General features: G+C 43.8%; 49 protein-coding genes, 2 pseudogenes and 1 other annotated feature. Of the genes and pseudogenes, 4 read left to right on the top strand and 47 right to left on the bottom strand.

Annotated features, from left to right (window positions below; translation table 11 throughout):
* From DW720_RS13955 to DW720_RS14065, 23 genes and pseudogenes are all read right to left on the bottom strand, one after another.
* Positions 1–391, bottom strand: a pseudogene (locus tag DW720_RS13955) (IS200/IS605 family accessory protein TnpB-related protein); the annotation flags it as partial.
* A gap of 8 nt (positions 392–399) precedes the next feature.
* Positions 400–840 carry an IS200/IS605 family transposase gene (tnpA, locus tag DW720_RS13960; protein WP_118743270.1) on the bottom strand — a complete coding sequence of 147 codons (441 nt, stop codon included), beginning with the start codon at positions 838–840 and terminating at the stop codon, positions 400–402.
* Between the two features lie 83 nt (positions 841–923).
* On the bottom strand, positions 924–1,739 hold the full coding sequence (locus DW720_RS13965) for a hypothetical protein (protein ID WP_118685167.1): 816 nt from the start codon (positions 1,737–1,739) through the stop codon (positions 924–926).
* A complete protein-coding gene (locus DW720_RS13970) occupies positions 1,736–2,947 on the bottom strand; it encodes a hypothetical protein (RefSeq protein ID WP_118685165.1) in 1,212 nt (403 codons plus the stop codon). Before DW720_RS13970 ends, DW720_RS13965 begins: the two co-directional genes overlap by 4 nt.
* 37 nt (positions 2,948–2,984) lie before the next feature.
* Positions 2,985–3,899 (bottom strand): sugar phosphate nucleotidyltransferase, encoded by a 915-nt coding sequence (locus DW720_RS13975; RefSeq protein WP_107001627.1) that lies wholly within the window; start codon positions 3,897–3,899, stop codon positions 2,985–2,987.
* Between the two features lie 30 nt (positions 3,900–3,929).
* Positions 3,930–4,697, bottom strand: a complete 768-nt coding sequence (locus tag DW720_RS13980; protein WP_182426614.1) for an acyltransferase family protein — start codon at positions 4,695–4,697, stop codon at positions 3,930–3,932.
* Positions 4,672–4,974: a hypothetical protein gene (locus DW720_RS15780; RefSeq protein WP_118472434.1), complete on the bottom strand. Its 303-nt coding sequence runs from the start codon at positions 4,972–4,974 to the stop codon at positions 4,672–4,674. Before DW720_RS15780 ends, DW720_RS13980 begins: the two co-directional genes overlap by 26 nt.
* Positions 4,975–5,086: 112 nt before the next feature.
* Entirely contained in the window at positions 5,087–6,088 is a 1,002-nt protein-coding gene (locus DW720_RS13990; RefSeq protein WP_118467368.1) for a kinase, read from the bottom strand.
* A gap of 47 nt (positions 6,089–6,135) precedes the next feature.
* Positions 6,136–8,481 carry a glycosyltransferase gene (locus DW720_RS13995; protein ID WP_118467366.1) on the bottom strand — a complete coding sequence of 782 codons (2,346 nt, stop codon included), beginning with the start codon at positions 8,479–8,481 and terminating at the stop codon, positions 6,136–6,138.
* 77 nt (positions 8,482–8,558) lie between these two features.
* Complete coding sequence (locus tag DW720_RS14000) at positions 8,559–9,419, bottom strand: hypothetical protein (RefSeq protein WP_147353093.1); 861 nt, start codon at positions 9,417–9,419, stop codon at positions 8,559–8,561.
* Complete coding sequence (locus DW720_RS14005) at positions 9,416–9,859, bottom strand: adenylyltransferase/cytidyltransferase family protein (RefSeq protein WP_118467362.1); 444 nt, start codon at positions 9,857–9,859, stop codon at positions 9,416–9,418. The genes DW720_RS14000 and DW720_RS14005 overlap by 4 nt, the downstream gene beginning before the upstream one ends.
* A gap of 17 nt (positions 9,860–9,876) precedes the next feature.
* Positions 9,877–11,265 (bottom strand): LicD family protein, encoded by a 1,389-nt coding sequence (locus DW720_RS16240; protein WP_347560728.1) that lies wholly within the window; start codon positions 11,263–11,265, stop codon positions 9,877–9,879.
* Positions 11,266–11,307: 42 nt separating this feature from the next.
* Positions 11,308–12,030, bottom strand: a pseudogene (locus tag DW720_RS16245) (ABC transporter ATP-binding protein); the annotation flags it as partial.
* An 11-nt stretch (positions 12,031–12,041) separates the two neighbouring features.
* Positions 12,042–12,824, bottom strand: coding sequence for an ABC transporter permease (locus DW720_RS14015; RefSeq protein ID WP_118472431.1), 783 nt, complete (start codon positions 12,822–12,824; stop codon positions 12,042–12,044).
* Positions 12,825–12,845: 21 nt separating this feature from the next.
* Entirely contained in the window at positions 12,846–14,696 is a 1,851-nt protein-coding gene (locus DW720_RS14020; RefSeq protein ID WP_118749760.1) for a glycosyltransferase, read from the bottom strand.
* A gap of 111 nt (positions 14,697–14,807) precedes the next feature.
* Complete coding sequence (locus DW720_RS14025) at positions 14,808–15,968, bottom strand: glycosyltransferase family A protein (protein WP_118749761.1); 1,161 nt, start codon at positions 15,966–15,968, stop codon at positions 14,808–14,810.
* Complete coding sequence (locus tag DW720_RS14030; RefSeq protein WP_118467352.1) at positions 15,931–17,301, bottom strand: exopolysaccharide biosynthesis polyprenyl glycosylphosphotransferase; 1,371 nt, start codon at positions 17,299–17,301, stop codon at positions 15,931–15,933. Before DW720_RS14030 ends, DW720_RS14025 begins: the two co-directional genes overlap by 38 nt.
* 100 nt (positions 17,302–17,401) lie before the next feature.
* Positions 17,402–18,397, bottom strand: coding sequence for a glycosyltransferase (locus DW720_RS14035; RefSeq protein ID WP_182430829.1), 996 nt, complete (start codon positions 18,395–18,397; stop codon positions 17,402–17,404).
* Positions 18,372–19,067, bottom strand: a complete 696-nt coding sequence (locus DW720_RS14040) for a transcription termination/antitermination NusG family protein (RefSeq protein WP_117795021.1) — start codon at positions 19,065–19,067, stop codon at positions 18,372–18,374. The genes DW720_RS14035 and DW720_RS14040 overlap by 26 nt, the downstream gene beginning before the upstream one ends.
* 807 nt (positions 19,068–19,874) lie before the next feature.
* The gene (locus tag DW720_RS14050; RefSeq protein WP_117888165.1) at positions 19,875–21,077 is read right to left on the bottom strand and encodes a tyrosine-type recombinase/integrase; all 1,203 of its coding nucleotides are present in this window, start codon (positions 21,075–21,077) and stop codon (positions 19,875–19,877) included.
* Between the two features lie 82 nt (positions 21,078–21,159).
* On the bottom strand, positions 21,160–21,339 hold the full coding sequence (locus DW720_RS14055; RefSeq protein ID WP_081445676.1) for an excisionase: 180 nt from the start codon (positions 21,337–21,339) through the stop codon (positions 21,160–21,162).
* Positions 21,340–21,343: 4 nt separating this feature from the next.
* Positions 21,344–22,453, bottom strand: a complete 1,110-nt coding sequence (locus DW720_RS14060) for a replication initiation factor domain-containing protein (RefSeq protein ID WP_182436556.1) — start codon at positions 22,451–22,453, stop codon at positions 21,344–21,346.
* A 58-nt stretch (positions 22,454–22,511) separates the two neighbouring features.
* The gene (locus DW720_RS14065) at positions 22,512–22,841 is read right to left on the bottom strand and encodes a hypothetical protein (protein WP_004613680.1); all 330 of its coding nucleotides are present in this window, start codon (positions 22,839–22,841) and stop codon (positions 22,512–22,514) included.
* Between the two features lie 250 nt (positions 22,842–23,091).
* Between DW720_RS14065 and DW720_RS14070 the strand changes: the two genes are divergently transcribed.
* Entirely contained in the window at positions 23,092–23,775 is a 684-nt protein-coding gene (locus DW720_RS14070; protein WP_025482937.1) for a helix-turn-helix domain-containing protein, read from the top strand.
* A gap of 127 nt (positions 23,776–23,902) precedes the next feature.
* Here DW720_RS14070 and DW720_RS14075 read toward each other — a convergent pair whose 3' ends face one another.
* The 6 genes from DW720_RS14075 to DW720_RS14100 form a co-directional block, all read right to left on the bottom strand.
* The gene (locus DW720_RS14075; protein WP_117682584.1) at positions 23,903–24,355 is read right to left on the bottom strand and encodes a helix-turn-helix domain-containing protein; all 453 of its coding nucleotides are present in this window, start codon (positions 24,353–24,355) and stop codon (positions 23,903–23,905) included.
* Between the two features lie 97 nt (positions 24,356–24,452).
* Complete coding sequence (locus DW720_RS14080; RefSeq protein WP_025482934.1) at positions 24,453–24,656, bottom strand: hypothetical protein; 204 nt, start codon at positions 24,654–24,656, stop codon at positions 24,453–24,455.
* 339 nt (positions 24,657–24,995) lie between these two features.
* Positions 24,996–27,407, bottom strand: a complete 2,412-nt coding sequence (leuS, locus tag DW720_RS14085) for a leucine--tRNA ligase (protein ID WP_022360162.1) — start codon at positions 27,405–27,407, stop codon at positions 24,996–24,998.
* Between the two features lie 195 nt (positions 27,408–27,602).
* Positions 27,603–27,841 (bottom strand) — a binding site (T-box leader).
* A gap of 128 nt (positions 27,842–27,969) precedes the next feature.
* Positions 27,970–28,182 (bottom strand): ferrous iron transport protein A, encoded by a 213-nt coding sequence (locus DW720_RS14090; RefSeq protein ID WP_022360163.1) that lies wholly within the window; start codon positions 28,180–28,182, stop codon positions 27,970–27,972.
* A 233-nt stretch (positions 28,183–28,415) separates the two neighbouring features.
* Positions 28,416–29,474, bottom strand: a complete 1,059-nt coding sequence (locus DW720_RS14095; protein WP_118472426.1) for an MBL fold metallo-hydrolase — start codon at positions 29,472–29,474, stop codon at positions 28,416–28,418.
* Positions 29,475–29,504: 30 nt separating this feature from the next.
* Complete coding sequence (locus DW720_RS14100) at positions 29,505–30,860, bottom strand: MATE family efflux transporter (RefSeq protein ID WP_118749762.1); 1,356 nt, start codon at positions 30,858–30,860, stop codon at positions 29,505–29,507.
* Between the two features lie 393 nt (positions 30,861–31,253).
* Between DW720_RS14100 and DW720_RS14105 the strand changes: the two genes are divergently transcribed.
* Positions 31,254–32,573, top strand: a complete 1,320-nt coding sequence (locus DW720_RS14105) for an acetyl-CoA hydrolase/transferase C-terminal domain-containing protein (protein WP_022360166.1) — start codon at positions 31,254–31,256, stop codon at positions 32,571–32,573.
* A gap of 158 nt (positions 32,574–32,731) precedes the next feature.
* Here DW720_RS14105 and DW720_RS14110 read toward each other — a convergent pair whose 3' ends face one another.
* From DW720_RS14110 to DW720_RS14120, 3 genes are all read right to left on the bottom strand, one after another.
* Positions 32,732–33,253 carry a hypothetical protein gene (locus DW720_RS14110; protein WP_117795011.1) on the bottom strand — a complete coding sequence of 174 codons (522 nt, stop codon included), beginning with the start codon at positions 33,251–33,253 and terminating at the stop codon, positions 32,732–32,734.
* On the bottom strand, positions 33,250–34,380 hold the full coding sequence (locus DW720_RS14115; RefSeq protein WP_118749763.1) for a hypothetical protein: 1,131 nt from the start codon (positions 34,378–34,380) through the stop codon (positions 33,250–33,252). Before DW720_RS14115 ends, DW720_RS14110 begins: the two co-directional genes overlap by 4 nt.
* Positions 34,381–34,760: 380 nt before the next feature.
* A complete protein-coding gene (locus DW720_RS14120; RefSeq protein ID WP_118467340.1) occupies positions 34,761–36,851 on the bottom strand; it encodes an elongation factor G in 2,091 nt (696 codons plus the stop codon).
* Between the two features lie 335 nt (positions 36,852–37,186).
* Between DW720_RS14120 and DW720_RS14125 the strand changes: the two genes are divergently transcribed.
* Positions 37,187–38,293, top strand: a complete 1,107-nt coding sequence (locus DW720_RS14125) for a prephenate dehydrogenase (protein ID WP_118685127.1) — start codon at positions 37,187–37,189, stop codon at positions 38,291–38,293.
* Positions 38,294–38,359: 66 nt separating this feature from the next.
* Positions 38,360–39,637 carry a 3-phosphoshikimate 1-carboxyvinyltransferase gene (gene aroA, locus DW720_RS14130; RefSeq protein WP_118472496.1) on the top strand — a complete coding sequence of 426 codons (1,278 nt, stop codon included), beginning with the start codon at positions 38,360–38,362 and terminating at the stop codon, positions 39,635–39,637.
* A 74-nt stretch (positions 39,638–39,711) separates the two neighbouring features.
* Here aroA and DW720_RS14135 read toward each other — a convergent pair whose 3' ends face one another.
* From DW720_RS14135 to DW720_RS14205, 15 genes are all read right to left on the bottom strand, one after another.
* The gene (locus DW720_RS14135) at positions 39,712–41,172 is read right to left on the bottom strand and encodes a penicillin-binding transpeptidase domain-containing protein (RefSeq protein ID WP_118472422.1); all 1,461 of its coding nucleotides are present in this window, start codon (positions 41,170–41,172) and stop codon (positions 39,712–39,714) included.
* Positions 41,156–42,496 carry an FtsW/RodA/SpoVE family cell cycle protein gene (locus tag DW720_RS14140; RefSeq protein ID WP_117795001.1) on the bottom strand — a complete coding sequence of 447 codons (1,341 nt, stop codon included), beginning with the start codon at positions 42,494–42,496 and terminating at the stop codon, positions 41,156–41,158. Before DW720_RS14140 ends, DW720_RS14135 begins: the two co-directional genes overlap by 17 nt.
* A gap of 47 nt (positions 42,497–42,543) precedes the next feature.
* Positions 42,544–44,928, bottom strand: a complete 2,385-nt coding sequence (locus tag DW720_RS14145) for a DUF3656 domain-containing protein (protein WP_118743083.1) — start codon at positions 44,926–44,928, stop codon at positions 42,544–42,546.
* Between the two features lie 13 nt (positions 44,929–44,941).
* Positions 44,942–46,162: a cell division protein ZapA gene (locus tag DW720_RS15785; RefSeq protein WP_182427986.1), complete on the bottom strand. Its 1,221-nt coding sequence runs from the start codon at positions 46,160–46,162 to the stop codon at positions 44,942–44,944.
* Between the two features lie 88 nt (positions 46,163–46,250).
* Positions 46,251–47,273 carry a Holliday junction branch migration DNA helicase RuvB gene (gene ruvB, locus DW720_RS14155; RefSeq protein ID WP_118743084.1) on the bottom strand — a complete coding sequence of 341 codons (1,023 nt, stop codon included), beginning with the start codon at positions 47,271–47,273 and terminating at the stop codon, positions 46,251–46,253.
* A 158-nt stretch (positions 47,274–47,431) separates the two neighbouring features.
* A complete protein-coding gene (ruvA, locus tag DW720_RS14160) occupies positions 47,432–48,055 on the bottom strand; it encodes a Holliday junction branch migration protein RuvA (RefSeq protein ID WP_118743085.1) in 624 nt (207 codons plus the stop codon).
* A 255-nt stretch (positions 48,056–48,310) separates the two neighbouring features.
* Positions 48,311–49,837, bottom strand: a complete 1,527-nt coding sequence (locus DW720_RS14165) for an FGGY-family carbohydrate kinase (RefSeq protein WP_118743086.1) — start codon at positions 49,835–49,837, stop codon at positions 48,311–48,313.
* Between the two features lie 3 nt (positions 49,838–49,840).
* On the bottom strand, positions 49,841–50,662 hold the full coding sequence (locus tag DW720_RS14170; protein WP_118743087.1) for a BtpA/SgcQ family protein: 822 nt from the start codon (positions 50,660–50,662) through the stop codon (positions 49,841–49,843).
* Between the two features lie 14 nt (positions 50,663–50,676).
* Positions 50,677–51,513, bottom strand: a complete 837-nt coding sequence (locus DW720_RS14175) for a sugar phosphate isomerase/epimerase family protein (protein WP_107001654.1) — start codon at positions 51,511–51,513, stop codon at positions 50,677–50,679.
* 29 nt (positions 51,514–51,542) lie between these two features.
* On the bottom strand, positions 51,543–52,379 hold the full coding sequence (locus DW720_RS14180) for a sugar phosphate isomerase/epimerase family protein (protein WP_022360182.1): 837 nt from the start codon (positions 52,377–52,379) through the stop codon (positions 51,543–51,545).
* A 108-nt stretch (positions 52,380–52,487) separates the two neighbouring features.
* Positions 52,488–53,855 (bottom strand): sodium:glutamate symporter, encoded by a 1,368-nt coding sequence (locus tag DW720_RS14185; protein WP_107001656.1) that lies wholly within the window; start codon positions 53,853–53,855, stop codon positions 52,488–52,490.
* Positions 53,856–53,886: 31 nt separating this feature from the next.
* Positions 53,887–54,297 (bottom strand): hypothetical protein, encoded by a 411-nt coding sequence (locus tag DW720_RS14190; RefSeq protein ID WP_022360184.1) that lies wholly within the window; start codon positions 54,295–54,297, stop codon positions 53,887–53,889.
* Positions 54,298–54,687: 390 nt separating this feature from the next.
* On the bottom strand, positions 54,688–55,665 hold the full coding sequence (locus tag DW720_RS14195) for an SIS domain-containing protein (RefSeq protein ID WP_118523858.1): 978 nt from the start codon (positions 55,663–55,665) through the stop codon (positions 54,688–54,690).
* A gap of 39 nt (positions 55,666–55,704) precedes the next feature.
* A complete protein-coding gene (locus DW720_RS14200) occupies positions 55,705–56,562 on the bottom strand; it encodes a fructoselysine 6-kinase (RefSeq protein WP_107001658.1) in 858 nt (285 codons plus the stop codon).
* 259 nt (positions 56,563–56,821) lie between these two features.
* Positions 56,822–57,583 (bottom strand): GntR family transcriptional regulator, encoded by a 762-nt coding sequence (locus tag DW720_RS14205; protein WP_347560727.1) that lies wholly within the window; start codon positions 57,581–57,583, stop codon positions 56,822–56,824.
* Between the last annotated feature and the right edge of the window lie 88 nt (positions 57,584–57,671).

Below are 57,671 nucleotides of genomic sequence, written 5' to 3' on the forward strand. Positions count from 1 at the left end.
TGACATCCCGATAAAATACCGGCATCGCATGATTCTCACAGACCAGCTTCGGTCTTCCCCTCAGTTCTCCCTTTTCCCACAAACCAAGGCGTGTCTGATAGGAGGACACTGCTCCAAGTGCGTGTTGAATCGCCGCTCTTCTCAGATAAGATGGCATCTTAGGGAAATGACGGTCAAACAGAAATCTGGCATGATTCTTTTTTGTCTCATGTACCAGATGTTCCGCTTCATTAAAGCGTTTTTGTGGATTTCTGATTTCTGAAAGTTCTTCCCAGGTCTCTGCATACACCGGAATCAGATAGGAAACTGCCTTCCGAAAAATATCCAGCGTAGAGCGGAGCGGTATATTCTTTTTTTTAATTTCTACTCCATAGCTGGATACAATCTGCATAAAGTTTCCTACTTTCTTTTTTCCTTCTCTTTTTGTCCCTCAATGTATGCCACTACCTGATCCCTGCTTCGGTCACTTACGGTAACTGCACAATACGATGGATTCCACAAATGTCCTCCCCACAGCTCCTGTTTTAATTCTGGATGCGAAAGAAACAACTGACGTGCCAGATTCCCCTTCATAATCTTTATCATGTCTGATATAAAAAATTGTGGTTTGCAATCCAGAAGTAAATGAATATGATCTGGCATAACCTCCATCGCCAGAATCCTAAATTTGTATTCCTCCGCAAGCTCATACAACATTTTTTTACATTCCGCGTCTATCCCATTTTTCAGGACCTGTTTTCGATATTTCGTGCACCAGACAAGATGATATTGCAAAGAATACACATATCCTCTACCATATGAAAGTGAATTTTCCTTAATAGTAAATATATCTTTTTCCATGTTTATATTATACCATATGCACCCGCATTTGGCAAACACTAGTTCTGTATCTTGATAAAAAATTTGGCACACCTAACTCGTCACTAAAGTAACGAGAATGCGGTGTGCCGTTTTTCAAGGAAGTTAACCATTTTCCCCGTTGCCAGGAAAAATACCAGTGGAATTCCAAGTGCTGCCGCAGGATAAGTCAGTAAATCCAGATAAGCAGTTATCATGCCATTTATCAAAAACAGATACAGATAGCGCCCGTCCTGTTCCATTTGATTCCGACAGACCAAAATCAAAAACAGGCTGAATATCATCACATAATACACACTTGAAAACTGGATCGAAAACGCAATCGCCAACGGTCTCAAAAACAGTGCCGTACATAAAAATGGAAGTATCAAACAGTAGCGTTTCTGCCTAATCAATGTTCCTGTTATAAGCAGCAGAGTAAACACAACTCCCAAATTTGTAAGTGCCCGAATTCCCTGATAATCCATAAAAAAGAGTAGTGGGCGCAGGAATACCAAATAACCATGCCAATAACGCGCATACGAAGTTATTTCCATCCCATTATCTATCCCTTTCACATCCATTCGAAATGATGTAATTGGATCTGCATCCTGATAAACCGGTCGATAGGCAGCGACTGCACTCTCTAAAGCAGACGCATCTTCTTTTTGATAACAGGCTGTATGGATCATGAGCGAATCCGTCCAGTTATCCAATTCTTCCGCCGGCGTATTTCCAACAAACGGATAGAGTCCTTCACCGGTAAAGATTTCCACTGACTCTGCACCATGTTCATAAATCAACTTATCCGGTATAAGAAAGGCAAGCCACAAAAAAATAGTCCCCGCCAAAATACCTGAAATCAAAATGGCAGGCATACGAATGAGGTATTTCAAATTCATGTCCTTCTTCCCTTCTTCCCAGACATTCCCGCCATCACAATAACAAACCAGAAAAACGGCTGCCTGCAGTTCATCAGCGTAAAACTCTCTGCCAGAAGTGCCAGCACCGCCGCCCTCTGCGCTTTCTCACACCGGACCACATTTTTCACAATCCAATACACCAGAAATGTGGTAGGAATCAGCCCATACGAAAACCACACATCAAAAAAGCTGGAATGAATCTCATTGACATGAAATACATCAAACACACCCGGACTCAAAAGTTTTTCAAATCCATCATACGGAATAAAACGTTCAAAAAAGCCCTCTCCCGCTCCATAAAACAGATACTGAGGCGTCAATACCAGCCGCTCCGCACTTCTGTCATATAGCAGATCATAGAGATTTCCATTTGCCAGTTTCCATATTTTCTGCTGGATTCTGGAAAGAAGCGTATAATCCGTCTGCGAAACATCAAAATCTGCCCCTGGCCAGATCAGATAGACGCCCAGCGCCAGCATCACTACAACAGCTGCCCCGCCGAACCACCAGAGTTTTTTATACTTTGAGTGCGTGCATCTTTCCCAGAAAAACTGCCATGCCAGTATTACAAAAAAGGCAAGCAGTCCCACAAACATACCGGTTGATTTTGCTTTTCCAATCAGAAGAACTCCCCCAAAAAACATTCCCCAGCACGCAATCCGTGTCTTGACTGTATACTCTGCCTTCCGCCGGTATTCCATAAAAAGCACCAGAATCATCGTAAAGATGAAAAAAGCAAACTGGTTCGGATCATTAAACGTTCCCATAAACCGAGAACCGCCCCAGCTCTCATGAAAATAGCGTCCTCGTCCGGAAATCAAAACAATTGTCTGAAACACCAGGTTGATCCGACATATCCAGCAAAGTCCCCGCATAAACGAATCCGAATAAAGTGTCCGGAACGTCCAGATCAGGAATGCAGAATAAATCCAATAAAGCGTATGTAACGGAAAACTTCCTTTTCCTGTCCGAACAAAATAAATGCCATTAATGACAGCTGCAAATATCAGGAAGACCACCCAGGGAAAATCTTCCTGATACCAGATTTTCTTACCACTTCTCCACGCCATGATAAGCGCCAGGGCACCGGACAAGGCGAAAAACAGATCCGCGATGCCGATGCTGCCGCTGGGGAGAAGGTAGAATTGTTTGGTGAGGACGGCTGTGTAAAATAAAACTTCAACCATCCTGTTTCTCTCTAATTTCATTTGTTCTTACTTTATCCTAATCCCACAAATTTTCCGGATATAATCCACTCTCTATCATCTGTCGGAATCCCTCCTGCGCCGGTTCTATATCTTCTTTATAAGTAATTCCAATCCATCTGTCCGGCGTATTCAAAACTTTTACGGAAGCTAACTTCTTTTCAAGCAATTCCGCCACAATATTTGGGAGAAGATACTCCTTCTTCTCCGGATTTTCCCCTAATGCATCAAGGAATCTGGCAAATCCTTCATCTATGTACCGCAAAAAATCCGGATATCCGGCCCACATATTCATGGATACCATCGTATCCGGTGTGATCCATTTGCTTACCTTCGCATTATCACACTGGATTTTTCCATCTACACACTGAATTCCCGTCGTTTCAACGACCTCTTTCAAGAATCCCGCCTCATCTGCCACGCAGACACCTCTGGTAACCGCTCCGTTTTCACTCAGCGTATTCTTTAAAGAAAAGCCTGCCATTGCCAGATTTATCTTATCCGCATCTGTATTTCCAGAAAGCAGGAACTCATGAAGCTTCGAAAAAGCTTCTTTCCCATAATAATCATCTGCATTGATGATCACAAATGGTTCTTTCACAACATCTTTACAAGCCAGAATTGCCTGCCCGGTTCCCCATGGTTTTACTCGTCCTTCTGGAACATGATAGCCTTCAGGCAAGTCTTCTAACTCTTGATAGACATATTCCACAGGCATAACCTTAGATAAGCGATTTCCAATCACTTCTTTAAATTCTTTCTCAATGGCTTTCCGAATTACAAATACAACTTTTGTAAAACCAGCTTCCTTCGCATCGTAAATCGAAAAATCCATAATAATCTCTCCATTCGGAGCCATCTTAGCCAGCTGCTTGATACCGGTTCCAAAACGGGAACCTATACCGGCAGCCATGATGATGAGGGTTGTGTTCATGTTTTCCTCCATAACTATAAAGATGCAAATTTACAGAGTTGTTTCTTTCTGAACTATTCTCTTCTGTTCTCCCCATTTTTTACAGACTAACAGCATCAATTCTGAAATCATTACCGACCAAACGATTGACATTCCTAATTTTAACCAATATCCATTTAAAGGAAATAATCTTTGAATCCAATCTTGAATAGGATAATGGATGCAATAAATTGGAAGTGCCAATTCACCCAAATGAATGCATATCGAATAAATATGCTTATTTTTTATATAATTTTCATCATTCATTAATGTAAAAAACATCACTATAATTAAATAGGCAATTATCTCCGCTGAAATATCAATTCCACCATTTCTAAAAAAAACAGTAATAAAAATAAAGCCTATAAATCCAATCACACTCGCTATACGAAATAACATTTTAGGGAAATCATCTTTTTCTTTATAATATCTTGTCATATAAAACAATGCGCTTCCAACAGTCAATCCAGCGATTCCTCTAAAGCACTGAAATATTCCGCCTTCCCAAATTGCAATTTTTTTCATATAATCCATGCACAATGCATATAACATAATAGGAATAAACCAGCATAAAAAATATTTATAAATTTTTTCATTTTTGACCATTAAAATTATAATCAACGGCAAAAACAAAATCAAATGCGTAATATACCACAAAGGTGGATCATAGGTATAAGAAGAATTTGCTATATCACTTCCTTTTAACAATAATAAATTATATATTAATGAAAAGGAAGCTACGCCTCTGTCATTTTCAGAGCATTTTGTAATAACATTCAAAAAGCTGAACAGCACCCCCCCCTACTGCATAAGGATACAATTTTTTTATTTTACTTTTTACATAAAAAAACATTTCATCGTACTCAACTTTATGTTTTTCCATTTTTTTGACAAAATGACTCGTTGTATAATATCCCGTTAATATAAAATAGAACTCTACAAATGCCCATCCTCCCAAAAAAATCGTCCGATCCATCAATGTATATGAATGATGACATAATATTATAATTGCGCCAACAAACCTACACAATTCAATATATTCACACTTATTTTTCATTCATTCTCCTATACGTTTTACTTTTGCACACACAAATCATGTACACAATTCTGTCTATAAATAAAATATTAAAACTTTTTCTTCATACTTTTTATTAATAGCTTTCACTATTTTATCTTGTCTCTGTGTATTCTTCTGGTGTATAATGAATAATTTTTGTACCACCCTCTTCAAACTTGAATGGGACATGTACCAAATCTTTCATTGCTTCTTTCACTCTACTTTGTCGTTCTTCCGGAACATAAAAAACAAGAAATCCGCCTCCTCCAGCACCTAAAAGCTTCCCTCCAAAAGCACCTTCTTTTATTCCAAGTTCATATAATCGATCAATAGAAGAAGTAGATATCTTCGAGCCCGTTTGCTTTTTTAACTTCCATGTAGTATCTAACAATTTTCCAAAATCATCAATATTTCTATTTTTATTTACCAATACCTGTTCCGCTTCATCTACCAAATCATACATTTCTGAAAGATATTCTGATTTACTTTTTGCAGCCACATTATTAACTGCTTGTATTTCAGAAGAAAATCGCGTGAAACCAGTAAAAAATAACAACAAATTATTTTCTAATTGTTTCTTCCTTTCCGGTGAAATCACAATTGGCCTTACATCATATTCATTTCCAGAAAAATCGATCCGATTCAAACCTCCAAATGACGCAGCTATTTGATCTTGCCATCCGCCTGCCTCTTTACAAAGTTCTCGCTCCAAATAAATAGCTTCATCTGCTAATTTCTTTTTATCCGCATATTTACCCTTTAATGCATAAAAAGCATTTAACATTCCCACCGCAAAAGAACTGCTTGTTCCAAGTCCCGATCTAGCTGGCAAATCTGCCTCATATACTAAACGTATCTCATGCATATTAAGCATATTCATTGCATTTCGAATTGCCGGATGCTTTATCTCATTATTTTCATTTACATATTCCATTTTCGAATACGTCAAATGTGTTTTATATTCAAAGAAACGCGGTAAATGACGGACATTTACATAACAATATTTATCAAACGTCGTAGATAAAACTGCCCCTCTATTTTCATAAAAATGTTCTGGGATATCTGTTCCACCGCCAAAAAAAGACATCCGAAATGGTGTTTTTGTAATTATCATATAATTTTCTCCTATATAAATTCAAACTTCATATTTTATGAAGACAATTAGCTTTTTAGAATATCATCCATTAGTTTATCCAATGGATATCTTTCAATAAATAAATTGTATTGATGAATACTCTCTTTTCTAATATCATCAATAGTCTTTTTCCGAACATCATCTTCATAATTTGTAAGTTCCATAAGATATTTAGCACACTCTTTTTCACTTTCTAATTGATGATATTTTTCTTTTAATCCAAGTCCAGTTGCTGCAATTTTTGTACAAATAATAGCCACTCCATATGACATTGCTTCTAATGTCTTACACTTCAATCCAGAATAAAAAGTATCAGGATTGATGTATATATCATATGAGGAATAGAACTTTTTCAAGTCATCAATATATCCTAAAATTCTTATATTATCTGGAACCTTTAATGATGAAAGCATATTACAAACCCCACCCGCAATATTTAATTGTATTTTTTTGTTATTTGCAAGATCCGATATTAATTTCTTAATAGCAAAATAATTAGGCGGATTTGAAGAAGCCAAATATCCTACTTTTATTAAATCTTCTTCATATTTATTATCATTCCTTTTTTCATCAATATAATGGCATGCAGGAACGAATGGATATGTAATTACCTTCGTTTGATAATTTGTTATTTTTCTAAAAAACGTTGCATCTTCTTCCTGTGATGCCAAAACAATATCTGCCCGTTTAAGTGCACGTGCTTCTTCTCTTTCCGTATTTACCCCAAACCAAAAACTCCACTCTGGAAAACCCGCTTTTTTTAATGATTCATTATGTTTTGTAAATTTGTCATGTGTATATAATACTTTCTTTGCATTTGGCAAAACCTCAAATGCTTTTGAATAAAATAAATAATTTGCCATGCAAAGATCGTAATGATAATGTTCATTCATTCGGACTATCGATTGTAAAAATTCATCATCAACCCAATCATCTATATAATCCCCATCCGCACAATTAGGTGAAACATTAGTATGCGAAAAATATGGATTTGATGCATGTTGATAAAAAACTCTATCCCAAACTTTTCTATTTATATTATCAGGTCTAAACTCATTATAATACAAAAACAAATGCATTTGATATTTTCTCTTTTTTAACATTTCGGCAATATTTTCAATGTTATGAATTGCTGCATTTTCAGAATACCATGGCACAATTACAAGTGCTTTTTTCCCTTCTCCCACAGGTTCTAATTCAAATATTCCTGTATCAAAATCCATGCAATATAATCGATTTGAATTACCATCTATTTGAACTTCTCCCTCATGTAATTTATTCCATATAAAAGGTCTATGCATGAATTGATTAAATTTTGTCCATATAAAATCACCCATTCTTGTATGATACATGACCCTTAGAATATTTTTCGTTAAATCATGTTTTCTACGACCATCTTCATTTACAACTATCCCTGTTTCAAATTGTTTTAAAAATGGATATACAGTTTTATAATAATAATCTCGCATTTCCCATCTTTGGAATCGTGCATTATCTAATCCAACTCCAGCTTCTTTTCCCTCTTTATAAAATTCTTTTGCCTTCTCTAAAAATTTTTTTTGCGTTTTATCATCCAAACGATTATAATGGAACAAAAAATCAAAATACCCATGCAAATAAAAAGCATTTTTAAAAATCTCAAATTTTTTATGCTCCATCAGCCATTTTTTTATCTGTGCATAATTCTTAAATTCTGCATCCCAGTTCTTCGATGATTTACTTGAAGAATTTGTTGTCATAACTCGATAGTCATATACCGCATCAGGTATACACACAACTGTTTTGGTGGATGAATATATCATAAATTTAAAAATTCCATCTTGATACGCTGCTCCAGCCGATTCAATCATTCTAATTTGATTATTCTCTAAAAAATCTCTGCGATAAAGTGCCGCCCATATAGATGATTCCATTAACATCAAATCGTTAGAATAACATGGCTCTACTATCACCTCAGGCTCATAAAAAGGAAATGGGGGTTTTACTTCACAACTTCCACCATCTTGATATAGTTTTTTAAACCCCGCCTTAACAACATTGGCCTGATGTTTTTCAGCTGCTTTGTATAAAACTTCCAACATATTGGGCTCAATAAAATCGTCTGTTTCAACAATTGCAACATATTTTCCTGAAGCCTTATCAAATCCACTATTAACAGCTTTTCCGTAACCTCCATTTTTCTGATGAATAGGTTTTACACGATGATCTTTTTCAGCATAATAATCCATTATTTCTCCGCACTTATCAGGCGAACCATCATCAACTGGAATAATTTCGATATCTTTTAGCGTTTGATTTAATACACTCTCAATGCATTGTTGAAAATATTCTTCGACTTTATAAGTCGGCATTATTACTGATATTAAAGCCATTTTTTCTCCTTTATAACTTACCTCATTATCAAAATCTTTGCACTTTCATATAAAGCACTGATCACATCAGCACAATATCATTTATTTATCACATTACCTATTTCATCTTCCGTAATCCAATCGCTCACAACTCCATCACCTAAATATTTACTTTTATATTCCTCAAAGTCATTTTCCACCGCCCAAAAAATCTTAATTCCAGCTCTCCTAATATCTTTTATTTTCTCATCATCAGCATATTGTAAGTTTATATTAACTGCTTTAACTTTGTATTTATTACAATTCGAAAGCAATTCATCAAACTTGTCTGGATAGACTGCATGCTGTCTTAACATAATATTCTTAAATGGATATATTTTTAATACATCCTCTAAGTCCTGGACATCATAGCAAGAAACAACCAAATGATTCAGCATTTCATCATTTTCTTTAAAATGTTCAATAATCCACGTATATGTTTCTTTTGCATCCTCTTTTACATCCAAAACCATATACGCGTCCGAATGGGATTTCATCCAATCTACAACATCTCTGAATGATAACGGTGTATATTTTGACAAGATGCGAGCTTGTTTAAATTGTTCTAAAGTCGGCAGGTATTCTCTTGGTATCTGCTCTTGAAGATATTCACTCGGCTGGCGTTCAATCTGCTGTAAATATTCAAATTCAGGCTGCCCTAAGTCTACTTGTGTCCAGTCATGCCTCAGTACAATTTCATCATCCGAAGTAAACCTCAAATCAATATCAAATAGCCTTGTCTCATTTTGATAGGACTGATTGAGTGCTTCTAACGAATCTGTATATATGTTTCCATCTATTCCCCCTCCAGCATGAGCAATCACATTATAGTCATAAAATTTAGCTTCCTGAGTTGGTTTGCTGCAGGAACATAATACACAGCATCCGCATAACATTAATATGTATTTCCAACATTTCATCTTTCGCTGCCTTTATATTCTTCCCTTATTTTTTCTTTAATACTTTTTGTAGAAACTGATTTTGTATATGGAAAATAAACACACGAAACTCCCTTTTGTTTCAATTTTTCTTCTATTTCATTGTACATCTTCGTATTTTTCCAATCGTCTCCATGAAATAAAACGTTGTAATTAATTTCCGTTAATACCTCCAGCTTGTTCATTGTTTTCTGCGGAATTACTTGATCTACACATTTCAATGACTTTACAATACGAAGTCTGTCTTCAAAAGGAATAATGGGAAATTCTCCTTTATACTCTTTTACCAGTTCATCTGTGCTTACACCTACAACAAGGTATTCACAATTTTCCTTTGCTTTTTCCAGTATATTTAAATGCCCTACATGGAACAAATCAAAGGTGCCTGTTGTATACCCGATTTTGAATTTCTTTTTCTGCATAAAACAATCCCTTTATACTAATTTTCATTACATTTCAATTTACTTAGATATTCCTTGTAATCCATCTCTGTATCAAAAATTACCCCTCCATGCGTATTCGATACATTCTGAGGCGTCATATAATCTCCATACCTGTTTGTCAGATATGCATCATACCCAGCCGGTACCGGCATTTTCAAATATTCAAAGTCCATCCAAATTGTCTCATCATACATATGGCGGTCTCTGATTCTCTTTTCTGTATCAAAAATAAAGTTTAAAGGTGCCACCTTATCTGCATCTTTCTCTTTGACTGACCGGAACATATCATCTATATATTTCCAGCAATTGTCTGTACTCAGATTTTCTTTCAACTCCTCTGGAATTTCAAAATCCTCCGGCCATTCAAATTCTCTTCCATCTGTCGTTTCAACAATAAATTGCTTTAATACATCACAGTTCATTCTCTGCTTCTCTACAACCTGTACATCATTTGAAACATTCTCTAAAACAAACAGATCGATAAAAATACCCTGATTAAATTCTTTATTCTGTCTTTCTTCTACGCTTAGGATTCCAGTTGTATAGCTATTTCGAATCTGAGCATGTCCATGTACATACTTTTTATCCGTGTACACATTCTGAAAAAAATACGGTTCTGTGAAATATCTGGGAGCAATCTCACATAACTTATCATAGTCTTCCCGGAACATTGCAAAATCTATATCATCATCCCAAGGAATGAATCCTTTGTGGCGCACTGCTCCCAACATAGTTCCTGCATCTGCGAAGATTTTTAAATTATTTTCCCTGCACACCGTCAGCAGGCGATCTGCCATCTCCAATTCAATCGCCCATACTTTTTTCTGCTGTTCTGTTATTTCAAAACCGAATTTTGTTTCCGGATCAAAAAATGACTTTATTGGATATGTGTTCCATCCATGCGGCATTACCAAAAATCCATGCTCTTTTCGCTCAGCTGTCTTGATATCCAACACAATAAAATCTATCAGACTGTCATGAAGAACTAAATTTTCTCCCCATATACGTGCTTCCAAATAATATTGACCATCCAAAAGATAATTTTTATCAATATGACATTCCATGACTCCGCAATGCTCGGATAAAATCATTTTTTTATATTCCAATGCGGTTGATGTCCGATAAACTGGTGTATGATCTTTTGTAACAATTCCAAATGCAAAACTTAACGGCATATTTTTAGTTCTGCTTGCATATTGAAAACGAATTGTTATCTTATCTCCGGTATCAAAACAAGCACTGGATTTTCCTTCTTTGTCCAGCAGTTCAATCGAAGTAAAATGAACCAGTCCTGTTCCTTCTCTTTTCGCCTCCGGAGCGCTGAAAATACTCAGTGAGCTGCAGGTCTCATCAGTAAAAGGATTTTCCTTCTCCTTTTCCTTCATCTCTCCTTTATTTCCACTTAAGCTGTTTAAATACGCTCTTGATACTTCACGGACAGTTCCACAGCCTCTGACAACTCCTTTTTCTAACCACAAAGCATTGTCACAGATTTTTCGAACCGATTCCATCGAATGAGATACGTACAGAAGTGTCGTTCCTTCTTCTCGCATCTTTTTCATTCTTTTCTCACATTTTCGCTGAAACGCATAATCGCCAACCGCAAGAACCTCATCACAAATCAAAATATCCGGCTTAACCACCGTCGCGATCGCAAATCCAAGTCTTGCTGCCATACCGGAAGAATAATTCTTAATCGGCATATCTAAAAAATTTTCCAGCTCCGCAAATTCTACTATTTCATCAAAATGCTCTTTCATAAACTGTTCGTCATGCCCTAAAACAGCTCCATTTAAGTAAATATTTTCCCTGGCTGTCAAATCACCATCAAAACCGGCGCCCAATTCAATTAAAGGAGCAATCGTTCCGTTTACCGTTACTGTTCCTTTATATGGTTTTAAAATTCCGCAGATCACCTTTAACAACGTCGATTTTCCAGAGCCATTGATTCCTATGATTCCCCAGGACTCACCTTTTTTTACACTGAATGATACGTTTTTTAATGCAAGGAACTCCTCAAACATTAATTCTCGCTTTACAAGCTTAATAAAATATTCTTTCAGATTATCTATCTTTTCAGAAGCCATATTAAATCTGGCTGTTACATTCTTTACTTCAACTGCTATTTCATTTTTTTCATTCTGTTTCATTTTTTCCTCGTCTAAATATATAAAATAAATTTATCCTGTGTTTTAGAAAAAACAATGCTTCCGACAACCAGCGATATAAGTGCTACCGTAAATCCGTAAAGAATCCACTTAATATCAGGGAATACTCCTTTTAAAACAATGGTCCGGAATTGTACTACATATGAATACATTGGATTAAATATTTTAATTAAATGCTGTACTTGTTCTGGAAGCTGCTCAATTGGATAAAAAATTGGTGTAAGATAATTCCACGCTGTTAAGACTGCTGCATAGATATGCTGAATATCTCGGAAGAAGACACATCCCTGCGCCAATAGCAATCCAAGTCCAATACTAAATATATAAATTTGTATCAGCACAACCGGAATCCAAAACATATAAAAATTAAATTTCACACCGCACACAATAAATACAATCAACATAGCTCCAAGAGAAAATAAAGTATTTACGAAACTGCTTGTTATTTTGGATATTGCAAATATATATTTAGGTACATATGTCTTTTTTAGCAATGCACTATTTCCTATAATTGACCACATGGCCTGACTGGTTGCATCTGACATAAAACTAAACAATGTAGAACCAATAATCAAATATACCGGATAGTTTTCAATATTAAAGCGAAACATTTGTCGAAACACAATTACCATAATAATCATGATCATTAATGGATTCAGAATGCTCCATATATATCCCAGAAAACTTCTCCGGTATTTCAATTTAATATCTTTTATTACCAACTGCTTCATGAGTGGTTTATATTTTTTAAATAATTCTATTTGCTTCTTTCCCATTCTCAATTCTCCTAATGGATACTAACCTCTATTTGTTAATATTTTTTCAATCCAGAGCTTTCCATTTTTTAATATTTCGTATTTTGTCTTATATTCTTTTTGAGTTTTTCCATATTGAACCATCAGAATCCGCCAAGTATTTATGCAATACATAGCTGCTTTGAAAAGCTGTCTTTCTTCCCGAACTGCCACTCTCTTCTTTTTTGCCCCAGTATCCCGCAATTCAATCCGCTTCTTTCGGAAAATCGAAAACGGTGCATCATACGGACGTAAGATACCTACTTCTTTATCTGCTGGCAGGAACCAGCCGTTGAAAGTTATCTTTTTCCAAAACTGTTTTTTATTCCGATCCGGGTTATAGCACCTCTGTAATTCTTTTAGGGTTGGCTGCTCTTCCAATTCCATCGGCTCTGTATCCGGAAGATGCTTTCTCAACTGATTGTTCAACCGCTCTGCGTCTGTCCCCATCAGCCATTCTGGACCTTTCATGAAATCTATCATTCCCCGCCAGGAGAAATAGGCTTCTTCATAACGCATCTTTAAAACAGCTGTTATGATAAATTTAGAGATCCATTTCCACATCTGAATTCGTGACATATCCGGTTCATGCAGTGCTGCAAATATCAGGTTATTCCGCACATCGTAATATGCGTTGGTTCCCAGAAAATTCACTTCAAACCCTTTATGCCAGACATTGAATCCATTTAAGAAAACAATGCCTGTCTCTCTGTTTCGAATCTCATATTCGATATCATCCCGGTGAATAAACAGCGGAAGCGGCAAATTATCTTTTCGAACTGTATTCAGGGAATAGCAGCAACACCACCAACCGGAATACATCCGATACTCATCCTGCGGCGTCTCAATCAATGGCTTCCGGCAGTTCTGAAAGCTACGCATATCTGTCATAACAAGACGGTTAGTCACATTGAATCCTTCAAACCACTCTCCCATTGCCTGACAAATATATGGATAATCTTCCCGAAGCAGCGTACCTCCCAAGCGGATATCTTCCCACTCATCCTTCCGCATCCCCAGGAACCCATACGCCCGCACAAAAAGCTCCGGATCCATGATGGCATCATCATCCATCAGCTGTACATGCGTTAATCCGAGACGTTCTTTTTCCTCGATCGCCTCAATCATGCCTCTGGTAAAACCACCCGCGCCACCGACGTTACGGTTTGGTATGATTCGAACGGTTTCTGGATATCTGGCTGCCAGGCGGCTGATTTCTTCATGTTCCGAAAGCGTTCTTCCGTTGTCTACCAGCCAATAGCAGAGTTTTAAAGAAGCATTTTCCGGTCGTTCCAGAAATTGCAGGATACTTTTCAGATTTCGGAGGACATATGGCTCTCTCTTAAACGTGCAAACTGCCGCTGCGATCCGCACCTGTTTTTCATTCCGACAAGTTCCCTCATACCAGCCTTTTATATGATTTGATATATCAAAACCGATATTTTTCTTTGTATCCTTTATCGTTTTGGCAGCTGCATTTTCTGCTGATTCTGTCTCCGCGTCTTTCACGTTCTCCGATTCTGTCTCTTTCCCGGCACCTATCTTTTTCACCGAAAACCAGAAAACTCCTTTTTCCGTCTCCGGATATGGGAACTCCAGATCCAGAGTTTCTTTCCCCCCCGTCAGCATCTTTTCCTGAATGACATTCTCATCCAACATCAGACGAATTGCCTGACAGCCATTCAATTCCAGGTGCAGCGTCAAACTTTCCTGGTTTGTGTACTTCTTTCTTTTTTCGATATAGAAAAGGTTGAAATATCCATTGAAATCGACCCATTCTCCATTTCGATGGAAATACAGTTCTTCTTCCCTGCAGATATCTGCTTCCGGAAATCGTATATTTTGTAGACGCATCCGCTGTGTCTCCTTTTCAGTCCTTTTAGGAACTGCCGTTCCTCATTCCATGTTTTGGGATTATATAGTTTCTAATCTGTCTTTATATCTCTGACGGATCTATCTTCATATTTAGAACTTCCTTCTGCTCCGCCCAAGCGCCCACACCGCCGCCCGATACAGCCCATACCGGCTTACCCGCAGCAGCTTCACCGCCTTATTTCGGTTCGCATGGTAAATCTCCGGATAGTCCCGAAGTAATTCATCTTCAAACTGCATCAATGCATGCTTTACTTCCTTGTCTGCCGGAAGGCTCAGAAGTATCTTCACTCTCCCAGCTGCCACCCTGGCGATTCCATTTTCAAGATACTGTAGCTTTTCCTGACTGCATGGAAGCTTCTTTCCGTCTTTTCCGGTAAGTGTTCCGCCCTGATACAGACGATAAAATGACAGCAGGGATTCCATCACCCTGTCATAATTTTCCTTATTCCTGATCATCTTCTCCGGGCTGACACTCTGTCCTTCCCGGCCGATCCGGTACTGATAGACAAAGTCCGGGATAAAGGATACTGTCTTGACCCACGGAATCGGGTACAGGATGTATTCGGCATCAACGTAATAGCAGTGTTCATCGATCGAAAGCGGCATCTGCCGCAGGATCTCTGTTTTCCATGTAATTCCATGCATTTTCATATAAATCTGATCCGCGATTCCATCGAATTCATAGGAAATCCCATATTTCACCCCTGGAAATTGTTCTGGAATTTCTGCTTTTTTCGGGAAAGAACTTTCCTCTCCGCTTCCGTTGTCAAACCGCCAGTAGAAACCGCTGACCAGCACATCATCCTGACATTTTTTCAGCGCAGCAATCAGATGATCCAATGCCTCCGGATCCACCCAGTCATCGGCATCGACTACTTTCATATACCGCCCCAATGCATTCTGGATGCCGCAGTTGATCCCAGATCCATGACCGCCATTTTCTTTATGAATGACACGAACAACGGTCGGATAGCGCTCCGCATATTGATCAGCAATCGCACCGGTTTGATCCCTTGATCCATCGTCTATAATCAATATTTCCAGGTATTCGGACCAATCCATACCTGGTTGAAAATCAGACATTCTTGCTGATACGGTTTGAATGTTTGATTCCGTTTCATTTCCTGTCCAGCTCTGATTTTTCTTTTTCAAATCCTGGTCTTTGCATCCTGCGCACAGTGAATCCAGGGTATATGTGATATATTTTTCCGCGTTATACGCCGGGATGACGACTGTCAGAAGCTTTTCCATTGTCTGCGACTCCTTCCGTACTCTCTTTGAGCATCATGATCTTCGGTGTCATCAGGATGAGCTTAAGGTCGAGAAGCAGAGAGTAATTTCGTATGTAAGTCAAATCCAGTTTCAATTTGTCATAGGACGTTGTATTGTATTTTCCATAGACCTGTGCATATCCGGTCAGTCCGGCTTTCATCTTTAAGCGGTAGCAGAATTCCGGAATTTCTTTCTCGATCTCCGCCGCCAGCTCCGGGCGTTCCGGACGCGGTCCTACGATCGACATCTCACCTTTCCAGATATTGAAAAGCTGCGGCAGCTCGTCCAGGCGGGTTCTCCGAAGGAAATGTCCCACCGGCAGGATCCGGTCATCGTGTTCCGCTGCCAGTCTCGCCCCGGTTTTTGCCTCCGCGTTCTGGATCATCGTCCGAAATTTGCAGATCTGAAATTCTTTTCCGCCCTCTGTGAGACGGGTCTGCTTGTAAAAGACCGGACCGCGGTCGGTCAGGTAGATCGACAGCGCCACCAGAAGAAAGAATGGGGATAATACCACGATTCCGATGCTGGAACAAATGAAATCCATCGCCCGCTTGATAAATCGCTGAAGATCGGAAATTCCATCATTTCTCGATAACAGGAGCGGACTGTCAAATATATCCAGCTCCTGCGAAGTCCGAATCAGAATGTCTGACAGCTTCGGCACAGTATAGGTACGGATATCCTGCTCAAAACATTTCTTTAAAAGCGCATTTCGATCCTTCGCCGGAATATCTCCGATGATCAGAGCGTCGTATTTTTTTGCTTCTTCCAGAATCGCTTTCATGCCAACCCGGATATGAATGGCTGTTTCCAGATAGTATTTATCTTCTCTGGAATGAATCTTTTCCATCAGATGAAAGGCCGGACGGTCTCCGCATACCAAAAGCATCCTTCTTGGCGGAAACAGAATCCTGTATATCTGCTGAAACAGGAACGTCCAGATCAGTGCAATCAAAAGCTGGACAACCGTCATCCCAAGCAGTATCCGGGGATCATGAAATTTTTTATCTAACAGAGAAATCTGAATATACGTAATCAGATTTAAAAGTCCGATCGAAAGGATCTGAGAACAGAGCAGATTTCCTTTTTTCAGGTATCCGATCCGGAATCCCCCGTAAGTCAGCAGGAAAAATAGTAATAGTCCCGCATACAGGGCGATCATCAGCCAGTTTCCTCTTCTCCAGAACGGAAATTCGATCATTTTGTTGAAATATCCGTTCCAGACATATCCATAAGCGCCAACTTCTGCCCCCATCAGGAGCAGCGCACCTATCAGACGGAACAGTCGTTTGAATGGTTCATATTGTCTCAAAATAGTTCCTCTTCTTTTTGTTTTTATTCAGGCCGAACTCCACAGAACCCAACGTGTAATTCTATTCCAGGTAATCTGCCTGTTTCTTTTTATAGGAACACTAAGCATCCTCAGAAAGCGTTCCTCTCAATTTTTTCTGATAGAGTATTCCACGCACGGATGCCGGAATCAGACTTGCAGTAACGCGGATCACGCAGTTTCGCAGATACTCTCTTCTATTTAAAAATCCACTTTTAAAAAACGTTTTCTGCAGATTCAGAGCGGCCCTGGCATAGGACAGACCGCCGCGGCGTTTGATCATCCCATTGTCCGTTCTCGCATACACCAGAATATCCGAAAGATTTTCTGCTTTATATCCTGCCTGCAAAAGACGGACCCACAATTCATAGTCCTCCGCCCCCGGAACCGGATGATAGTTTCCCACCGCCAGCACAGCTGAACGCCGCATCATGACGGCCATATGGTTCATCGGATTGCGCTTTCTGGCAAACGTTAAAATTTCTTTATATTGGCAGGGAAGTGACCGAATTCCAGTGATTCTGCCCGGCGGAAACAATTTTCCATTCATCCCACTTCCAATTTCACCTCTATCTGGCGCATTTAGGTTATCTACATTTTCCTGTTCTGGCACTTCTGCTGCGACAAATTCTGCAATTTTTCCGCTCAGAAGTCCGAGTTTCCCCTGTTCTGCTTTCTTTCCCAGCAATTTGCCCGCTGCTTCTTCTGCATATCGTTTCAGCTGCTTTTCACAGCGATCCGGACAGGCAATATCATCACTGTCCATGCGGGCGATCCATTCATTTCGGCACGCTTCTACACCTGCTGCCAGCGCCCGTGCGATTCCGCCGCATACAGGAAGGCGAAGCACCTGCAGAACTCCCGGCCATTCCCGGTCAATCGTCTGGATCGTTTCATCCAACACTGGTGTCAACGGTCCATCGCATACCAGGACAAATTCATCTGGAGGAATCGTCTGATTCATCATGCTGGCTGCCGCCTGATAGAAATACGCTGGATTTTCTTTGTGATATACCGGCATCAGAACCGAATATTTCATACACTCATACTCATTATTCTGCTGCCAGCTTTGTTCCATCGTTCTCCGCTCCATGTAATCTTGTTATCTTTTTTGATGGGTTCTTTCCAGAGACCGATACCCGGCTAAAATCGTTTTCCTGGAAATCTCCTGAAAGATTTTTAGGGTTCAGGGGTCCTTTCTTTGGGAAAACTGCCTCCGGATCATCTTCCATCCGGATTGCCAGCTCTACCTGTCGTGCTTCGTTCAGCAGTTCTGCCTGAATCGTCACGATTCGTTTCCGCAGCCGCTTCCGGATGATCTTTGGCAGCATCTCACCAAGCACCCCTTCCGCCCATTCGATCTCCCCCGCGTCATTTGCCCGCACCAGAAACCGCCGGACGGTGTGGGAAGAATCCTCCCGAAGAAGTTCTTTCAGAAATTTCTCTTCCTCTTTTTTCAGGGGGACTGCCGTTCCATATGGATGTGCTTCCGAACCAGCATTCAGAAATCGCACCAGCCCCGCCAGACATTTCACTCCGTCTTCCAAAACAGGCTCATCCGCCGTGTCCACAAACACATAGCCCGGAAACATGACTTCCGTATCTACATAGTAGACACCGCCCATCCGCCAGGTCCGTTCTTTGGACAGCACAAAACAAGGCTTTTCAGCCTTATCCCGATAAAAATGATTCAGTTTTTCCGCCGCTTCTGCCTCGCGTCCCACAGGTGTCTGCACCACGTACCACATACAGGCGTTCTCCCTTTCATGTTTGCGATTTTCGCAGAATATCTAGTTCTGCGAAAATCTTCAATCATTATACGATACTTTCAAGGTTAATTCAATAGAAGTTTCTCCCAAGAATCTCTTATGAAATTATTAAGTCGTCATTTCTGAACAAAAATTTCTGAAATTCTCATATAATATTTCCCTTTGCTTTTGAAGCTTTTGTCAATACGGCATTTGGGTTCTGCATATAAAACCTTTTATTTTCGCAGAACTAGATATTCTGCGAAATTTTTTATTCTGATTTTTCTAGCTACAAGCTATTATGTTGCATTTATGATATAAAATTTATCTTTTGAATTGGTAGACTTTTTAGACAATTTTATTGAACGATAGCACTCCACACCTTCGCTTCCTCCCAGAAGCTTCATGTGGAATGTTTCGTATAGACAGCAAAAAAGCATTCCAAATGAGTTTTTCCTCATCAAGAATGCTTTTTGCATTCAGGGCTGATTGAAATGCCGAATTGTCCGGGTTGACAAACATTCCCATATTCACCTATCCCTTCTGAAATCACATAATTTTATTTTATCATTTAGGAAATCAAATAGCAGGCACGCGAAAAAGGAGCGGGCAAAAAACAGCGACCACACAGTTTTTCTCCCCTGTATGGCCGCTGACCTTATCTGCACAGAAAAGTCACAGATTCTTCTGCTTCTTCCCATGCCGTTTTTATTTATTTCATAACAATATTTATATCTACTCGAAAATGTTGATTTTACGCTGTTTTTCGCTATCTATCTTCTGATTTACTCCATTTTTACTCCAAATTTAAGCCAATATTTTCAGTTCGGCTACTTCTTCTTTTTTCTTTTCTTCTGAAACGTGCGTGTATAAATCGGTTGTCATTGCCAATGTTGAATGACCTAAGAGTTTCTGCACCACCTGTTGGTCTACTCCATTTTCATAACACCTTGTAGCATATGTATGTCGCAGAGTGTGACAGGTAAACAGTTCAAATATCTTCGGCTCTCTCTTTTCTTCCTTTGCCAGTTCAATCTCTATTACATTGATTTTTGCCACATAGTCTTTGATTGCACTATTGACGTTATAATAGTAAACTGGCGAACCGTCCGAACAGGTAAATACCAAATTTTGAAATTCTTTATGCTGTTTCCATATCGAGCGTTTCCACATCTTCTGTTCTGTCTGCTTTATCTTCTGATTTTGTAAAATCTCATACACTTCATCTGTCATCGGAATTGCACGATTACTAGACATGGTTTTTGCAGTCGTGTAGAAAAACTTCGAACCCTCAACGGGACTGGAAGCCTTTGAATAATGGATTGTCTTATTGATTGTAATTTTTCTTCTTTCAAAGTCGCAATCTTCCCATTTCAGTCCAAGCACTTCTCCAATCCGACAACCTGTTGTCACAGCAAATTTCAAAACATTGATGTGTATGTAGGAAGAAGCAAATGTAAAGAATTTTTCCTGTTCCTCTCTTGTTAATACACGCCTTTCCTTTTTCACTTCTTTTGGCATTTCCACACCGATACATGGATTTTTTCTAATATATTCACTCAATACTGCTTTATCAAACATATCACTCAGCATAAATCTGATGTTCGACACCGTTCCATGTGCAAGACCGCTATCTATCAATTCATTTATGAATTTTTGAACATGATATGTTTTAATGTCCTGCAAATACATCTTTCCGATAGAGTTCTTCACTCTTGCGTTATAGTAACTGTGATTTTTATATATCGTAGTCATTTTAACTGTTTTCTTCTTATACAACTCCGTCCACGTTACATACCATGCGTTTAAAGTGATACTTTCGCCGTTGCCATTCAAACCATGTTCATCTTCATAAACCGCTTCTCGCAACTTCCGTTTTAATTCATTCAGTTTAAAATCATAAAGCGTTTTACGTTTTCCTGTTTTGCTTGTAAATCTTGCAATATAGCGTCCATCTGCTCTCTGTGAAATTCCCTTACCGAGTTCTTTTCCTTTTAAATCTTTACCCATACCAACTTTCCTTTCTTCTACTGAAAGAAATATGGTAAAATAAATATTTCAATTTTCATTATATCCACACCCCATTTTCTTTTCAAGCCCTTTTGCATTGATATTCCAGCCATTCATCAAGTAATTTCTTATTTGCATACAACCGATTACCAATGCGTACTGTAAATCTATTTTTCGGATTGTTCAACAGTTCTCTTGCCTTTGTTTTCCCAATCCCCATATACTCACAAAATTCATTTATATTTAGTAATGCTTTCTCGATACGATTACCCCCTTTCGCCTAATTTTCTTGCTTTTATGTAATCATCATACAACTGCTTCTGTGTGATATTCATTTCTCCATTTTTCACAAGATTACCGATATAATCTCTCTGCTCTATCTTCCCAACCTCTGCAAACAGTTTCAAAGACGGGGCAACATACTTTTCTAACCACTCCCACACCTTTTGCAAACTTTTCTTCTGTGGCTGTATGGTAAGTTTCACCTTGCCTATATCTTTCATCAGTTCCGCCCACGCTTGATAGGTTGAATAAAGCCTTTTTCGTGTTGTCGTGCTGTCTGTCGGCTTTTCTAAAAATCGTATTTTGCTGTTTAATACTTCCATTGCCAGTCCTGCCACATCTCTATATCTCAATAATGCCTGTACTACACTTACCGCCATTTCCTGCCGAAATCTCAACTCATATCTATTCCAATTTTCGTCTAATTCTGTTCCATACTTTTTATTCTGTTCATATCCCTTTTCATAAAATACCAATCTCAAATTACTGGCTGAACTGCCGAGATAAAGACTACCACCTTTACTCTGAAACACTTCTTCTTTCAGTTCTCCCGAGTCGTGAAAATCTATCTCCCGTAACTTTGAAGAAAGTAATCCCTCTTTTGTCCGTACAATCAAATCGGGAATACTCAAATACGGTTTTCTATCATCTATCGCCAAATCAATCCGAGGAACATTGATATGATACTGACAAACTCTGTTTAAGAAATCAAACCATGTTTCCTCATTGAGTTGTAAAAAATTCTCATAGTTGCGACAGCCTTTCCCACTCATCAAAATCTGAAAGCCTTGATACTGTGCATTTCCTGTCGGCTTTAGCACCTTGATATTATCGAAGATTGCCACAACCTCATGCCCTGCAATCCCTTTTTCATAGCCTGTTACCGTCATAAGTTCCAAAGGTATTCTCAGCACATCTTCTATAACTGCTTCTAACGGAACTTCCTTAATGGTTATCTGACACCAGTCTATCAAGGCACTTAATTCTTCTTTCTGCCGTATTACTCCCCTGTTAGTGTAGGGGAGTTTTGGAAGAAAACTTCCGCTTCTTTCTTCCAAATTTATCAAACCTCCAATCTGCAACGGCGTTGCCATTGCCCTGCCCTCAACCTGACGTTTGGTACGTCAGAACGAGGACAGGAACTTTGACCGCCTACATATTTTTGTTTGGAACAGGGCGGATACCCTTACAGGTAATCTTCTCCACTAATACAGGGAAATTTCCTCTCTGCACATAAGGGGCATAAACTGGTTCTTCCAGTTCCACCACAGCATAAGGCTCAATCTTCGGAAGTTCCGTTGCTTCCAAGCGAATATCCACGCTGTTTCCAAGTTTCATGCTTCCAAGATGAAGTTTTAAGGCTTCCACTTCCTCTGTTTTCTTCTTACTGTCTTTATCATAGCGGTAACAGTTATCCGCACCCATAAAGCGAAGTTCTCCAAATGCTTCTTTTACCTGTTCTTTTGTCAATGTAATCTGCATACACATTCCTTTCTCCCCGTTGAACCGATAGGTCAGTTTCTCATATTTTCATTTTCCTATTACGACGCCGTTCATTGTTCAGTTTTTTCTGAACTTAATTGTATATTAGCACAGGCATATTCGTTTTGCAATAGAAAGTTTAGTTTTTTATAAACTTTTTGTTTTCTTTTTTCTGAACTTGTGGTATAGTGTCCTTAGACGATAAGATATGAGAAGTTATAACGAGATATGGAAAGAGAGGGTTTTTCAGATGAATACAATCGCAGAACGGATTAAATTTGCCATGAGAGCAAAAAATAAAAAACAGGTGGACATAGTCAAAGATACAGGTATCAGCAAAGGGGCGTTCAGTTCCTATCTTTCGGGACAATACAATCCAAAAGCCGATAAAATGGAATTGATTGCCGACTCCTTAGATGTAGACTTGCGGTGGCTTTACGGAGAAAATGTACCTATGGAACATACAAGTAAGAATAACAATGCCCTGCAATATGTCTTTTATAACAACTCCTGCTCCGAGTATCTTCTTGATAATTTAGACGATATCTATATTGCCATGATGACCCAATATGCCGCCCTTATTCCACGCTTTTATGTTCTTGTCAATCGTGCTGGAAATGCAATGCACCTATTACCTTTATTTTTGAAAGAAGATAGTTCCGAGTTCTACGAATGTCCGTCTGATTTCTTCTATTCCGACAGGCATACTATTTTTACAAGAGATTTTGAAAGTATTCACATGGTATTAACAACCGCCACGATTTACTATTACGGAATTGATACAAAAACTTATGAACCGAAAGTTACCAAACTTGCCTACTCACAGACTGACGATTGCTTTTATATTGACAATGAAGTACATGATTGTCATATCAAAGCATTTGAAAAAGAAGTGGTAAAAGAAGCACTTTACTTAAAACACAACGCCCAGTAACAGACAAGAGGACTTGCAAGGTTTCTGACCTTTCAAGTCCTCTGCTGTATCATGGTTCTGTTGGCTGTGTCCGTTCCGTCAAGGACTGCCCTACGGCGTATCGGCTACGCCTTGTTCCTTGACCTCACTACATTTCTCTCAACTTTTTAGAAACTATGAAATTACAAAGAAATGCTACCGCTACAATAATAAAGCAAATGATTGTACACCATACAGGTACTCTCATATCTAATTGCACTCGTAACAAAATCGTGATTGCTAAAAATACAGCTCCCACAATTTGTATAAAGTCTAATATCTTTTTTTGAAGTGTCTGTAAATGCTTCTTGTCTTTTATTCTTTCAGATTTCCATATTCCATAATTTACTTGAATATCATTTACATCTTCGTCTGATATAAGTTCATCCATACTCACATCTAGCTCTAATGCCAGTTTTTTTGCCATAATCAAGTCCGGACACCTTGAACCATTTTCCCAACGACAAACTGTCTGCCTTGAAACATATAACTTATCTGCAAGTTGTTGCTGAGTGAGATTTTTTTCTTCTCTGAATTTTTTGATGTTATCATTTAATGCCATACTCCATACCTCTCTTTCACTCACATCATATAACAATAAAACCTACAATAAAAGTACCAGTATGTATTTCTCTTGTTTCCATTTTGGTAACATCTGTTTATTCCAAGTTTTCTACACCATAATACCGATATATCGCTGAACCAATGTATTTTGTAACCCCTTTTCCGTACTGTTTATCTGTGGCTTCTTCCAACTGAGAATGATTCAAATAATCTTTAGCCATTTCTAATAATAATACTCTTGCATTATCCATTTTAAAAAGATTTTTACAACTTTTCCCCAATCTTTTTACTGCTTTCATTGACATATCTTTCATCGTAAACCGTTACGCTACTAAAGAGTCAAGATGTTTTTTCTATTTTATCACAAATTCAATAAAACTGCCCCTAATTTTACAAATAAGAAATGACGCAGATAATGTTTCCACTACCTACGCCATTTCTCATTACATCTTTGAAATATTTACTCCATTTTCTTTCAATCTTTACTCCAAATTTACTCCATTTTAAAAATCTGTTACGATATTTTGCGGTATTCTACGATACTTTTTCTTTAAAGAAAAATGTCAGTAAGTCTTGATTTTAAGCGAACTTTTCAATATTTCCAAGCACTTTATTCTGTTGTGAGATTTTCTCTCAAATTATTTCATCACAATATTCACAATCCGTCCCGGAACGTAAATTTCTTTTACGATATTTCCTGTCAGCTTGTCCTTGATAGCCTCCTTACCAGCGGCGATGGCATCTTCTTTGGAGATGTCTGCCGGTACGGTAATGGTCGCGCGGACTCTGCCGTTGATCTGAACGGCTACCTCTTTCTCGTCATCCTTCATCTTCTCCGCATCACACTCCGGCCAGGAAGCGTGGAATACGCTGTCGGTTCCGCCGAGCTCCTGCCACAGCTCCTCGCCCAGATGCGGTGCGAACGGTGCCAGAAGGATGGTAAAGGTCTTGAGGGTTTCTTTGTCGATGCCGCCCTCTTTCTTTGCCAGATCGATGAGCTTGTTGTTGTACTCCATGAAACCGGAGATAACGGTATTCAGGCTGAACTGCTCGAAACGCTGCTCAATGTCGAATACCAGTTTGTGGCGCAGTTTAACCATTTCCTTAGTTTCTTTGATATCTTTGTCCTTGCTGGTCATAACCAGGTTGTAGAAACGGTTCAGGAAACGGGATACGCCCTCGATACCGCGGTCATCCCACTCTGCATCCAGTTCCGGCGGTCCTACGAAAAGCTCATAGAGACGCAGGGAATCGCAGCCGTAGTCGCGTACCAGATCGTCCGGGGATACGACATTTCCTTTCGACTTACTCATTTTGATACCATTCTTACCAGTGATCATACCCTGGTTGAACAGCTTCTTGAACGGCTCGTCGAAGTCAATAACACCGATATCGCACAGGAACTTGGTGTAGAAACGGGAATACAGCAGATGCAGTACTGCATGTTCAACACCGCCGATGTACATATCAACCGGCAGATATTTGTCTGCTTTCTCACGGGATACCAGTTCTTTATCGTTCTTGTTATCTACATAGCGCAGGAAGTACCAGGAAGATCCCGCCCACTGCGGCATGGTGTTTGTCTCACGTTTTGCCGGAGCGCCGCAGCACGGGCAGGTGGTGTTGACCCACTCGTCGATGGCTGCCAGCGGGGATTCGCCGGTACCAGTCGGCTGATAGCTTTCTACCTCCGGAAGTTTTAACGGAAGCTGATCCTCCGGAACCGGTACATTGCCGCACTTCGGGCAGTGTACGATCGGGATCGGCTCGCCCCAGTAACGCTGACGGGAGAATACCCAGTCACGCAGCTTATAATTGACTCTCTTGTGACCGATACCTCTCTTCTCAATCATTTCCGGCGCTTCTTTTTTCAGTACGGAAGATTCCATACCATTCCACTCGCCAGAGTTGATCATCGTGCCGGATGCCTCGGTATACGCCTCAGTCATGTTCTCGATCTCTTTGCCATCTTTTGCGATAACCTGGATGATCGGGATATTAAATTTCTTTGCAAACTCGAAGTCACGGTCATCGTGTGCCGGTACGCACATGATAGCGCCTGTACCGTAGTCAGCTAATACATAATCAGACAGCCAGATCGGAACCTTCGCACCGTTGATCGGGTTGATTGCATAAGTTCCGGTAAATACGCCGGTCTTTTCCTTATCCTGCAGACGGTCTACGTTGGAACGCATGGAGGAATCGAAAATGTATTTCTCAACTGCCTCGCGGGTCTCATCGGTTGCCAGGCTCTTTGCCATCGCGTGCTCCGGAGCCAGTACCATGAAAGTTGCACCGTACAGGGTGTCCGGGCGGGTGGTATAAACGGTGATCTTCTCATCGCGTCCCTCTACGCCGAAATCAACCTCTGCACCGTAAGATTTACCGATCCAGTCAGTCTGCATCTTTTTAACCTTCTCCGGCCAGTCCAGTTTGTCCAGATCATTTAAGAGGCGGTCTGCGTACGCGGTAATCTTGAGCATCCACTGGCGCAGGTTTTTCTTGGTAACCGGGGTACCGCAGCGCTCACAGCAGCCGTTGACAACTTCCTCGTTTGCCAGACCTGTCTTACAGGACGGGCACCAGTTGATCGGGAATTCTTTCTCGTATGCCAGGCCTTTTTTGAACATCTGGACGAAGATCCACTGGGTCCATTTGTAGAATGCCGGATCTGTGGTATTTACTTCCATATCCCAGTCATAGATGGCTGCGATCTCGTTGATCTGACGTTTAATATTTTTAATGTTGGACTCGGTCGAGATAGCCGGGTGTACGCCCATCTTGATCGCGTAGTTCTCTGCCGGCAGACCAAATGCGTCCCAGCCCATCGGATGGATCACGTATTTGCCGCGCAGCAGCTGATAACGGCTCCATACATCTGAAATAACGTAGCCTCTCCAGTGACCAACGTGCAGACCACTTCCGGACGGATATGGGAACATATCCAGGCAGTAATATTTTTCTTTCTTTCCATCGTTTACATTGATGGGATGTTTTTCCCAGTTCTCGCGCCATTTTTTCTCAATGGCGGTATGATTGTACTGTGACATCTTTGTTCCTCCTGTTTTCTGCTTAACCCACGCTGATTTTTTGCTATTTCCTGTCAAAATCCGGCTCCAGTCTCTAAAATGATGATTCATTATTGCAATCAACTGATCCGTTGGCAGTTGCATAACATCCAACCCTTGCGGACATTCTTTCAATCCGGTAACGTCAAAAACGCCCTGCGTCTCTACATTACCTGTATAGAGACGCAGGGCGAAAATTCCAACTGCGCGGTACCACTCTATTTCACACGGAATCCGTGTGCTCCTCATCGTCCTGTAACGGCGGATGACCGGCTCTGTCTACTCGGGTATTCAAAAACACTTCTTTCAACAGGCTGCTCCCGGACCAGTTCGGCGGCTTCCTTCCGCTGCCTCACACCATCCGGCAGCTCTCTGTAGAAATTTCGCGGCTTACTACTTCCGTTCATTGCATTTGTGCTATCTGGTAGAATAGCATAAATGGGAAGAAATGTCAAGTAACGTGACCTTCTCAAACTTGCACGTGACAGATTCGACGTTCTTTCAATACATGACATTTTCGACAATCTTTCAATCACCGTCAAACCTACACCTGAATCCGCTCTGCCACTTCATCGCCCAGTGCCAGCCGAACCTTTCCATTTCCGATGATCAGACCATCCAGCACACGTCCAAGGACCCGGATACGGCTTCCTTCTTTGATTCCATAGCGCTCCAAAAAGTTCATCACATCCGCATTTCCAAACATCCACTTGATTTCACAGGACTCTCCCGCCTGCACCTTTGCCAACGACTGCATACAACGACCTCCTGACTGATATTCCGCTTTCTGTAACTGTTCAGTACCTTCACAGTCACGCGCAAAAATCCATTAAAAATTGCCTACGGCAATGGGATTTTTGTCTGCTGGTCCATGTTTTCGTACGGTCAGCGCAGTAAATGCGCAGACCTACTGAACAGTTACCGTTTTCTTTTCTATCATTATATGCAGTCAGACTATTGTTAGTCAATAGTAATAATTGTTAGTTAATTCTAACAGTATTTAGCCGTTACCGTGAACCATCTCCACACTTCTCCGTCCATCTCCCGGCGGATTCTGCCGCGCAGGCGGAGGTAGTCCAGATGCGCCATGCACTCGCCCACCGCAAACCACTTCTGGGACGGTGGAAATTCTTCCCAGCTGGCGGCACGGATCTTCCAGCGCATCTTTCCAGCCGTCTCATATGCCGTCATACCCGGATGTTCGGCAAGCAGCGCCTCCGTCTCCGCCAGACGCCGCTCATGGTGTGCCAGCAGCGCCTCGATGCGCGCTGCATAATCGCCCGTCTTCCGGTGTCCCGGCAAGGCAAGGCGGACCGGATATTTTCTGGCGAGGCGCAGGCTATCGAGATAATCACCTAATGAATCCTCCGATTCCAGCCAGGAAGTAATATTCGGCGATATATCAAACAGGATATGATCGCCCGTGAACATGATGCCCTGTTTCTTTGCCCAGAACATCGCATTGCCCGGCGTATGCCCCGGCACGGAGATCATTTCCAGCGTGTAATCTCCTACCGTGTATTTCCAGCCTGCCTCAATCGGAACAAAACGGTCATCAACCTGATCCAGCTTATAGCGGACTGCCGGATTGAGCGCCTGCGTTTTCTTCATTTCATCCTCCGGAAATCCCCCGGCACGGAATTGCTCCGCCAGCCGAAGCGGACGCTCTGGTGTAAAACCGTCCTTTAAGATTGCCAGATCGGTTCCGCTGATATAGATGTGGCTGTCCGTCCCTGCCGCCTCCCTGGCAAGTCCTGTGTGATCCGAGTGCAGGTGTGTCAGAAGAATATCCAGCCGCTCCGGACTGCTGCCAAGTGCCCGAAGCCCGGCAAACAGCGCCTCCCGGCATTCCTCGCGCCGAAATCCGGTGTCAATCAGAAGGTCGCGCCCGTTTTCTTTCCCCTTGATCAGGTAACTGTTGAGTTCCCGCAAAGGATTCTGCGGCAATTCCACACCGATCCGCCAGATTCCATCTGCCACCTGTTCTACAAGGGCTTCCCCCTTCTCTATGTTCTTTGTGATTTCTTCTCTTTTATTTTCTTTAAGCATATTTTTCCTTATTGAATCTATTGAATCTTCTCAGCCTTCTGCTTTCTCTTCTCTATGATCCATCGTCCGGAACAGATGTGTGCAAATCAAAATCGCCACCACAATCGACAGATAATCAGCCGCCGGCTGTGCATAGACAACTCCATCCAGGCCAAACATCGCATTCAGCACGAAAATCAACGGAATAAAAATCAGTCCCTGGCGGCAGATCGTAAGAATCAGCGACGGAAGCGCTTTTCCCATTCCCTGGATCGTATTGATGCAGAGGAATAAGATACCAAGGAGTGGCGCAGAAAGCTGGAGGGCAACCACCATCTGAATACCATACTGGACAACTTCCGCATCATTAATAAACATCTGAATCATTGTCTTTCTTGCGACAATCATAAACAATGTCAGAATCGTTCCCATAATAACTGATACAAGTCCTGTAAATTTGAATACCGACATCAGGCGTTTCTTGTTGCGCGCTCCATAATTATAACCAATCAGCGGCTGGATTCCCACGCAGAGACCAATCTGCAGCAGGACAACAAGCATATTGGATTTCATCGCAACCCCCATCGCCGCTACCGGTGTGTCACCGTAGCCGACCAGCGCCTGGTTCAGGATAATATTGGCAAAGCTCATCAGGATGTTATTTAAGGAAGCCGGAATACCGATCCCTGCCACGCCGGAAACGATTCCATCTCCCATCTTAAAATCACGGAAATGAATCGACAGTGTCGATTTTCCCCGTAGATAATAAGCAATATAGTAAAGACAGGCCGCAATATTGCCGATAATCGTCGCAAGCGCTGCACCGGTCACTCCCCAGCCAAGCACCAGGATCATGATCGGATCCAAAATAATATTTACTACGGTACCTAACAGGTTTCCGACCATCGATTCTCTCGATGCGCCTTCTCCCCGCAGAATATTCGCAAATGCAGTTGAAAACATAATAAACGGCGCGCCGATTGCAATAATCGCCAGGTACTGTCTCGCAAAACCGATCGTATTTACACTGGCACCGATGAGATGCAGAATGGTTTCCATTCCAAGTACAGACAGGATAGCCACTATCACGCCCAGCCCCAGGGATCCATAGCAGCAGAATGAACTGATATGACATGCCCGGTCTTTATGGCGTTCTCCCAGTGCTCTCGATATCGCTGAGCTGCCGCCGATACCGAACAGATGGCCTAATGCCATAAAAATCATAAAGACCGGCGTTGCCAGCGAAACTGCCGCCACCTGCAGCGGATCCTTCGTCTGACCGATGAAAAATGTATCCGCCATGTTATAGATAACAACCACCAGCATGGAAATCATAGTCGGAACCGCCATGGTTGCGACCGCCTTCGGTACGGGTGTTTTTTCAAATAAATCCGTATTTGTTTTCATTTGTCGTAACTCCTCTCTTTCTATATTTGTTGTATTCTTTACAGTCACATTCTCGCGCCGAGCGCGGTCGCTTGCGACATGTTTCTGCTTCGCGCAAGTGCACATCATTGGCACGTTAGTGCCTTTTTGTGTAATAGGGGATTCCAAGGAATTTCCTATTACATAAAAATACAGGCACTTCTGCCTGCTGTGTAAAAGATCAACTCTTATTTATAAACACTTAATTTTATCATAAACACCTATTTTGTCAACTATTTCCGTATTAAACTTATCTTAAAACCCAGCTTAAAAATTGTCTTTTGGAATTGTCTTTGGAAGTTGCAAAAAAGCGCTTTCTGGGATATGATGGAAACTAGAAAATTATGAATTTCATACCGATGGAGGATTTTTACTATGTCTAACAATTACGCAGGCAAATTTGTAAGTGCTGAGACCGCCGTCAAGGCCGTTCAACCAGGCGACTGGGTGGATTATGGCTTTGGTGCTGGATTTCCGGAGCTTCTCGACCGTGCGCTGGCAGCACGCAGGGATGAGCTGACCGATGTCAAGATCCGCGGCGGTTTAGTCATCCGCCCGCGCATCGAGGTTGTCGAAAGCGACCCGGAGCAGAAAGCATTCAGCTACTACAGCTGGCACATCGGCGATTATGAGCGCAAGCTGCAGACCCGTGGGCTCTGCAAGTTTATGCCGATGATGCTGCGTTCCCTGCCGGAAATGTACCGCCACCACATTCGCGTGGATGTTGCCTTTGTACCGGTTTCCAGACCGGATGCGGACGGCTACTGTGGACTGGGTATTTCCAACTATGCATGGCGCACCATCTTTGAGAATGCGCGCACCGTCATCTTCGAGATCAATGAGCGCCTCCCGCGCTTACAGGGCGTCGATGGTTCCCACCGTGTCCACCTCTCAGAGGCAGATTTCATCGTCGAGGGCGAGCATGAGCCGCTTCCGATCCGCACCTACCGCGATCCGAGCGCCGTTGATATTGAAATTGCCAAACGTGTCGTTGAGGAGATCCCGGACGGCGCTGTCCTTTCCCTGGGCGTCGGCGGCGTTCCGTTTACCGTTGCCAATATGCTGGCACAGTCCGACAAAACCGACCTCGGCTGCCACACCGGCACCATCAGCGATGCTTTTTTAGCCCTCTATAAGGCTGGCAAGCTGACCAACAAGAAGAAGGAAATTGACAACGGTTATTCTACCTGGAACCTTGCCATGGGCTCTCAGGAATTATATGACTGGCTGGATAATGAGCCGCAGCTCTTCCATCCGGCTGACGTCGATTACGTCCACTCCCCGTACCGCATCGGTGAGATGAAAAATGTCATCAGTATCAACGGTGGTGTCGAGCTGGATCTGATGGGACAGGAAAATGCCGAGTCTGCCGGCACCCGACAGCTCTCCGGTATCGGCGGACAGATGGATTTCCTGGAGGGCGCATTCCGCTCCGAGGGAGGCAAGGGCTTTATCTGCCTTGCTTCCACCCACAAGAAAAAAGATGGCTCCTTAAAATCCAACATCGTACCGTTCATTCCGGGCGGCAGCACCGTATCTGCACCGCGTACCATGATTCAGTACGTGGCGACCGAATACGGTATCGCAAAACTGACCGGGCTTACCTTAAAAGAACGAGCGGATGCCATGATCGCCATCGCACACCCGGATTTCCGTGATGAGCTGCGCCGGTATGCGGAGGAGAATTTTAAATAAAAATTGGAAAGATACATCGGAACCGAAACATCAACATTCCATGTTATCTTTGATTATTTGAAAACCAGAATTTTCAATATAGAAAAGCCGTAACCTTATACTTTCGCTCATGAGTTTAATCCCATGGGCGGGTATATCTGGTTACGGCTTTTTATTTTTTATGCCTCTTTCTTCGCCCCTATAACAACCACAACCACCATAAACCGGCAGACCAGAATAATCATAGACGCAAAGAGCTGCCACAGCGCGATATGCAGAATCAGGCTGACTGCGTACCCACACAGTGCTGCTCCCATTACCATAGCATATCCACAGCACAGTTCGGAGTGATACGAATGTCTGGGCGAACCTGCGGTGTAGCTTTCCATCAGTCCATAGAGCACCACATATTCCAGCATACACGGAATCAGCGACCAGATGGTTCCGTCCGGCCGCCTCCAGAACATGGACAGGAAGCTAGAAAAAGCAGTCACCAGCACAAGCGCCGCCCCTGCTGCCCGGTACACTCTCATCTCTTTTACATCCATCTGGAAAAATCCAGCCTGCCGCTCTTTCTGGAGAATCCCGATATATAAAATCAGGAACCCGATGCAGGGCGGCAGCAGCATCACATGGAACAGATTAATATGAATCGAAGCAAGAATCAGACCGGCTAAAATCTTATGATCTCCCGTTTTCACTTAAATGCCTCCTCTTTCAGCAGATATTTCCACACATCAATAAAGCGAAGCTCCCTTCTCTTCCTGTATTCATTTTCAAATGAAAGAACCTGCTCCCCGCCATCTTTGCCGATATATGAAAGCACTGCAACTCCTGAATGAAATACCTGCGGCGACTGGTCGTCCTCTTTGCCAATCCAATGGCTCTGGAACGTCAGGACATCACCCGTTTTTACTGTCAGCCGTTTCGGCTCTTCCCCTTCTTTTTGGGCTGGGATAGGCTCTCCATTTAAGGTCATCGAAAAATTTTCCATCTCCCCGGCTGACGCAATGCAGCCTTTTACTTCGATGGTTCCATCTTTCTGAACGGTGTAAACCTGTGTGGCCGTTCCATCTGAATTGGCGCTGGAACTTGGATTTTCCAGGGCGCTCCCGCCCTCTGGATTTGCAATCAGTACCAGATTACCAATTTTTACGTCCGCTGTGTTTCCATCTGAATAGAGCACCTGCGCCCGCGTCAGGATTCTCCACTGACTGATCCCGTTATGCTGCGGATCTTCAATCGAAAGCGTAGCATCCAGGCGATGAAGCGCATACTGTCCCGCTGACTGGACTGTCTCCCGCATTTCCTGCATTTGAAGTTCAGGCAACTCTGAAAAACGAATTTCTCTCACACAGATCTCATCCGTCACATCCGTCAGATAGGCAAAATTTACCTGTGTATACCATACATCCGAAGTTTCATCTGTCTCATCCACACTTTCTTCCCCCAGTGCATACAAAGACACTGTATTCTCCAATCCCATATCCGCATTCAGGTCTTTCACACCTTCGTCTAAAACTCCAACTTTCACATCGGAATCGGTACTTTCTTCTTCAAGCGCCTCACTTGACACAGATGAAACGATTCCATCCTCCGAAGTTTCTACTCCGTCCAGCCCACAGCCCAGATAAGCCGACTGGCTGTAGTGCAGAAACAGCGGTTCTTTCAGCCGGAACGTATACTGGGCGATCAGACCCGCCAGCAGACAAATAAGCGCCAGCACCAGCCAGATACGCACGATCATCCGCTCCGGGTGTTTCCGAACTGTTTTTGCCTGTTCTTTTACTTCCATGAGTTCCCCGCTTTTCTCATTTTTCTCTATCATAAAAAGGCCACCCACCTGTCTGTATAAGTTGTTCTCTTTGCAACATTATACCTTTTTACAGGTGGGTAGTCTTTTCTATTTTCTTACAATTTATAGCCTTCTTTTTGAAAATTGCAAAAGAACGCAATTCGTAGCAATTTGGCATCCGCATTCACTGCCTTAACTTCTCGCCTGTCCCATCGATAACATTCGCAGCGCTTTGTTCAATTCAAGCACAGCCTATAACCATATCGATCCGAAAGGTCTTCCAGAAAGAGAAAGCCGCCGCTGACAGCCTTGATGAATCGGTATCGATCCACTCAGCCGCCTGCGGCGGTTTTCTGCTTATTTATATAAGAATATCATATTTTTGACCGAAACGGTAAGCACTTCATCTGCCATTATTCAGCTTCTGCCGCTCTCGCCTCCACTTCTCTCTTCTGTACATCGCCCGGAGCCTGCTCGTAGCGGCTGAACTCATAGGAGAATTCACCGATACCGCCGGTCATGGAACGAAGGTCGGTGTTATAACCAAACAGCTCGGACATCGGGATATCTGCCTCGATGATCTGTTTGCCGTGATGGTTGGAGTTCATACCGAGAACACGACCTCTTCTGCGGTTCAGATCGCCCATAACGTCGCCGGTGAATTTATCCGGAACGGTTACTTTCAGAGATGCGATCGGCTCAAGGAGAACTGGATTCGCTTCCATGAACGCTTTCTTGAATGCCAGCGTCGCTGCCATCTTGAATGCCATCTCGGAGGAGTCAACCGGATGATAGGAACCATCTAACAGGGTTGCTTTCACACCGACAACCGGATATCCAGCCAACGGACCCTTCTGTACGCATTCCTGAATACCTTTCTCAACTGCCGGGAAGTAGTTCTTTGGAACGGCACCGCCAAATACCTTCTCTTCAAATACATATGGTGTCTCCAGATCGCCGGACGGCTCGAAGGACATCTTAACATCGCCGTACTGTCCATGTCCACCGGACTGTTTCTTATATTTGCCCTGTGCTTCTACTTTCTTGCGAAGTGTCTCGCGGAATGCAAATTTCGGTTTGCTGAGCACAATGTCTACTTTATATCTTGCCTGCAGCTTGCTGACAACAACTTCGAGCTGCTGCTCGCCGATGCCGTAAAGTAAGGTCTGACGGTTCTCGGTATCGCTGACGCTTCTGAGTGTCAGATCTTCGTCCATCATCTTCGCCAGTGCACTGGAGATCTTGTCCTCATCGCCTTTGGTCTTAGCTGCGTATGCCATGTAGGTATACGGGGTAGAAATCTTCGGTTTGTGGTATACAATCGGAGCCGTGCGGACTGCGATGGTATCGCCGGTCTGGGTGACGTTTAATTTGGCAACCGCGCCGATATCGCCCGCCTTTAATTCCGGAACCTCGATGACATCCTTGCCGCGGAGAACATATACTTTCTGAACTTTCTCTTCAGCATCTTTGTTTACATTGTAGATAACGGTATCTGGTTTTAAGGTACCGGTACAAATCTTCATCAGGGAGTATTTGCCGATGAACGGGTCAACCACAGTCTTGAAAACACGTGCCGACAGGGATACATCGTCATTATATTTAGCGGTAAAGCGCTCTGCGGTCGATACATCGACACCGACACACTCGAACTTGTCCGGTGACGGGAAGTATTTATCGATCGCCTGCAGCAAATATGCGAAGCCCTGTGCATTGACACCGGAACCCATCATAACCGGAACGATGTTGCCCTCACTTACGTGCTCACGCAGCGCCTGTGCGATCTCTTCCTGTGTAAATTCTTCACCGGAGAAATAGCGCTCCATATATTCTTCACTCGTCTCTGCCACTGCCTCGATCAGCGCATCACGGATGATGCCGAGGTTCTTCTTGGTGTACTCCGGAATCTCGCATTTCTCATATTCGCTTAAATGGGTGAAACGGCGGCCTTCCATCTTTACCGCATTGACAAAGCCGACAAATTTTTCATTTTCACGGATCGGCACCTGGAACGGCGCGATCTTACGGCCAAACTGCTTCTCCAGTTTTAAGATCAGCTCACGGAAGCTTGCCTGATCGTCATCCATGTTGGTAACGAAGAACAGGCGCGGCAGGTTGTACTCTTCACAGAGTTCCCATGCCTTCTCGGTTCCGACTTCGATGCCAGCCTTGCAGTTTACAACGATGATTGCTGCATCTGCTACACTGATAGCTTCCTCTACTTCTCCCACAAAATCAAAATAGCCAGGGGTATCTAACAGGTTAATCTTGATCGGTCCATCTTCTCCCTGATACTCCAACGGAATCAGCGTGGTGGAGATAGAGAACTGTCTCTTGATTTCTTCTTTATCATAATCGCTGATGGTGGTTCCTTCCGGAACTTTTCCCATTCTCTTGGTAGTACCTGTTACCAGTGCCAGCGCCTCTGCTACCGTTGTCTTGCCGGCACCGCCGTGCCCCAGTAACACTACATTGCGGATTTGTTTTGTCCCATACACGTTCATAGTTAAGTCCTCCCGTCTATTTATTTTGATGTTTTCTTCTTGTATTTTAACCTCTGTTCATATTGTACAAGAAAATAGAGAAAATTTCAAGTAAAACAACACCTTTATACAAAATTTATTCGTTTTATTTTGAAAAGCATTGAAAATGCGACAATTTCCCTGTTCAAAGGCGGTGAAATCAATCGCATTTTCGCAAATTTAGTAATAAACAGATGTAAAAAATTTTCTTTTTCACTTCAACGCGTAAAATCGTTGACAAGTGACTTGTTCTATTCTACAATAATTTCTAGTTTCATTTTTTTACTATACTACTTATGAAAGAGAGCGTAATTGCTATGAATACACCGATTAATCATCTTACCGCCGGTTTCATCGGACTCGGTCTGATCGGCGGCTCTATCGCCAGAGGTTTGAAACGCAGCGCCCCGGATATTCAGATCATGGCTTATATGCGGACCCGCGAAAAATTGGAACAGGCACATGCAGACGGCATTGTTGACCTGATTCTGGACGGCGTGGACGAGCATTTAAGCGAGTGCGACATCATTTTCCTGTGCACACCGGTTGAATTTAATGAATCCTATCTGCGCCAGATCCGGCCGTTCTTAAAGGAAGGCACGGTTGTGACTGACGTCGGAAGCACCAAGACCAGCATTCATGAGACCGTTGCCGCGCTTGGCATGGAAAGCTGCTTCGTCGGCGGACACCCGATGGCTGGCTCGGAAAAGACCGGCTACGAGAGTTCAACCGACCATTTGCTGGAAAATGCATACTATATCATTACCCCGACACCGCACACCCCAGCTTCCCACACTGACCGTATGGTGGATGTGGCAAAGGCGATCGGTGCGTTGCCCCTGGTGCTGGATTACCATCGTCATGATTTCATTGTCGCGGCGATCAGCCATCTGCCGCACCTCATCGCCTCCAGCCTGGTCAACCTGGTACACGACTGCGACAGCGAAGATCAGATGATGAAACGGCTGGCTGCCGGAGGTTTCAAGGATATCACCCGTATTGCCTCCTCTTCTCCGGTCATGTGGGAACAGATCTGCATGACGAACACAGGCAATATCACTGAGGTGCTGGATCGCTACATTGATTCCCTGACGACATTGCGGGAAGAACTGTCCGACCACCAGTCTAGAGCCATCTACCAGCTGTTTGAGTCCTCCCGCGACTACCGGAATTCGTTTGCAGAAACTCCAAAAGGATCGATACAGCCGGAATACACCTTCTCCGCCGACGTGGTGGACGAGCCAGGTGCTATCTCCATCATTTCCTCGATCCTCTCCGGTAAAGGAATCAGTATCAAAAATATCGGCATCAGCCACAACCGTGAGCATGGCGAGGGCGCGCTGCGGATCAGCTTCTACGACAAGGCTTCGATGGAAGCGGCGTGGGCGCGTTTGAAGAAATACAATTACACGCTGTTCGCGTAGACTGCAATGTATGTTTCAAACTTAACTTTCAACATTAATGTTTAGGCAGGTACAACTATGAACTCAATGAAATTTACCCATACATCTTCTCTCCGGGGCGAACTGACCGTTCCGGGAGACAAGTCCATCTCCCACCGCAGCGTCATGTTCGGCGCTCTTGCGGACGGACTGACCGAAATCCACGGCTTCCTGCAGGGCGCAGACTGTCTCTCCACGATCTCCTGTTTTTCCAAAATGGGAATCTCGATCGAAAATCAGGGCGAGACCGTTCTCGTCCACGGACGTGGGCTGCACGGGCTGACTGCCCCAGACTCCGTTTTAGACTGCGGCAACAGCGGAACCACAACGCGCCTGATCTCCGGCATTCTCTCGGCCCAGAAATTTGACACAACACTGACCGGCGACGCTTCCATCCAGAAACGTCCGATGAAGCGCATCATCGATCCTCTCTCCCAGATGGGCGCAAAGATCGAGAGTGTCAATGGAAATGGCTGCGCGCCGCTCCATATCACCGGCTCACCGCTGCACGGCATCCATTATAATTCTCCGGTTGCCTCCGCCCAGGTCAAATCCTCGATTCTGCTGGCAGGTCTGTATGCCGACGGAGAAACCCGTGTGACCGAACCGTACATTTCCCGCGATCACAGTGAACGGATGCTGTCCGCATTCGGCGCAGACATCCACACAGAAGGAACCACCGCGATTTTACAGCCGGCAAAACAGCTCTATGGACAGAAAATTCTGGTTCCGGGCGATATCTCCTCCGCTGCCTTTTTTATCGCAGCCGGACTCATCGTACCGGATTCAGAAATCTTAATTAAAAATGTCGGTATCAACCCGACCCGCGACGGCATCCTGCGCGTCTGCAAGGCGATGAACGCGGACGTCGAACTTCTCAATGTAAACACCGCCTCCGGCGAACCGACCGCCGACCTGCTCGTCCGCTCCGGTAAGCTGACTGGAACCGCGATCGAGGGTGCGATCATCCCGACTCTCATCGACGAGCTTCCGGTGATCGCTGCGATGGCGTGCTATGCCGAGGGAACCACCGTCATACGCGATGCCGCGGAACTGAAGATAAAAGAGTCAAACCGCATTGCTGTCATGGTAGAGAATTTAACTGCTATGGGCGCGGATGTGACCGAGACCGAGGATGGCATGATCATCCACGGCGGCAAGCCGCTGCACGGTGCTGTGATCGACAGCAAGAAGGATCACCGCATCGCCATGACCTTCGCCGTTGCCGCACTCGGCGCTTCCGGCGAGACCGAAATTCTGGATGCAGACTGCGTGAACATCTCCTATCCGGGATTCTATGGGGATCTGGAACGGTTGTGTAAATAAAATGTGACTATGCATATTTGAGACAAAAAGGGCAGGAAAAGCTTCAAATCGCTTTCCTGCCCTTTTCTTTTGTCCTACTGCCCATATTTCGCAAAATACCGATCCAGCACCTGTCTTGCGATCGGCGCAGCGACCGCACCGCCGGAACCGGACTCTTCTGCCAGCACGCAGATCGCCACCTTCGGCTTGTCTGCCGGAGCGAAACCGACAAACCAGGAATGTGTCTCCTTACCTGTCTCAAACTCGGCGGAACCGGTTTTTCCGGCCACCGTATAGGATGTCCCCCGCATCGCGGAACCCGTACCAATCTCGACCACCTGGCTCATGAGATGCGTCAGAAACTGTGCGTCATTCGCAGACATCAGGGTTCCATAGGCGGACGGAAGGAACTTCTTGACCGTCTGACCACCCACATTTTCAACATGATCGATCATATATGGCTTCATCAGCGTGCCGCCGTTGGCGATCGCCGATACAATCATCAGGTTATGCAGCGGCGTAATCTGGGTTTTTCCCTGTCCGATCGCGGTCTGAAGCTTTTCCCAGTCATCCGAACTGCCGTCGAGCGAAAATGTGCTCTGGTTGTACGGAAGTGTGTACGGAAGCTCCGAATTAAAGAGCATCTGATTTGCCAGCGCCCGGAATTTTTCTGAATTAATCTGCATTCCAATCTCCGCAAACGCACCGTTGCAGGAATTGGCAAATGCCTGAATCAGGTTCTGCGCCCCGTGTGCCGTCCCGTGGTAACATTTAATCGTATAATCGCCATTCTGGTAAGAGCCATTACAATTATACACATAGTCCTGCCAGGTATTCGGGTTCTCTTTCATATATTCCAGCACCGTCAGCATCTTGAACGTCGATCCCGGCGGATATAAGCCCTGCGTCGCGCGGTTGACTAACTGCGCCTTCGTATTGTCCGGCGATATCAACTCTGCCCAGCGCTCATCGACGAGATTCGCATTGAAATTCGGCTGGGAAACCATCGTTAAAATCTTTCCCGTATCCGGTTCCATGACGATCACCGCACCCCGGTGTTTTCCGATCGCGTCGGATGCCGTCTGCTGCAGATCCACATCGAGCGTCGTAATCACATTGTCGCCCAGATTTTTCTTCCCCTGAAATTCATTGATCGTTTTCTCAATCAGATTCACATGGGAGGAAAGCAGGTAGAAATTCGCCAGCGACTCCAGACCTGTTTTTCCATTTTTGCCAGAATATCCGACCGAATGGACAAACAGATAATCATACGGATAATAGCGTTTCTCGCTTCCGTCACTTGCAACGTTCGTCTGCGCCAGCACCGTTTTATCATTGCTCATAATCGAACCGCGGGTCACCCGGTCTGAGAGGAGATCGAGTCTCGCATTATAAGAGCTGCCGATCACATTTTCACTCTTAAACTGGATAAACCAGCCAAAATAAACGGCCATCGCGATAAAGAGCGCCGCAATCCCATAGGTCAGCCACAGAATATGACGGTTTGAACGCGCTCTCGCATTTTCAGTTCTTTCCATTTCATCCTTCTGCCTCATCAAACTGCTGCTCCTCCTCTTCTTCCTCATTCCGTTTCAGGACATATAGTCCCTGTATCACGCCAAACAGGATAAATGTGCTGAGAATCGAACTGCCTCCGTAGCTGACAAGTGGCAGCGTCACACCGGTGGACGGGATAAACTTGGTCACGCCGCCGATCGTCAGGAACACCTGCACCACATACTCAATTCCCAGACCAAACGCGATCAGCTTGTAAAATAATGCCTGCATCCGGGTCGCAATCAGCATGAACTGCATGAAGCAGCCCAGACAGATCAGGAGAATACAGAGCGCATAGATGCCGCCCAACTCCTCCGAGATCGCCGCAAAAATGAAGTCCTTCTCGACAACCGGTATCTTCTTCGGCATCCCCTGGTAAAGTCCCATGCCAAACCAGCCGCCTGTGCCGATCGCAAAGAGCGCCTGCGTAACCTGATATCCTTTTCCTGCGATGTCACTCCACGGATCCTGCCATGCTTCCACGCGGACACGCACATGCGAAAACAGCTTATACGCCAGCATCGCAGCCGCACAGCCGCTTCCAAGACCGCCTGCCAGATACAGCCAGTTGGAGGTTGCAATAAACAGCATCAGGACATAGGCGAGGAAAAAAATCAGCGCACTTCCCAGATCCTTGGATAACACCAGAATCAACACGTGCGCCGCCGCCACGCCGGTCGTGATCGCCACATTTTTAAACTCCGTTGAGCGGTAAAACATCGTCGCCACGAAGAATACAAAGCTGATCTTAACAAACTCGGACGGCTGGAACGAAAACCCGCCGATACTGATCGAAAGCTGCGCGCCGAAGCTGGTATTGCCGATCACACAGACAACCAGCAGCAGCGCCAGACCTATCAGGCCGTACACCCACGGTATCTTAGCGAGCTGCCAGGTTCTATCTATCACATATGGTATAATCATTGTGATAACCGCCGCAACTGCCATGATGATAAACTGGCGGACCGCCTTGTCCATCGAGATGCGCGTCAGCATGATAAAACTGGTGCACAGAAGCATACACGTGTTGTTCAGCAACAGTCTCGACGCATTCCGGTAAAACAGCCGGTATAAGAGCTGGTACAGGACAAAAAAGACAAGCTGCGCGCCGAAAAACAGCACAACTGCCTCATCCTCGGTTTGTAGATAAATGATCGTACCCGACAGAAGAAATATCAAAAACAGCGGTACATTCTGCAGACGACAGAGCCGGAGTTTCGACTCGTCATCCGGCAGTGAAAAAAAGCGGAAATTATAATATGTATAAATCAGTATCAGCAATATCATCAGATACCTGGACATCGTTGTCACAAGATTTATCATGGTGATCCTCCTTTTCATGTGTACCCGGAAGATTCCCGGTACACACGCTACTCTACGCCCCTCTTAAAATGACCTCTTGTAAATTCGCCCTCCAGCTCCACCGGTTCCTGATGGAGGAAGGTCTTCACGTAGGCATCCAGCAGTTCCCCGGTCTGTGCCGCACTCTCCGACGTAAATGCCAGACGCAGCACCTCCGGCTGCAGGCGGTCTATCTGCTTTTTATCCTTCAAAAGCGACAGGGGGCTGGAATTGTAGATCGTATTGCAGCAGAAACGGCACTGGTTCCTTACCGGAAATACCTTCTTTTTGCGATCCCGCAGATACAGATATTCCGGACATTTACTGCATCCTTCCACTGTTTTCCGGATGCACTGGGCGGTTACCATGACCGGGATCGAACCATATACGAGAAGTTCCCGTTCCCGGCTGTCGCGCGCCTCCAACTCCCGGCTGTTGAGCTCGACCGGAAGGGTAAAACGCATTGAAAGCTCCGGCGCCATCTCCCGCACAAAATCCTCCGCCCGGTGATTCATCGTATAAATACCATAATCCATCACAAGCGGGATGGAAATCTTCCACTCGCGCACCAGTTCCAGCTCTTCCCATGCCCGGATGACAAGACCGTCAAATCCCGCCGATTCCAGCCTGGAACGATGTGTTTCAAAATATTCCTTTGCCCGATCGCGGAAAATATGCGGCATTACCAAAAGGCACTGCTTGTCTGCCTCATGGCAGCGCGATACCCATTCGTTCCACTGTTCGGCGCCAAATTCAGCACTATCCAGATAGATCGCACCGACTTCCGGTACGGATAACGCCACTTTTAACTGTGCCGGGTGTTCGACCGAAACATGGATGTGGTACAGAGCTGTTTTATTCCCTTTTTTATTCTCAAACAGCATTTTCTGGCTCTGTACAGGTAAACCTGCTGTGAGTTCAACGTCCTGAGCCGGGCTGGTTTTTTCTGATTCCGAACCTGTCTGGTTATTTTCTTCCAGATTCTTTTCTTCCGGATTTTGCCACCCTTTTCCTGTCCCGCACGCCCTATTTTCCGGTATCTCCCGGCGGTATGGACGCAGTATCTCCTCGGTCAGCTGCTCAAACGCAGAGCGGCGGAGTTCATTTAACTCCTGCACCGGCACAAAGGGGCTGCCGCCTGTCTCCACTTCCAGATTTTCAAAATAATACGGCGTATTTCCCGTTTTTCCGAGCTGTTTCTCAATCCGTTCCTTGCTCATCGGCTGTTTCACTGCCGTCTGGACAACTGCTCCGATTCCGCCTGCCATCCGGCTTTCTCCCGTCAGCGGATCTTCGTATTGAAGCGTCAGCTGCAGCGGTTCGCCTTCACAGACACGCGCAACCCCCTGAACCGGTTCTTTCACCTCTGCTTCCACATACGTTTTGTCCAGATACTGGTAAAGTTCCCGGTTTTCCTGGCGGAATGCCGGTTTCTCATGGCAGACCACCATATCGCGTCCATTGTGCTCGGTATAATAGCCTAACGTCTGACCACCGCGGTCAAACAGATCCAGCAGCTCCTTCCGGTCTTTCGGGTCAACCCGGTAACCTCTTCTGCCATTCTTTAAATATAAATCTACATATTTCCGGTACAGGCGCACCACGCCTGCCGTATAGCGCGGACTCTTCATGCGCCCCTCGATTTTCAAGGAATAAACGCCTGCTTCCAGAATATCCGGCAAAATATCCAGCGTACAAAGATCCTTGAGACTGAGCACATACTTGGAATCGCCCGGATTTAACACGCCATTTTCTTTCTTTTGTTTTTTGTTTTCATTCGGGTTGTTCTCATCCAGCCGCCGAAGGACATCAAACGGAAGCCGGCAGGTCTGAGCGCATCGTCCCCGGTTGCCGCTTCTGCCGCCGATCAGGCTGCTGAACAGGCATTGTCCCGAATAACAGTAACAGAGAGCCCCGTGAACAAAGCTCTCTATCTCCACGCCCGTCTCCTGATAAATGCGGCGTATCTCTTCCAATGAAAGTTCACGCGCTGTGACGATGCGGACCGCGCCCATTCTCGTCATAAGCGCCGCGCCCTCCGGTCCGGTAATCGTCATCTGTGTGCTCGCATGAACCGGCAAATCTGGAAAATGCTCCCGGATATAAGAAAATACCCCCATGTCCTGCACGATCACGGCATCCAGTCCCGCCTGGTAATACGGAAGCAGATAGTCGTATAAGTCATCCATCTCGTCTTCCTTTACCAGCGTATTGACCGTCATATAAAGCTGGCGCCCATGAAGATGCACGTAGTTGATCGCTTCCAGCATTCCCATTTCATCCGGATTTTCCGCATATGCCCTGGCTCCGAAACGGCTGCCGCCCATATAGACTGCGTCCGCCCCCGCAGCAACCGCTGCTTTCATGCTATCGAAGGAACCCGCCGGTGCCAGAATTTCCACCTTTTTTTTCATATCATTTCACCCATTATAACCGCAGAATTGCATCTTTCAGTTCCACCGTTCCCTGTCTCTTGGGAAATGGCTTCCGCTTCATATATGCCTCCACCTGTGCCTGACGGACAGCTGCCAGTTCCTCACGTGCTGCCCCTGCCTCCTGGAGGCTCTCTTCCAGATCTTTCTTTATCGTCTGTTTTTCCTGCTCCAGCTGGCTCAGCTGCTCTTTTACACTTTGTTTTTCCTGTTCCGTCTGCATCAGACGTGCTTTCAGCTGCGATTTTTCCGTCTGCACAGCTGTCGCCGCCTGTCTTGCTTCTTCAAGCTGTTGTTTGAGAATCTCCAGCTTGTCCTGCAAAGAAGCGATTTCACTCTGGGATGACTCGACCGCCAGACGCTGATCTTCTGCCTCCTGTTTCCAAACCTCTGCTTCTCCACGGAAATCGTTTGCTTCCTTCTTTGCATCCGCAATCTGTTCCAATGCCTCTTTCTTTGCAGCTTCTGCCTGCTCCCGGGCTGTCTGCTCCGCCCTGGCAGCGCGATCCTGTGCTGCTTTTTCCGCGGATTCCACGCGATCCTGTACCTCTCTCTTCGCACGTTCAATCTGCTCCTGCGCTTCTTTTCTTGCAGACTCAACCTGTTCCTGTGCTGTTTTCTTCACAGCCTCGATCTGCCCCTGCGCTTCTTTTCTTGCAGACTCAACCTGTTCCTGTGCTGTTTTCTTCACAGCCTCGATCTGCCCCTGCGCTTCTTTTCTTGCAGACTCAACCTGTTCCTGTGCTGTTTTCTTCACAGCCTCGATCTGCTCCTGCGCTTCTTTTTTCACACGCTCGATCTGTACCTGTACCTCATTTTTAGCAGCTTCCGCCTGCTCAGCTGCCTCTTTTGCCGCCTTCTTTGCCGTCTCCAGTTCTTCCTCGCTGACGGTGCGCTCATTGCGGAGACTCTCGAGTTTCATCTGGGTGCTGACCATCTCATGTTTCAGACGGTATGTCTCTTTTTCCATGCTCTCTTTGTCAGATGCAAGTGCCTTCGCACTCTCTTTTTCTTTAAAATAATCATCCGCCAGATTCAGATAAGTCATAATACTCTGGTAGTCTTCCGGCATTTTTAAAAATCCCGGCTGCGCCTTGAGCTGGAAAATCTTCCCATTCAGATACGTGGCAATCTGCTGTACATATCCTTCCGTCTCACTGCCGCCCAGGCTATACACTTTTCCATCAATTAATACATCTATATACTGTTTTGCCATCGCATTCTCTTCTTTCTATCTATAATAAATATGGTTCGACGTTGTCACGTCACCCACACAGAAATACCACCTTCAAATCAATCAAATATCAAATCTCAGAAATACCGTTTTTTGCTTGATTCCAGGCATACCCGAGATGCCGATACGCTGCTTCGGTCGCCATCCGCCCACGCGGAGTCCGGTTGAGCAGACCGTTCATCAGAAGATACGGTTCATACACATCTTCCAGTGTCCCAGCATCCTCGCCCAGCGCTGCCGCCAGCGTCTCCAGTCCGACCGGACCGCCGGAAAACTTGTCGATAATCATATGTAAGATCGTACGGTCGTTGTTGTCAAGTCCCAGCTTGTCCACATCAAGGATATCCAGTGCAAAATCCGCGACTTCTTTCGTAATCACGCCGTTGTACTTGACCTGTGCAAAGTCCCTCACACGTTTTAACAGGCGGTTTGCCAGACGCGGTGTTCCTCTCGAACGTCTCGCAATCTCATAGGCGCCCGTCTTATCAATCTCCACATTCAGAACTCCCGCCGTCCGCAGGACAATCGTCTGCAGCTCTTCAGGCGTATAAAAATCCATCTTCTGCACGATGCCGAAGCGGTCGCGCAGCGGCGCCGTCAGAAGCCCCGCGCGTGTCGTCGCGCCTACCAGCGTAAATTTCGGCAGATCCAGACGAATCGAGCGCGCCGTCGAATCTTTTCCCAACATGATATCGATCGCATAGTCCTCCATCGCCGGATAAAGCACCTCTTCCACCTGGCGGTTTAAGCGGTGAATCTCATCCACAAAGAGGACGTCTCCCTCCTGGAGCCCGTTGAGAATCGCCGCAATCTCCCCTGGTTTCTCGATTGCCGGACCGGAAGTAACCTTCATACGGGTTCCCATCTCATTGGCGATAATGCCGCTGAGTGTCGTCTTTCCCAATCCCGGCGGTCCATAGAAAAGAACATGGTCAAGCGCCTCGCCGCGGGATTTCGCCGCATGGATAAATACCTTTAACGTCGATTTGATCCGCTCCTGACCGATATATTCGTCTAAGGTCTGCGGGCGGAGACTTCCCTCAATCCGCTTATCCTCCTCCGTCACCTCGGTTGTAATCGTCCTTCTGCTCATACTTGTTTCCTGTCTTTCCTGTTTTTCTCTCTCATTCAATTAAGCCATGACAGTTCCATTTTCTCATATCTGCCACACATTCCAAATTTTCATCTGACGCACAAGCACCACTATTTTTTATGATCCTGCAATTTCGAATGTCCGACACATAGGTTGTTTTACAAAAACGCCAGATATTTCAGCGATGCCTTCAATACCGCCTCGGAATCCATCTCTTCCGTCACATTGGCGCTCTTGACCGCCTTCACCGCCTCGGCATTCGTATATCCCAGCGCCACCAGCGCCTCCACGGCTTCCTTCGCCGCATTGCCTGAAAGCCCGTTTCCCGTAGCCGGCGAAACCGCCGCACTGCCATCTAACAGCGGTGTCAGCAGATCCTCTGCCTGTACTTTATCCTTCAAATCGAGAATGATCCGCTGTGCCGTCTTTGCCCCAACGCCCGGTGCACGGGAGATCGCCTTCGCATCCCCAGTCATAACCGCAAGACGCAGATCCTCCGGACGCAGCGCCGACAAGATGCCAAGTGCCCCCTTCGGACCAATGCCGTTGACCCCCAGAAGCTGGCGGAACATCTCCAGATCCGAACGGCTTAAAAAGCCGTACAGGCTCATATCATCCTCCCGCACCTGCAGGTGCGTATATATCTTTACCTCTTCCCCGAGCGGCGGTAAAACTTCCAGCACCGACATCGGGACAAAAATCCCGATCCCCATCATGCCGGACTCGACCACGATACGGTCCTTTGCTTTCTCCGCCAGGATGCCTTTTACATACGAAATCACGGTAAATTCCTTTCTTTTCTCACTGGTTCAAGATCTGGTTCAAACAAAAAAAGAACGCTTCAAAATGCCTCCAAATCTTCTTTTCAGTATACCATAGCACAGTTTTCATTGCAAGGAAAGTGCGGAATTTCGAACATATATTCTGCCCGGTTGATTGAATTTCATTTTTACACATTATCGGGAACCTATAAATGAAAAAGCTTTTCAATTGTAATATCAATGATTACAGTCAAAAAGCCTTTCCATATCTTTTATTTACTTGTTATGCTTAGATAAACTATGTAATATTTCCTGATTACACCTATATAATTCATCAAATAGCTTTCTAAATGGCTTGTATAACTCATGCCTCTCTAAATCCGGCTTATAAATACATTTCTTTTGGATTACTTGGCGCAAATCTGAAAAACCTTGGTAGAATCCGACTCCAATCGCTGCCATCAGTGCATCTCCATAAGCTGCCCCTATGTCTTCCTTTGGTGTTTCCAACGATACCCCTGCTATATCCGCCACCATCTGCATCCAAACTGCGTTTTTCGTTCCTCCCCCCGCCGCTGCAATCCGGTTTACAGGCAAACCATTTTCACGGAATATGTCAATATGCTGTGCAACTGAATACCCAATTCCTTCCAGTGCCGAGCGATACAAATGTCTTTTTGTATGGCTCAATGAAAGTCCCACAATCATTCCTCTTGCGTCTGGATCATTCAGCGGTGTCCTTTCTCCCGCAAAGTAGGGTAAAGTTATCAAACCATCCGATCCGGGTGCAATCTCAGAAATTCCTTTCATCATTTCTTCATATGCATTCAATCCTGCTGTTTTTTCCTTTTCCAAGCATTCAGAAAATAACTGTTCCAAATACCATTTTTGAAGTGTGCCTCCATTATTAGTTCCTGCTGCTACACTATAAGTTTCTGGAATTAAAAATGGATTTCCGCGCACTCGCTCATCCTGAATCAGCCGATCTGCACAACAATAGAAAAATAAGGACGATCCAAACTGTACCATCAGATCGCCTGGTGCAAGTACTCCTACACTGATTGCCTCAGCTGCTGAATCTCCAGTTCCAGTAATAACTGGCGTTCCTTCTTTGAGTCCTGTCTCCTTAGCTGCCTGCTTTGTTACCGTTCCACAAATATGGGTAACCGGCATTCCTTCTGCCAACTGCTCCGGCATACAAATCGGTTTACACATTTCTTTATGGATGCCCCCATCCGGATAATACAGCGGACGAAATGAAGCCATCCCCAAAAATGTATCTATTACATATTTTCCAGTTAGTTTAAATGTTAGATAAGAAGAACCTGTCAAAAACTTGTGTGTGCGTCTATATACCTCTGGTTCATGATTTTTTATCCATAAAATTTTAGCAGATACATCTCCACTGCAAATTGGACGTCCAAATAGTTTTTTTACTTTTTCTGTGCCATAATACTGTGAGAGGTACTCCATCTCTTCCACGCAACGTGCATCAATACCATATAAAATTGCTTTTCGTAAAGGATGGCCGTCCTTATCAACCGGAAGGCAATCTGCTCCCAATGTGCTTCCCCCTACACAAGCAATTTTTTCCGGTTCTACACCACTCTGCTTTAAGAGAATTTTTGACAAAATGCAAAAATCATTCCACCATACCTTATCCGCGTCCTGCTCATAATAACCAGGTTCTGGATTTTCCATTCCGTGATGAGTAACTGCCCGACTTACCACCTTTCCAGACTCATCTGTTAGAACTCCTTTACTTGAATATGTACCAACATCAATTCCTAAAAAATAATGCAACGTCTATACGCCTTCTTTCATTGTACAGCGATATGCCTTAACCACATCCATAAACTCCATGACTCTCTGTTTTTCAACAAAGTTCTCAAATTTACCATCTTTCTTAAAAGCAGTCCCTACACAAGCGCCATCACATTCATTAAGTTTTTCAACCACATTTTCCTTCGTACACCCTGTATTACAGAAAACAGGAACAAATCCAGAAACTGCCTTGACCCTGCGTACCAAACTTGAATCCGTTTCCTGACCAGCACTACTTCCAGAAACACACAGACCATCTGGAAAGCAATGAAAAATCATGGATTTTGTTATTTTTTCCAGACTTCTCTCTGCTAGATATACATCCGACTCTGGATTTACCTTATATAGCAATTTCATTTTATCTAGTCCAAGTGCTTTTTTTCTACGCAAGACTTCTGGAATATTCGTATCTGTAATTCCATTTTCACCTATATAGGCACCCGTAAATGTACTTCTTACAAAATCTGCCTCGACTGCTGCTGCCAAATCGATCGTCGCCAATGGATTAGAAACAATATTGACACCAAATGGAACTTTTATCTCTTTTTTTAATTCTCCCACAATCCGTCCCATCGCTGCCACAGTTACGTAGGAAACCTTTTTTTCATACGGAAGGCTGAATTCATTGGCAATCAAAATTCCATCTACTCCTCCCTCCTGGAGCGCCTGAAGCTCTCTGGCTGCATTTTTAATTACCTCTCCCATCGTTGCATCTTTTTCATACAGAGGATCCCCCGGCAGCGCCCGCAAATGCAACAGTGCAATGATCGGTTTTTTTACATGAAATAATTCATCTGTCCACATATTCTTTCTCTCCTCTATTCCATGTACATTCTCAAATTCTGCACATTTCTTTTGTCATAACGAAATGGATCCAGGTAATACGCCGGTGCTGTCAGTTCCTGCGTAAAATATCCCTCATATCCATTTTTTACCATGTCCTCTAAATCTTTTCTTAAGTTTCTCTTCCCTTCACCCCAGATGTAATGCCCATAGGGATCACAATCCTGAAAATGTGAATGTACAATGTTTTCCTTTCCAAAAACATCAAACCACTGCTGAATCGTTTCACCAGAAACCGACATTGCTGTCAAATCAATCATAACTTTAAAGCGCGGATGATCGACTAAATCAAATAACTGTTTCATTTGCCGCAAACTATACCCAATTCTTGATTCCTGCGGCCGTAAAGACTCTGCCACAATTGTCACGCCATTTTCCTCTGCGACCTCACAAAGTCTCTGATGCATCTCAGCTGCCCGTTTCAATCCATCCTCCTCCGCTTCATCCCAGTAACCCCATCCGGAATTTGCTTCTATCTTCTCTGCCCCCAGCGCAGCCCCCAGACGTATCCCATTTGCAAAAAATCCAAATGTTTTTTCTCTCAGTTCTGGTTCTTTTACACCAAATTGGTAACCAAACCGGCAATTCTGTGGTGTAAATACCGGACACTTCAAACCGTGTTCCTGTAATTTTTTACGGACTGGCTCTGGATCCTGATATTCCTTTGGATCCAGCCAAAGTCCTTGATGTCCTCCCAGCAATTCTACATTTTTGATTCCCAGTTCCTGCATACAATCCAGGAAATAATCCAACGTATATTGGCAATAATGAAGATTCAATACCGAAAGTTTATCAAAATCAACTATTTTCATTTTCGCTTCCTCCTCATACAATTACTCCATTAATCCATTATAAACGGTTCCAATTCACGCATATTCTGCCGATCGGCTGCAGCCGGATCCTCCAGGTAGCGTGCATCATTCAGTGCCAGGCTTAGCAATCCTTTATATTTGTACTGATCCAGACAAATCAATTGATCCTCTAACGGTCTCAAACCATCTCCCCATGCAAGGCATCCCTGCGGACGTCCATCCACAAAACGGATATGGTATATTTTGTCTCCAAATGCTTCAAACCAGTCTTTCATCGACTCTCCTGCCACTCCAGCACTCGTCAAATTCAGGGCAGCCTGTATCTGCGGCTCATTAACCGACTCCAAAAGTTTTTTTAGTTCTGGAAGCATATTAATAACCGTTGCGTCTTCTGGCCGTACTGTTTCCACTGCAAGAATAACCCCCTCTTCCGCAGCAGTTTTTGAAAGCCGACGCAAGGTTTGAACCGCACGTTCAAAAATACGTCTCGGATCTTCATTTCTTGCACCGCCGCAGCAATTGAGTACCATCACTTTCGCACCAGCTTCTGCCGCTGCACGGATTCCATTTTCAAAATATCCGATTGAATGCTTTCTTGCCGTCTCGTCATGACAGCAAAGTGCATAATTATAAATCGTACACTCCGGTGAAAAAGCTCCGATTGTCAATCCATAATCTGCTGCATTCTTTTTTAATTCAGCCGCATCCTCAAACCCATAATCATCTAGCAGGAAATGCGGTCTTGCACACCAAAACTCTATATTTTTTATTCCGAGAGCCTGCTGCGTTTTAAAGAAATAATCCAAAGTTCTGTATTTATAGTGCATATTCATTCCTGCAATCTGTTCCCGCCTTATCTTTATCATCCAGTTGTTCCTCCTCTCTATACACAAAGGCACTGCAAAAAACTTCGCTCTATCAGATTTCACAGTGCCCGCTTATTTATAGATTATATTTACATCTTTTGTCTTTCCCTAAGACTCACTTTCATCCCATGCTTTACCTGGATGTTTATGCCACCATTTGAATACAACCGGGACAATGCAAAGCGCTGCCAGGTAAATCAAAATTGGTGTTACAGCTGCAATCCAGTTTCCCTGAACACAGGCAACCGGAACTGCCGCTAATGCAAAAATTTCAATAATTGACTCAATCGGTGTTACAATTGCTGCATCATCCAGTGTACAGCTCTTGTTCTCCGGATCTACAATTCTTAAAAGCGCCATGCCGATTGCTGTTACACCGGTCGAGTAACCATATACATAGATGCCTCTCTCAAACCACTCCTGTTTTAAGAGTCTCGGCGCAATCACTGTAAAGTGGAATACAACCCAGACAATTCCAAATAACATCAGCAGGCCAAACGGAACTGCGTACTCAATAACAACCGGAATCTTAATTGATGCCACACCGAAAAATACAAGGAAATCAGTTGCACAGCTTCCCATACGGGAAATGATGCGGTTATCTACATATTTATCGGCTTTTATTCCTTTTAATACAAAATGAAATACAATTGCTACCAGGAAGCCGACAGAGAAGCTCGGAACGCCAAGTCCGGTTGCTCCCTGAATTACATTTGTTAAAAGATATCCAATACCGGTTGGAATCAGAATCAGAAGAAGATGCCATGCCAGCGGATCAATTGCCATCGGTGAAACGGTTTCTTCGCCTAATACCGGGCGTTTTCCTTCTTCAATGAGTCCCGTGCGCATATCGTTAGGAAGCTGGCTGAAATCTTTTACAAACTTGGTATAGTTTCTTTTTGTTCCAAGTTTGATCAAAATAATTCCACCAAAAATACCGGTTAAAATACCCACCGTTGCACTTGTCATCGCCAGATCCGTTGCATCTTCCCATCCAAGTGTGCCGAGTGTCGCGCCAAGTGCTGCTGCTGTACCATGACCTCCCTGAAAGCCTGCAGGAATCAACATTCCAAATGCCGGATTTAAATCAGGAGCAACTATTTTCAGGACTACCATTGCAAAAATAATCGGCATTGCATACTGAAACGCCCAGCCAATATTGCGGAAGCAGTAGTAGCTGCCAATCCGATCAAAATTTGTTTTCCAGCCACCAGCTGAAAAATTAAAGCCCCTCAGCCCAATTGATACAAATACTGCAATAATCAGCAGACCTGCATAAGAACCAAACTGTGAAGAAAAACTGATAATTCCAAAACCATTCTGTCCTAACGCAAGCCCGATAAATCCAGCCAGCAGACTGACCGGAACAAACAGGCTCTGCAGAATCTTGATTTTTTCCCTCAGCATTTTCGCCACAAACAGGAAAATACCTGCCCACATGAAATCCACCAACATGGAATACGCATTAAACTCCATCTTTTGTCCTCCTCATTTCTTTTTTATGATGCTACTGCAATGCTTTTTTTGCTTTTTCCCTAACCATACTCAATTCCACTTCTGTCATATCACAGTATTCGCTGTTTTCTGTTGTCGTCCCCGCATCCTGCACATATATCAGCTTTGTATCCTTCTGTGTGATCGTATTAAACCATGTTCCCTGCAAAACATTGTAAACTTTATTTGGCTCCATCGGAATTACATCAATCTTAAATGCATCATTCTCGCGGGACGCCGTCAAAAGAACTGCTTTTCCCTGAACCAGAATAAACTGCTCATCGGTTGCGTGATGCACTTCCAGATACTGAATCTTCTCAATATCATTATTAGGCTTCCAGTTTTTAATACATACGACCCATTTTTTATTGTCATATACACACTGAATACCTTCCCCTTCATACTCAAACACATCTGCTTTCATGACATTTCCTCCTACCTTCTTTTCAAATTCTTCTTGTTCCTGCAGGTTTCAAGCGAATTTTTTCATATCATGTCATTATAATACATCATATATCATTATATTGTCAATGCTAATTTGTCATTTTACATATTTTTTTTAGGGGGTCAGCCTCTCTTCCTATCATATTTTTATTACGTTTTCTTTTTCATCACACACATCCATATCAATTTTCACAATTTTTTTCACTTGTCTGTTATCTTTTTCAGCAATTCTTTGATGCCAAACGTTCTGATTTTTTACTTACACTATGCTCACTCTAAATTAACTTGTCCGTATGGACAAAACAGCGAAGTCTGCTCCATACGGTCAGGCCTCGCTGTCTGTCTAAGAAAATATTTAATTGGAGGATCTTTAGTATTCCACTTTCCACATATAACGTCTTTCATCCATAGAATGACCACGCACTTCCGCCATCTGGGAAACATAGTATCTCTCAATCGGAATCATAACAACCGGATTAAAGAATTCTACGACGCTCTTATCGATTTTACCGCCATTTAATTTTTCAAAATCAATTACAATATAATTTTCCGCATAAGTGCGCAGGAATTTTAAGCAGCGTTCATCCAATGCGCGGGTTCTTCCCTCACTCATCAGAAGGATCATCGGAAGCTTCTTATCCGTTGTTTCAAATGGACCATGGAAGTACTCACCCGTATGCAGGCACACAGCATGCTTCCACTGCATCTCCATGAAATGACAGCAGCACATGGAATATGCAACTCCATAGTTTGAACCAGATGCCAGCACGTAAAATACAGGTTCATCTTTATATTTTTCTGCCCAGGCTTTTGCATCCGCCAAAACATTTTTCTTGCCTTCTTCTATAATTTCATCAATGTAACGGTATGCTTCCATCGCCTTGTCATAATTCTCCCAGTTTTCAAACTGTTTTAACAGCTCAAAACCAATCCGAAGGGAGTTCGCCTGGTTAGAATCACTATATACCTGATCATCTCCATTTGAATATGTCACAATATACTGTCCAACTTTTGCCATACCTGTCTGCATATTTCCTGTCATAGCGATTGTCACTGCACCTGCAGCATTGGCTGTTTTTACTGCCTCCACGGTCTCAGGCGTTGCCTTTAATGAACAAATAACTGCGACGCACCGCTCATCCAGTTCTTTTGGTGTTGCATGAACAAATTCATTGCTGGTATATGTAGTAGCGCTAAAAGTTTTTGCCTCACTCTGAAGAAGGTACAGCCCTGGGAAAATAGCTGCCTTAGATCCGCCGCAAGCTACAAAATACACATGCTTTAATCCACCCAGTTTGTCCATCTTTTCTTTGATCTCTGCTACAATTTCTTTTACTGATTTTTCCATCTTTCTGATCTCCTTTTCTTTTTTTGTATCAATTATTTGTCAAAATGACTTTCCATGTCCAAAAGCCCCCTGAACCATACAGGTTTTCGAAGAAAACTCTGCCCCTGCTTCCAGTGCTTTCCTTATCTCTTTTTCATAAATGCTTTCTTTCATCTGTATGCCATACTTTTTCCGGCTCTCCAGAAACGAAAGCAGAAATGCCGTTGCAAATGAATCCCCTGCTCCCAGCGTATCTACTGCTTCAACCAGATGCGGCGGCTGCTCATAAAACTGCGTTCCATCAAATAGAACTGCTCCATAGCTTCCTCTTGTTGCAATTACCATTGGGCATCCAGCACGAAACATTTTCTTACAAATTTCTTCCGCATCCTCTCTCGAAACGGAACCACATGAAAGAAACGCATACGTAATATACGGAGCAACCTTTTTTACTCGTTCTTCATCGACCCACTGACCCGAAAAATCATACGATACAGAGATTCCCTGTTCTGCCAGTTTAGGAAGCTGTTCATCAAAATAGCTATTATTGGTCGTGTGCACATGATCAAATGTTTTAATATACTCCAGATCTTCCACGTCCAGATTTAACGGATTTTCTTTTAATACGCCGCCTTTGTTGCTTCCGAGAAAGACACGGTCTCCGTCTACCAGCGTAACCCTCGCATAACCATTTTCTCCTTCATACTGACGGCACCGACTGTGTTCTACCTGCAGCTCATCGAGTGTTGCTATCACATGTTCTGCAACCTCATCCCGCCCGAACACTCCCATATAAGCTGACTCTGCCCCCAGCATCCCTGCATAAACCGCAAAGTTTGCAGCCTGACCTCCCGGAAACATAAGCCTGAGATGTTCATATTTGTCGCACACATTGTCCCCAATTCCAATGACCCGCATTTTTTCATCTCCTTTGGATTGATTATATATCATTATATAATGTTATGATATCATATTATACTTATGTATGTATTTTGTCAAGTGATTTCTGCATTTTTTTACATCACTTTTTTCTAGGTACTGTTCACGCATACGTGCCCGGTAATGGAATTTCTATCATCTCCGTTTCCATGTTCCTGATAAAAAGAAAAGGCTGACTCCTGTTAGCGCAAATTTTTCTTGCTTCCTAACCTGAATCAGCCTTTTCTTTTCAATTAATTTACTCGATTCCTATTGTAGATTCACAGACATAAAATGAGCATTTTTCTCCATTAAACACCTGATGCCCTACATAAATGGGTTCCTTCTCAGCCGTATATGCCACACTTTTGATAAAAAGCATCGAAGTTCCTTTCGCCATCTGCAAAAGCTCTGCTTCCGCTGCTGTCGCCTTGCAAAGTTCAATCCATTTTTCTGAAATTGCCACTGCTGTATGAGAGTGTTCCTTCAAAAATGTAAACAATGAATTGTCATCAAATCGTTCTTCCAGAAGAAATGCATATTTAAGTGGAAAATAGTTACGCTCAATCGCCATCGGCATACCATCCGCATAGCGGACTCTGGATATATAGATAACCTGGCTGCCTTTTTCCACATTCAAAAGCCGGGCTATCTTTTCACTCGCCAGTTCCAGCCTGTTTTCAAGCATACGTCCTCCGGCCTTCATTCCCATATGAGCACACATTTCCGAAAAACTCTGCAATTTTTTCATATCTTTAGTTACTTTGCGCTGGCAGACAAATGTTCCTTTTCCCTGTTTTTTTTCTACAAGTCCTTTTTCCACCAATTCGCTGACTGCTTTTCGAACTGTAATAATACTGACTCCAAACGATTTTGCCATTTCACCTTCCGTTTGCAGCTTTTCTCCTGGTTTATATTCACCATCACTTATTTTTTGTTCAATTTTTTCTTTTAATTGGACATACAGCGGCACTGCGGCACTACTATTTAACATTTTCTTTCTCCCTGTTCCTAATAACATGAATGATATAACTCTTTATATAACAATATAAACTATATCTAAATAAAAAGCAATCCTACATTGATGCCAATGGAAAATCTACTTCCAG

This window comes from Clostridium sp. AM27-28 (assembly GCF_003480955.1).
In the GTDB taxonomy this organism is placed as follows: domain Bacteria; phylum Bacillota; class Clostridia; order Lachnospirales; family Lachnospiraceae; genus Otoolea; species Otoolea fessa.

Excerpts from the sequence above, each read along its gene's own strand:
- DW720_RS14185 (WP_107001656.1), bottom strand. The coding sequence starts at position 53,855 with ATGGAGTTTAATGCGTATTCCATGTTGGTGGATTTCATGTGGGCAGGT.
- DW720_RS14000 (WP_147353093.1), bottom strand. The coding sequence starts at position 9,419 with ATGAAATGTTGGAAATACATATTAATGTTATGCGGATGCTGTGTATTA.
- DW720_RS13975 (WP_107001627.1), bottom strand. The coding sequence starts at position 3,899 with ATGAACACAACCCTCATCATCATGGCTGCCGGTATAGGTTCCCGTTTT.
- leuS (WP_022360162.1), bottom strand. The coding sequence starts at position 27,407 with ATGTCACAGTACAATCATACCGCCATTGAGAAAAAATGGCGCGAGAAC.
- DW720_RS14105 (WP_022360166.1), top strand. The coding sequence starts at position 31,254 with ATGTCTAACAATTACGCAGGCAAATTTGTAAGTGCTGAGACCGCCGTC.
- DW720_RS14200 (WP_107001658.1), bottom strand. The coding sequence starts at position 56,562 with ATGCGGGTCATTGGAATTGGGGACAATGTGTGCGACAAATATGAACAT.
- DW720_RS14015 (WP_118472431.1), bottom strand. The coding sequence starts at position 12,824 with ATGGGAAAGAAGCAAATAGAATTATTTAAAAAATATAAACCACTCATG.
- DW720_RS14180 (WP_022360182.1), bottom strand. The coding sequence starts at position 52,379 with ATGATAAAGATAAGGCGGGAACAGATTGCAGGAATGAATATGCACTAT.
- aroA (WP_118472496.1), top strand. The coding sequence starts at position 38,360 with ATGAAATTTACCCATACATCTTCTCTCCGGGGCGAACTGACCGTTCCG.
- DW720_RS14040 (WP_117795021.1), bottom strand. The coding sequence starts at position 19,067 with ATGTGGTACGTGGTGCAGACACCTGTGGGACGCGAGGCAGAAGCGGCG.
- ruvB (WP_118743084.1), bottom strand. The coding sequence starts at position 47,273 with ATGAGCAGAAGGACGATTACAACCGAGGTGACGGAGGAGGATAAGCGG.
- DW720_RS14035 (WP_182430829.1), bottom strand. The coding sequence starts at position 18,397 with ATGGAACAAAGCTGGCAGCAGAATAATGAGTATGAGTGTATGAAATAT.
- DW720_RS14065 (WP_004613680.1), bottom strand. The coding sequence starts at position 22,841 with ATGCAGATTACATTGACAAAAGAACAGGTAAAAGAAGCATTTGGAGAA.
- tnpA (WP_118743270.1), bottom strand. The coding sequence starts at position 840 with ATGGAAAAAGATATATTTACTATTAAGGAAAATTCACTTTCATATGGT.
- DW720_RS14175 (WP_107001654.1), bottom strand. The coding sequence starts at position 51,513 with ATGAAAATAGTTGATTTTGATAAACTTTCGGTATTGAATCTTCATTAT.
- DW720_RS14195 (WP_118523858.1), bottom strand. The coding sequence starts at position 55,665 with ATGGAAAAATCAGTAAAAGAAATTGTAGCAGAGATCAAAGAAAAGATG.
- DW720_RS14090 (WP_022360163.1), bottom strand. The coding sequence starts at position 28,182 with ATGCAGTCGTTGGCAAAGGTGCAGGCGGGAGAGTCCTGTGAAATCAAG.
- DW720_RS14050 (WP_117888165.1), bottom strand. The coding sequence starts at position 21,077 with ATGGGTAAAGATTTAAAAGGAAAAGAACTCGGTAAGGGAATTTCACAG.
- DW720_RS14060 (WP_182436556.1), bottom strand. The coding sequence starts at position 22,453 with ATGGCAACGCCGTTGCAGATTGGAGGTTTGATAAATTTGGAAGAAAGA.
- DW720_RS14005 (WP_118467362.1), bottom strand. The coding sequence starts at position 9,859 with ATGCAGAAAAAGAAATTCAAAATCGGGTATACAACAGGCACCTTTGAT.
- DW720_RS14100 (WP_118749762.1), bottom strand. The coding sequence starts at position 30,860 with ATGAAAACAAATACGGATTTATTTGAAAAAACACCCGTACCGAAGGCG.
- DW720_RS14020 (WP_118749760.1), bottom strand. The coding sequence starts at position 14,696 with ATGCGTCTACAAAATATACGATTTCCGGAAGCAGATATCTGCAGGGAA.
- DW720_RS14070 (WP_025482937.1), top strand. The coding sequence starts at position 23,092 with ATGAATACAATCGCAGAACGGATTAAATTTGCCATGAGAGCAAAAAAT.
- DW720_RS15780 (WP_118472434.1), bottom strand. The coding sequence starts at position 4,974 with ATGAAAAATAAGTGTGAATATATTGAATTGTGTAGGTTTGTTGGCGCA.
- DW720_RS16240 (WP_347560728.1), bottom strand. The coding sequence starts at position 11,265 with ATGAAGGAAAAGGAGAAGGAAAATCCTTTTACTGATGAGACCTGCAGC.
- DW720_RS14095 (WP_118472426.1), bottom strand. The coding sequence starts at position 29,474 with ATGCTTAAAGAAAATAAAAGAGAAGAAATCACAAAGAACATAGAGAAG.
- DW720_RS14115 (WP_118749763.1), bottom strand. The coding sequence starts at position 34,380 with ATGATAGAGAAAAATGAGAAAAGCGGGGAACTCATGGAAGTAAAAGAA.
- DW720_RS15785 (WP_182427986.1), bottom strand. The coding sequence starts at position 46,162 with ATGGCAAAACAGTATATAGATGTATTAATTGATGGAAAAGTGTATAGC.
- DW720_RS14140 (WP_117795001.1), bottom strand. The coding sequence starts at position 42,496 with ATGATAAATCTTGTGACAACGATGTCCAGGTATCTGATGATATTGCTG.
- DW720_RS14075 (WP_117682584.1), bottom strand. The coding sequence starts at position 24,355 with ATGGCATTAAATGATAACATCAAAAAATTCAGAGAAGAAAAAAATCTC.
- DW720_RS14135 (WP_118472422.1), bottom strand. The coding sequence starts at position 41,172 with ATGAGGCAGAAGGATGAAATGGAAAGAACTGAAAATGCGAGAGCGCGT.
- DW720_RS14190 (WP_022360184.1), bottom strand. The coding sequence starts at position 54,297 with ATGAAAGCAGATGTGTTTGAGTATGAAGGGGAAGGTATTCAGTGTGTA.
- DW720_RS13990 (WP_118467368.1), bottom strand. The coding sequence starts at position 6,088 with ATGATAATTACAAAAACACCATTTCGGATGTCTTTTTTTGGCGGTGGA.
- DW720_RS13965 (WP_118685167.1), bottom strand. The coding sequence starts at position 1,739 with ATGAATTTGAAATACCTCATTCGTATGCCTGCCATTTTGATTTCAGGT.
- DW720_RS14205 (WP_347560727.1), bottom strand. The coding sequence starts at position 57,583 with ATGTTATTAGGAACAGGGAGAAAGAAAATGTTAAATAGTAGTGCCGCA.
- DW720_RS14145 (WP_118743083.1), bottom strand. The coding sequence starts at position 44,928 with ATGAAAAAAAAGGTGGAAATTCTGGCACCGGCGGGTTCCTTCGATAGC.
- DW720_RS14125 (WP_118685127.1), top strand. The coding sequence starts at position 37,187 with ATGAATACACCGATTAATCATCTTACCGCCGGTTTCATCGGACTCGGT.
- DW720_RS13995 (WP_118467366.1), bottom strand. The coding sequence starts at position 8,481 with ATGGCTTTAATATCAGTAATAATGCCGACTTATAAAGTCGAAGAATAT.
- DW720_RS14120 (WP_118467340.1), bottom strand. The coding sequence starts at position 36,851 with ATGAACGTGTATGGGACAAAACAAATCCGCAATGTAGTGTTACTGGGG.
- DW720_RS14080 (WP_025482934.1), bottom strand. The coding sequence starts at position 24,656 with ATGAAAGCAGTAAAAAGATTGGGGAAAAGTTGTAAAAATCTTTTTAAA.
- DW720_RS13970 (WP_118685165.1), bottom strand. The coding sequence starts at position 2,947 with ATGGTTGAAGTTTTATTTTACACAGCCGTCCTCACCAAACAATTCTAC.
- DW720_RS14025 (WP_118749761.1), bottom strand. The coding sequence starts at position 15,968 with ATGGAAAAGCTTCTGACAGTCGTCATCCCGGCGTATAACGCGGAAAAA.
- DW720_RS14170 (WP_118743087.1), bottom strand. The coding sequence starts at position 50,662 with ATGTGGACAGATGAATTATTTCATGTAAAAAAACCGATCATTGCACTG.